Source organism: Longimonas halophila (assembly GCF_002554705.1).
Classification (GTDB): Bacteria; Bacteroidota; Rhodothermia; order Rhodothermales; family Salinibacteraceae; genus Longimonas; species Longimonas halophila.
Genome location: NZ_PDEP01000012.1, coordinates 57,672 through 102,175, shown reverse-complemented (window position 1 = coordinate 102,175; position 44,504 = coordinate 57,672). Strand labels below are relative to the sequence as shown.

Annotated in this window: 34 protein-coding genes (1 of these 34 only partly in view); 17 read left to right on the top strand and 17 right to left on the bottom strand. The window is 61.8% G+C overall.

Annotated features, from left to right (window positions below; all coding sequences use genetic code 11):
- Nucleotides 1–575 (top strand): T9SS type A sorting domain-containing protein (locus CRI93_RS12375; protein WP_141491700.1); only part of this gene is annotated, 575 nt, incomplete at its 5' end.
- Between the two features lie 276 nt (nucleotides 576–851).
- On the opposite strand, the gene CRI93_RS12370 is transcribed toward CRI93_RS12375, so the two are convergent.
- Nucleotides 852–3,218, bottom strand: coding sequence for a TonB-dependent receptor (locus CRI93_RS12370; protein ID WP_176521860.1), 2,367 nt, complete (start codon nucleotides 3,216–3,218; stop codon nucleotides 852–854).
- 217 nt (nucleotides 3,219–3,435) lie between these two features.
- Complete coding sequence (locus CRI93_RS15190) at nucleotides 3,436–3,957, bottom strand: hypothetical protein (protein WP_141491699.1); 522 nt, start codon at nucleotides 3,955–3,957, stop codon at nucleotides 3,436–3,438.
- A 1,003-nt stretch (nucleotides 3,958–4,960) separates the two neighbouring features.
- Between CRI93_RS15190 and CRI93_RS15525 the strand changes: the two genes are divergently transcribed.
- The 6 genes from CRI93_RS15525 (at nucleotide 4,961) to CRI93_RS12335 (ending at nucleotide 14,826) form a co-directional block, all read left to right on the top strand.
- Nucleotides 4,961–10,999: a T9SS type A sorting domain-containing protein gene (locus tag CRI93_RS15525; RefSeq protein WP_176521859.1), complete on the top strand. Its 6,039-nt coding sequence runs from the start codon at nucleotides 4,961–4,963 to the stop codon at nucleotides 10,997–10,999.
- Between the two features lie 141 nt (nucleotides 11,000–11,140).
- The gene (locus tag CRI93_RS15185; protein ID WP_141491698.1) at nucleotides 11,141–11,971 is read left to right on the top strand and encodes a PID-CTERM protein-sorting domain-containing protein; all 831 of its coding nucleotides are present in this window, start codon (nucleotides 11,141–11,143) and stop codon (nucleotides 11,969–11,971) included.
- A gap of 239 nt (nucleotides 11,972–12,210) precedes the next feature.
- Complete coding sequence (locus CRI93_RS12350) at nucleotides 12,211–13,386, top strand: NHL repeat-containing protein (protein ID WP_098062948.1); 1,176 nt, start codon at nucleotides 12,211–12,213, stop codon at nucleotides 13,384–13,386.
- 202 nt (nucleotides 13,387–13,588) lie between these two features.
- Entirely contained in the window at nucleotides 13,589–13,885 is a 297-nt protein-coding gene (locus CRI93_RS12345) for a UPF0175 family protein (RefSeq protein ID WP_098062947.1), read from the top strand.
- Complete coding sequence (locus CRI93_RS12340) at nucleotides 13,882–14,364, top strand: PIN domain-containing protein (protein ID WP_098062946.1); 483 nt, start codon at nucleotides 13,882–13,884, stop codon at nucleotides 14,362–14,364. Before CRI93_RS12345 ends, CRI93_RS12340 begins: the two co-directional genes overlap by 4 nt.
- Nucleotides 14,365–14,433: 69 nt before the next feature.
- Nucleotides 14,434–14,826: a CHY zinc finger protein gene (locus CRI93_RS12335; RefSeq protein ID WP_098062945.1), complete on the top strand. Its 393-nt coding sequence runs from the start codon at nucleotides 14,434–14,436 to the stop codon at nucleotides 14,824–14,826.
- 25 nt (nucleotides 14,827–14,851) lie between these two features.
- On the opposite strand, the gene CRI93_RS12330 is transcribed toward CRI93_RS12335, so the two are convergent.
- Complete coding sequence (locus CRI93_RS12330) at nucleotides 14,852–16,876, bottom strand: S9 family peptidase (protein ID WP_217992540.1); 2,025 nt, start codon at nucleotides 16,874–16,876, stop codon at nucleotides 14,852–14,854.
- 397 nt (nucleotides 16,877–17,273) lie between these two features.
- On the opposite strand from CRI93_RS12330, the gene CRI93_RS12325 reads away from it, so the two are divergent.
- Both CRI93_RS12325 and CRI93_RS12320 read left to right on the top strand, forming a co-directional pair.
- Nucleotides 17,274–18,770: a S10 family serine carboxypeptidase-like protein gene (locus CRI93_RS12325; protein ID WP_176521861.1), complete on the top strand. Its 1,497-nt coding sequence runs from the start codon at nucleotides 17,274–17,276 to the stop codon at nucleotides 18,768–18,770.
- A 105-nt stretch (nucleotides 18,771–18,875) separates the two neighbouring features.
- Nucleotides 18,876–19,445, top strand: a complete 570-nt coding sequence (locus CRI93_RS12320) for a DUF4126 domain-containing protein (RefSeq protein WP_217992539.1) — start codon at nucleotides 18,876–18,878, stop codon at nucleotides 19,443–19,445.
- Nucleotides 19,446–19,523: 78 nt separating this feature from the next.
- Here the strand turns inward: CRI93_RS12320 and CRI93_RS12315 are convergent, their stop codons facing one another.
- The 6 genes from CRI93_RS12315 to CRI93_RS12290 all read right to left on the bottom strand — a co-directional run bounded on the left by CRI93_RS12315 (nucleotide 19,524) and on the right by CRI93_RS12290 (nucleotide 25,014).
- Nucleotides 19,524–20,063, bottom strand: coding sequence for a hypothetical protein (locus CRI93_RS12315; RefSeq protein ID WP_098062943.1), 540 nt, complete (start codon nucleotides 20,061–20,063; stop codon nucleotides 19,524–19,526).
- A gap of 231 nt (nucleotides 20,064–20,294) precedes the next feature.
- Nucleotides 20,295–21,185, bottom strand: a complete 891-nt coding sequence (locus CRI93_RS12310; protein ID WP_141491697.1) for a hypothetical protein — start codon at nucleotides 21,183–21,185, stop codon at nucleotides 20,295–20,297.
- A gap of 231 nt (nucleotides 21,186–21,416) precedes the next feature.
- On the bottom strand, nucleotides 21,417–22,541 hold the full coding sequence (gene mutY / locus CRI93_RS12305; protein WP_245850509.1) for an A/G-specific adenine glycosylase: 1,125 nt from the start codon (nucleotides 22,539–22,541) through the stop codon (nucleotides 21,417–21,419).
- Between the two features lie 611 nt (nucleotides 22,542–23,152).
- Entirely contained in the window at nucleotides 23,153–23,827 is a 675-nt protein-coding gene (gene msrA, locus CRI93_RS12300; RefSeq protein WP_098062941.1) for a peptide-methionine (S)-S-oxide reductase MsrA, read from the bottom strand.
- Nucleotides 23,828–23,896: 69 nt separating this feature from the next.
- Nucleotides 23,897–24,514, bottom strand: coding sequence for a peptide-methionine (R)-S-oxide reductase MsrB (gene msrB, locus CRI93_RS12295; RefSeq protein WP_098062940.1), 618 nt, complete (start codon nucleotides 24,512–24,514; stop codon nucleotides 23,897–23,899).
- Nucleotides 24,515–24,561: 47 nt separating this feature from the next.
- Entirely contained in the window at nucleotides 24,562–25,014 is a 453-nt protein-coding gene (locus CRI93_RS12290) for a hypothetical protein (RefSeq protein ID WP_176521858.1), read from the bottom strand.
- On the opposite strand from CRI93_RS12290, the gene CRI93_RS12285 reads away from it, so the two are divergent.
- Nucleotides 25,001–26,731, top strand: coding sequence for a BamA/OMP85 family outer membrane protein (locus CRI93_RS12285; RefSeq protein ID WP_176521857.1), 1,731 nt, complete (start codon nucleotides 25,001–25,003; stop codon nucleotides 26,729–26,731). The two genes, CRI93_RS12290 and CRI93_RS12285, sit on opposite strands and share 14 nt — an antisense overlap.
- Before the next feature lie 159 nt (nucleotides 26,732–26,890).
- Here CRI93_RS12285 and CRI93_RS12280 read toward each other — a convergent pair whose 3' ends face one another.
- Nucleotides 26,891–28,003 carry an NHL repeat-containing protein gene (locus tag CRI93_RS12280; RefSeq protein WP_176521856.1) on the bottom strand — a complete coding sequence of 371 codons (1,113 nt, stop codon included), beginning with the start codon at nucleotides 28,001–28,003 and terminating at the stop codon, nucleotides 26,891–26,893.
- A 685-nt stretch (nucleotides 28,004–28,688) separates the two neighbouring features.
- Between CRI93_RS12280 and CRI93_RS12275 the strand changes: the two genes are divergently transcribed.
- From CRI93_RS12275 to CRI93_RS12260, 4 genes are all read left to right on the top strand, one after another.
- Nucleotides 28,689–29,807 carry a 6-phosphofructokinase gene (locus CRI93_RS12275; protein ID WP_098062936.1) on the top strand — a complete coding sequence of 373 codons (1,119 nt, stop codon included), beginning with the start codon at nucleotides 28,689–28,691 and terminating at the stop codon, nucleotides 29,805–29,807.
- A gap of 126 nt (nucleotides 29,808–29,933) precedes the next feature.
- Nucleotides 29,934–30,848 carry an NAD-dependent epimerase/dehydratase family protein gene (locus CRI93_RS12270; RefSeq protein ID WP_098062935.1) on the top strand — a complete coding sequence of 305 codons (915 nt, stop codon included), beginning with the start codon at nucleotides 29,934–29,936 and terminating at the stop codon, nucleotides 30,846–30,848.
- Between the two features lie 64 nt (nucleotides 30,849–30,912).
- The gene (locus CRI93_RS12265; RefSeq protein ID WP_098062934.1) at nucleotides 30,913–31,158 is read left to right on the top strand and encodes a hypothetical protein; all 246 of its coding nucleotides are present in this window, start codon (nucleotides 30,913–30,915) and stop codon (nucleotides 31,156–31,158) included.
- Nucleotides 31,159–31,672: 514 nt separating this feature from the next.
- Nucleotides 31,673–32,806, top strand: coding sequence for a Nif3-like dinuclear metal center hexameric protein (locus CRI93_RS12260; RefSeq protein WP_098062933.1), 1,134 nt, complete (start codon nucleotides 31,673–31,675; stop codon nucleotides 32,804–32,806).
- 87 nt (nucleotides 32,807–32,893) lie between these two features.
- Here CRI93_RS12260 and CRI93_RS12255 read toward each other — a convergent pair whose 3' ends face one another.
- The 3 genes from CRI93_RS12255 to CRI93_RS12245 all read right to left on the bottom strand — a co-directional run bounded on the left by CRI93_RS12255 (nucleotide 32,894) and on the right by CRI93_RS12245 (nucleotide 35,968).
- On the bottom strand, nucleotides 32,894–34,072 hold the full coding sequence (locus CRI93_RS12255) for a S1C family serine protease (protein ID WP_245850507.1): 1,179 nt from the start codon (nucleotides 34,070–34,072) through the stop codon (nucleotides 32,894–32,896).
- 42 nt (nucleotides 34,073–34,114) lie between these two features.
- On the bottom strand, nucleotides 34,115–35,281 hold the full coding sequence (gene metK, locus CRI93_RS12250; protein WP_098062931.1) for a methionine adenosyltransferase: 1,167 nt from the start codon (nucleotides 35,279–35,281) through the stop codon (nucleotides 34,115–34,117).
- Nucleotides 35,282–35,434: 153 nt separating this feature from the next.
- On the bottom strand, nucleotides 35,435–35,968 hold the full coding sequence (locus tag CRI93_RS12245; RefSeq protein ID WP_098062930.1) for a hypothetical protein: 534 nt from the start codon (nucleotides 35,966–35,968) through the stop codon (nucleotides 35,435–35,437).
- A 177-nt stretch (nucleotides 35,969–36,145) separates the two neighbouring features.
- Between CRI93_RS12245 and CRI93_RS12240 the strand changes: the two genes are divergently transcribed.
- Nucleotides 36,146–37,465, top strand: a complete 1,320-nt coding sequence (locus CRI93_RS12240) for an HD domain-containing protein (RefSeq protein ID WP_245850505.1) — start codon at nucleotides 36,146–36,148, stop codon at nucleotides 37,463–37,465.
- 237 nt (nucleotides 37,466–37,702) lie between these two features.
- Here the strand turns inward: CRI93_RS12240 and pckA are convergent, their stop codons facing one another.
- From pckA to CRI93_RS12220, 4 genes are all read right to left on the bottom strand, one after another.
- Nucleotides 37,703–39,301 carry a phosphoenolpyruvate carboxykinase (ATP) gene (gene pckA, locus CRI93_RS12235; RefSeq protein ID WP_098062929.1) on the bottom strand — a complete coding sequence of 533 codons (1,599 nt, stop codon included), beginning with the start codon at nucleotides 39,299–39,301 and terminating at the stop codon, nucleotides 37,703–37,705.
- A gap of 283 nt (nucleotides 39,302–39,584) precedes the next feature.
- Complete coding sequence (locus tag CRI93_RS12230) at nucleotides 39,585–40,193, bottom strand: IMPACT family protein (RefSeq protein ID WP_098062928.1); 609 nt, start codon at nucleotides 40,191–40,193, stop codon at nucleotides 39,585–39,587.
- Nucleotides 40,194–40,244: 51 nt separating this feature from the next.
- Nucleotides 40,245–41,066 carry a LytR/AlgR family response regulator transcription factor gene (locus CRI93_RS12225; RefSeq protein WP_245850504.1) on the bottom strand — a complete coding sequence of 274 codons (822 nt, stop codon included), beginning with the start codon at nucleotides 41,064–41,066 and terminating at the stop codon, nucleotides 40,245–40,247.
- Nucleotides 41,020–42,192, bottom strand: a complete 1,173-nt coding sequence (locus tag CRI93_RS12220) for a sensor histidine kinase (protein ID WP_176521855.1) — start codon at nucleotides 42,190–42,192, stop codon at nucleotides 41,020–41,022. The genes CRI93_RS12225 and CRI93_RS12220 overlap by 47 nt, the downstream gene beginning before the upstream one ends.
- Nucleotides 42,193–42,658: 466 nt before the next feature.
- On the opposite strand from CRI93_RS12220, the gene CRI93_RS12215 reads away from it, so the two are divergent.
- Together CRI93_RS12215 and CRI93_RS12210 are read left to right on the top strand one after the other, a co-directional pair.
- The gene (locus CRI93_RS12215; RefSeq protein WP_245850501.1) at nucleotides 42,659–44,095 is read left to right on the top strand and encodes an efflux RND transporter periplasmic adaptor subunit; all 1,437 of its coding nucleotides are present in this window, start codon (nucleotides 42,659–42,661) and stop codon (nucleotides 44,093–44,095) included.
- Between the two features lie 64 nt (nucleotides 44,096–44,159).
- A protein-coding gene (locus CRI93_RS12210) for an efflux RND transporter permease subunit (protein ID WP_098062925.1) crosses the window boundary here: on the top strand, nucleotides 44,160–44,504 show its start. It continues 2,799 nt past the right edge of the window; only the first 345 of its 3,144 coding nucleotides appear in the window; the start codon lies at nucleotides 44,160–44,162; the stop codon falls past the right edge of the window.

The window sequence follows — 44,504 nt, the reverse complement described above, 5'->3', positions numbered from 1 at the left end:
CGAATAACGCCGGGTTTGAGGTACAGCGTGCGGCCGCATCCGCCGATGGCCCCACCAATGCATCTGTAGAGACGTCCCAGGTAGAGACGTCCCAGTGGGGCGTCTCTACCCAATGGGGCGTCTCTACGGGCGAATCGTGGGAAACCATCGCCACCCTCGACGGCGCAGGCACCACGGGCACCCCGCAGTCCTACCGGTTCGAGGACACGGATCTGCCCTACGCGGCAGATAGCTTGCGCTACCGCCTGCGCCAGATCGACACCGACGGCACCGAATCCTTTAGCGAGGCGGTGACCATCGTCCGGCCGGTGACCGAGGCGGAGCTGTTGCCGACGTATCCGAACCCGGCGCGCGGGCAGGCCACGGTGCGCTTTGCGGTGCCGGAGCGGCAGGACGTGCGCATCGTGCTCTACGACCTGTTGGGCCGCCGCGTGCAGACGGTGGTGGATACGGGCACAGAGGGCCGCACGGAAGCGCAGCTCGACGTGAGCGGACTCGCCAGCGGGACGTATTTCCTACGGATGGAGACCGAAGACGGACCCGTCGACACGCAACGGGTGACGGTGGTGCGGTAATAGGCCAGGCAATAGCCGATTCTGAACAACCTCCCACGGGGACGTGCAAAAAGATGTAAGCCAGCCGGTGGGGCCCCGCATCTGATTACATTTGAATCGCTATTGTTGACGGGGCATAGCGAGGGACAGTCGTGGCTGTGCGGACCACGTCCGGTGGTAAACAGATCGATAACAACAGGGGGATGCAATGTAAAGACGGGTATAGAAAACCGGTGCAGGCGTGTTAAACCTGCACCGGTTTCAGTGTGTCCGGAATGCGGTGGTAGAATGTAGCAGTTAGAATGCGTACTGCACATGCACGAACAGGCTACGCCCTGGCTCGGGGATGGACGTTGAGCCTTGTTCGGCAGCCAGCGGGTCGAACATGTTGGTGCGGGCACTCAGGTGCTCGCGGTAGGTAGCATCGAGCAGATTAGTGACGCCCACACGCAGGGCGATATCACCAAACAAAGAGCCGCCGGCGGTAAGATCCACCGTGGCGAAGCGATCGGTTTCGCCTTCGTTGCGGCGGGTGGATACGCGGCGTTGCGCGGCGACTGCACGAAGCGATGCATCCAAGAAGAGCCCGCGTGGACCCGGCATCCAACGTGTGCTGAAGCGGGTTTCAGCGGGAGCCACGCCGTAGGCGGGCTCATCGCTGTCAAAGGAGACATCGCGTCCCCACAGATACTCGCCAGAGGCACGCACCTGCAGGGTGGGATGCACTTGCGCAGTGGCCGTGGCTTCGGTGCCCCAGAAGAGCGCTTCGCCGTTGCGATAGGTAAATACCTGATCGGGCGTGAGTGGGAGCGCTGAGTCAACGCCAGGGGCTTCTATAATGGTGATGTAATCCTCGTGGTAGCGCACGAACCCGGTGAGGGAGCCTTTAAGCCGAAGAGAGGAAAGATCGAAGCCAAGATCAGCCTGATACGTCCGCTCTGGATCGAGCGCCGGATTGCCCACGAACTCGTTACCGCGCTGCGTGCGCGTGGCGCCAACGCGGTCGCCGTAGCGTTCCAGTGGCTCAGGAGCGCGGGCGGAAGAGCCGACCCCAAGGGTTGCCGCGAGCGGATCAGCGAGCGGCACGGTGGCACTGGCGGCGGCGCTCCACAGCACATCGGTCTCTGCCAGATTGTTGCTGAACGGCTGCCCCGTGGCGGTTTCGGCGCGGATGCGAAAACCATCCGTAATGCGCTGCGGATCAGCATGCACCAGATCGATACGTCCGGTCGCGGTCGCCTGGGCCTGTCCGAACACGCGTTCGAGGGTGGCGAAGCTACCGATTTCGGTGGTACGCACGTCCGGCCAAATGATGTCGGCGGCAGGTAGCACGGGCGGTGTGGGGCCATCGTCGCGTCGATCGCGGAAGCGAGTCGCTGTTCGGTAGGCTGAATAGCCTGCGATACCGGTGCTTAGCATAACGGTAGGAGCAAGCTGGAGGTCAGCCGCAGCACGCCCGCCAAAGGTGGCCACCTCGGTATCCACTGCGATTCGAAGCGGAAACGGTGGCATGCGGTTAGGGTCGGGCTGGGCCGACTGCTTGTTTTCGTTGGTCATGCCGTGCAGCGTCTGATAGCCGTAGCCCTGTGCCTCCAGTCGCTGCACGGTGCCGGTACCGCTCCATTCGTAGCGTAGGAGGCCCCGCAGCGTCTCGAAGAAGGCGGCGTCGAGCGGACGTCCGGGATACGCCACGTCGCGCTGATCCTGGTAGCTGACCTGGGCGCTCAGCCGCGATCCGTCGTTGAGGTCAAGACCCACGCGGCTTCGCACTTCAGCCGATTCAAACCCACTGCGGACGGCGGTGCCATCGCCTGCGGTGTAGTCGTCGCCGGTGCGGTAGGCCGCGTTCACGTCGTAGAACAGGCGTCCGGTGCGGCCCAGCACGTGGCCGTTGAGGTTGAGCGCCTCGCGGTTGCTGGTAAATCCGGTATGCACGGTGCCGGTAAACGGCGTGTTGGGGACGGGGGCCTGCGTATCCACCCGAATGGAGCTTAGGCTGGGACCCTGGGCCAGCGCGTATGGCCCACGCACCACTTCCATACGCTGTACGCTGCTGGGGTCGGTGTGGCTGAGCGGCGTATCCATGCGGGCGGGGCCGCCGCCAAAGCTACGCACGCCGTCCACAAAGGTAGAGACTTGCGTGCCGGTGAGGCCGCGCACGTTCGGGTCGAGCGCCAGTGCGCCGCGCCGTTGCAGGCGGATACCGGGGACACGAGCAAGCCCTTCACCCAAGTCTTGCATCGGCGTAGCACTGAGCTCGTTGGCGCCGATGCGGGTAGTGAGGCGTGCTTCGAGCGGTGTAGCGGTGATGTCGACCTGTTGTAGGGCAACTTGTGTCGGCTGCAAGGCCAACCGGACAGTGGTCTGCGTGCCGGGCTCGATGGTGACGGTGCGCTCAGCGGCTTCGTAGCCTATGGCGCTGGCGCGTACGGTGTAGGAGCCGGGGGCGATGTCGCGTAGTACAAAGGCCCCATCGGTATCGGTAGCTGCGCCGCGATCGGTATCGACCAGCACCACGTTGGCTCCGGTAATGGGGGCGTTGGTATCGGCGTGAACCACGGTGCCGTTTAGTGCACCGGACGCCTGAGCGTGAGCCGTGGACGCCGGTAGACTGGCGCCGATAAAGAATAGTATAAGTGAAATAAAAACAGATAGAAGGCGCATATGTGCGCCACGGATATACGTGTCCATAGGATATACAGAGGGTGTTGACGTAGACAAAAAGAGTGGCGAGCACGAAGGCTCTATGGGAAGAGAAGCGGCGCGTTGGTTTACGGCATACGGATGCGGTGGCGCACCGAAAGGTACGACATCGCCAAGCATGCTGTAGGCTGATGCGTATGCGATGCATCAAGCCTGTGGCCGTTACCAATTCGCCGGTCTACGCCCGTGGTGGACGGAAAATATCGTCAGCCCAGACAGTGGGTGTAAGAGAGGTGCAGGTGCTCTTCAGCGCGTATGTGTACAGCGGGCGAGCCAGTTGGCCGGGAGTGGGCAACACGAATTTGTCCAGTACGCGCACGGCCTCGCCCGAGGTGTCGTCGTTATGGTTGCAGGTACAGCGAACCTGCGGACCCGGCGGCTCATCGTTGGGGTGCTGATGTTCGGCTTCGTGATGCGATGCCTTTGCGCTTGTGAGACAAAACGTAGTGCCGTCGGGGGGCGCCGACATGTCAGCGTCATGCTGGTCGGCTCGGGTAGCCTGCATGGCGGCGTGATGTGGACAGACGTGTGGGCCGCTGCTGTGATGCGGACACGGTCCGTTTTGTCCTGTGGCGAAGTGCCCTATGAGCGTGCTCCATCCCGACAGTGGTCCTACAGCAAGCAGGACTGCTATGAGCACCCACGCGCTCCATCGGGTAGCACGCGCTGCGCCAGTATGGATACGGTGAGGCGAGAGCATGAGCGTTGGGCAGTGTGGTACACCGTGGCGTGTGCTGTATGCCAGATCTGCCGGAGACGGCAACGTTCCGCGTGTGGCAGAGCATGTGCAGGTACGAAATGCCACAGTCGTTGGCATCCGCACCAGGCTGCTGTAGATGATTCGGTAGTGGATAGCAGGTTAGTGATCGTTGAAGGCTGCATCTGCAGGTCATCCTTCCCCCCAACGATTCTCGGAGGTCAGGATCTCAACGCCCCCGGTTCACGCTTGAAATCACACTGGGCACGGGAGCACCGCATCGCGTCTCCGAAGCAGGTGCTCCGTCCGCGTGACCTGAGAGGCTTCAGTACGCTCCCCACGACAATAGCGGCTACAACGGACCCAGCTCGTATGCATCGTGTCGGTTTAACGTCTGACTACTACCGATAATTCTATTGCGGTACGCCTGTATCGGTTCGTGGATTTGCAGGCAATCTACACTACAGGCAATCTACACCACGGACGATAGATGGTGGAGGCATCAAGCTGAGGCCTGGGTCTGCGGCTGGGGGCGTTTGGGTGTGGACTGGGAGCATGGAAGGAACGAAGCGACAGAGTACGTAAGTCGCCCCACGCCGATACCAAAAAGAGCTGCTGGTTTGCTAAACGCGGAGTTGATAAAGAGGAGGCATCTAACATCATGATAGACAGATGCATATCGCAATAGACGCGCAGGTCTTATATGCAGATCTCATGTATTGGCCCGGATTGACACGCAGAGCGAACAATTGACACGCAGAGCGAAGGATTTGGGACGTATGACAAAGCATTCTACGGACTGAGGCGGTATCATGCGCTTGTGTGCGCCGGGGTCTACTCCAAAAGTAGGTCATGAGAGCGTGCCCGATGCGCCATTTGCTCCCCACTTGTGGATTCCACCATGCCTCAGCGCTACGCGTCTACGCTCGTTCCTTATGCCCGCCGTCTTCTGGATACAAGATCCAGGCTCAAGCGGAGAGCGGTTCGCCCGGTGGCGTTTTGTACCATGGTCCTAAGCACCATCGCGCTGATCGTTGCGCTTGGTGGGGCGATTCCCGCGCAGGCGCAGACGGTCTACCACGTCACCGAAACCGGCGATGCCAGTAATAGCGGAGCCTCGTTTGCTGGGGGCGATGCGCTCTCCTTGCAAGGGGCACTCAGCGTGGCTACTGGCAATGACGTGATCGTGATTGCCACCGGGCGCTACCTGCCGACAAGCAACGCCTCCGACCGGGATGCGCACTTCGATATTACCGGTGCCCAAGACGGCCTGAAGATCTACGGCGGGTGGACCGGCACCGAGTCGTTCACCGACATCGGCGATGTAGAAGACCAACTCGCGAGTCGCGACCTGGCGTCCAATCCGACGGCCCTCTCTGGAGACACTGACGGCAACGACAATACGAATGCCGATGGTATCACTGAGAACGCAAGCGACATTGTTGGCCGTAATAGCTATACGGTTCTTTTTCTTGATGGCACCAACGGCGGAACGATCACGACTGACACCGTGCTCGACGGGCTTGTGATAACTGGTGGATATGCCAACGGCTTCGGTGATCCGTCATTCAGAAGAGGGGGTGGGGTGTTCTGTAATGGCGATTCCAGCGGTAACGAATGTAGCCCTCAAATCACAAATACAATCTTTGCTGGCAACTTCGCTGACGGCTTCGGGGGTGCACTAGCCAACTATGGGCCGAGAAGTGGCATGAGCAACCCTCAGATCATAAATTCCGTCTTCACCGGTAACTCAGCAAACAGCTCTGGCGGGGCGATCCTCAACTTTGGAAGAGATGGCACAAGCAGCCCGCAGATTACAAATACAGTCTTTGCTGGCAATTCCGCAGACTCCAACGGAGGCGCAATCTACAACGATGCGTATCGCGGCAGGGCCAGCCTGCAGATCACAAATACCGTCTTCACTGCTAACTCTGCAGATGACGACGGCGGTGCAATCTACAATACAGGGATAAGCGGCAGGATCACTCTTGTACTAACGAACAGTATCCTGTGGGATAATACTGGAGGGGGAAGCGGGGGGGTTGCCAACGACTATTCCGGTTTCACCACTCCAACACTCAGTCACACGTTGGTAGAAGGAGGATGCAGAAACGTGCCGGATTCATCATGCGACAACACCAACCTCGATGTCGATCCGCTCTTTGGGATGGCGGATGATCCTGCAGGACCCGACGATTCCTTCGGTACCGAAGATGACGGACTCCGGCTGTTGAGCGGTTCCCCGGCGTTGGATGCCGGGGACAACACCCCGTTCGAGACCGGCGGCGTTGCCGAAGATGCCACCACCGATTTGTTGAGCGAGGCCAGGATTCAGGGCAGTACTGTTAGCCTCGGGGCTTACGAACGTGGGCGCAGCGCGGCCCGCCTACGCTTAACGGCTCGTTCGGCAGTGGAAACAGGCGCAATTCAGCTTACCAATCTTGGGGATACCGGTGTGACCGATGCACAGGTCAACTTGGACCTACCTGCAGGTATCTCTGTCGCCGGTGCCTCTGGCGATGGCAACGTAACGGATGGCACGTGGACGGTGGACGTTCCCGCAGAAGGCACGGCCACCGTGCGCGTAGATTATGAGCGCGGCTCCTCTGCCGACCCCGGCCTGCTCAACCTGACCGCCGAACTCGACACGGGCAGCTACACCATTGATGGTAGCGGCACCGATGGCACCGACCCGGGTGACGCCACCGCTGATTGGGCCCTGCTCGAAGCGCCCTACGGTTCCGGCACCGCGCTCGCCTTTGATGGCACCAACGACGCGGCAACGGCGGAGGCCCACCCGGATCTCGCCGGCAACGCGCCATGGACAATCGCCTTCTGGGCGAAGGTTGATGGCAGCGAATCAGGCGGGGATCGCCAGGGCTGGTACCTCTGGAAAGGCCCGAACTCGCAGTCCGAGGATCGCCTGCTCGGCATTGTGGTCAAAGATGGCGCCATTGAGGTCGCGCACTGGGCCAATGACAACACGTACGCCGCCGCCGTCGCGTTTGACATGTGGCAGCATGTGGCTGTCACCTACGACGGCACCGGAACCGAGAAAGTCTACCTCGACGGGGTCTTCCAAGATGAGCGCGATGTGGGTACGCTCAACATCAACGGCGGCGCGTGGTCCCTCGCGCAGCGGCCGGACGGTAATCGCCGGCTTCAGGTCGAGCTCGACGAGCTGCGGATGTGGACGGAGGCGCGCACCGAAGCCGACATTCAGGCGACGATGCACCAGACGATCCCGGCTGATACGCCGGAGCTGGTCGCTTCGTATCGGTTCGATGCCGCACAGACCAGCCAGCGCTTCGACAACAGCCACAGCGGCACTACCGCGTATGACCTGACGGGCGGACGCGACGCCACATTTGAAGGCGACCCGCAGTGGACCGCCAGCGGCGCGCCGCTCGGACAAGAAAGCATCGTGGTGGCTCCAGAAACCGAAGCGACGATCGGAGCCGATGGGCAGTCGCTCACCGCCACAGTGACCAGCACCACGGACCGTCTCACGCTCTATCGCTACGGCAACGCCACCGCCGAGGTCTTCGACGACAGCGCTTTGCCCAGTGCGCTCACCGAACGGGCCAACCTGGTGTGGGGGGCTGCCAATACCGCTGCCAGCAGCGGCGTAACCGCCGATCTTGAACTGACATACGGCGACGTGACCGTTCCATCTCCCGCCGTACGCTTTGTGGGCCGACCGGGCCCAGTGGCAAACTGGACCAATCGGAGTGCCGATGCCACCGTCACGGGCACCACAGCCACGTTCTCCGACCAAACGAGCTTCGGGGAATATGGGCTCTCCGAACAGGCGATTTATCATGTAAATGCCTCAGCCACAAGCGGAGATAACAATGGCTCGTCCTTTGCGGACGGGTTTACCGACTTGCAGGATGCGCTGGACGTGGCCTCGGGTGAAAATGTGATCGCGATCGCCGCCGGGACCTACGTGCCCAGCAAGCCACTGAATGGAAGCAGCGAGGCGCGTGCGGCCACCTTTGAGGTCACTGGCGAACAGGACGGGCTGAAGATCTACGGCGGGTGGAGCGGAAGCGAGACGTTCGCAGATCGTGCCGATCTCGAAAGCAAGCTGGAGAATCGCACGCTCGCAGCCAACGAGACGATCCTTTCCGGTGATATCGGTACCACGGGCAACGCCTCCGACAATGCCTACCACGTGCTCGTCTTCAATGGGGGCGAGAAGATCGGAGGCGATTTTTCTTCGAGTAGTATCACCAATGCCACGCGCCTCGATGGCGTGACCGTGACCGAAGGGAATGCCAACGGGTCCAATCCTAACAATTCCGGCGGTGGGCTATACTGCGACGGACAAGACAACATCTGCAGTCCCACGCTTTCCAATACCCGCTTCATCGGAAACACTGCAGGTCGTTCAGGGGGCGCACTCTACACTGTCGGGTTTAGGGGCACAAGCAGCCCGCAGATTACAAACGCGATTTTCAGCGGCAACACTGCAGGGAATGAAGGCGGGGCAATCTTCAACGATGGACTCTTTGGTACGAGTAGCCCCCAGATTGCAAATTCAACCTTTGCGAACAACTCCGCCGGCGACGGCGGTGCGCTCTACAACTCTGGTTTTAGTAGCGGCACGAGTAACCCAGAGATCACAAATAGTGTGTTTGCGGGCAATAGCGCAGACAGAGGGGGAGCGATGTTTAGCAATGGGAATGGGGGCACGAGCAGCCCGAAAATCACGAATGCAACCTTCATTGGCAACAGCGCCAACATGGAGGGCGGTGCGCTCTACAACACTGGCTCTGGCAGTGCAAGCAGCCCGCAGGTCACGAACACCATCCTGTGGAGGAATACCGCCAACAATGGTGACGAGATATTCAACAACTCAGACGCCACACTCACCCTCACGCACACACTCATTGAGGGCGGAATCGGCGGTATCAGCGAAAACAACGGCTCCACCACCACCGACGGCGGGAATAACCTCAACACCGATCCGCTTTTTGTGGATGCAGAGCAGCCTGCGGGTAACGACGGCACGTTCCGCACGAGCGATGACGGCCTGCGTCTCGCGGCGGGCTCCCCGGCCGTGGATGCGGGCACCAACGCCCCGTTTGAATCGGGCGGCAGCGCCGAGAATGTCGACACCGACCTGATCGGCGACGCCCGCGTGCAGGATGCCGACGGCGACGGCACCGCGACCGTGAACATGGGCGCATACGAAACGCCCGGCCTGCCTATTGCCACGAGCGTCACCATCATCGGCACCGACGGCACGGGCACCGATGCGGGCTGGCGCGTGCTAAGTGTGCCCTACGACGGCGCGGTGGCGGGCGATGTGCGCATGGCCTCCTCCGAAGGCACCAACGCCCCGCGCTTCAACCTGAACGTGATGGCAGTGTGGGACGACAGCGACTCCGATGAAAGCACCGGCGGCACCGGGGCGTACATCACCGCCGATGCCAGCACGCCGCTGGGCCACGGAAGCGCCGCCTTGCTCTATCTCCAGGACGACACCCGCAACCCGGTGGAGTCCAGTGGCCTCACGGTTTCCTTACGCGAAAGCACGGCGGCCATGCGGCACGGCACCGCTCCGGTCGTGCGCAACGACCTCACGCAGAGCGCACGCTGGCACCTTTTGGGCAACCCCTATCCAACCGACTACGAACTGTCGTCGCTCACTACCAGCGGCAGTGCCCTGGCGGGGAACGGCTTTCAGGCGGATGCGCAGGTTTACGATGCGACAACGGGCAGCTGGAAGCCGCTGGATACCCAGACCAAGACGCTGGCCGCGTGGCAGGGCGCGTTCATCGAGCGAAGCAGCCCCGGCAATGGGCCCACCACGGTCACGTTCGATCCGGGCGGGCGCACCGCCCCGAATGCGCCGTTCATCGGCAGCGCGATGCAAGGTCCGACCGCCGCATCGAGTGTCGAGCGCGGCACGCTGTGGCTGGAGGGCGTCGTAACCAATGCGTCGGGCAACCCGGTGGCCACCGACCAGGCGATTGGGGTGCGCTTCCACGAAAGCGCAACAGACGGCTGGGACGCGTGGGACACCTCGAAGCTTGCGCCGCTGGAAGCGCCCTCCGTAACGCTAAGCGCGACGGGCACCGGACGCGGCAGCACCGAAGCATCCAAAGCCGTCGAGAGCCGCCCGTGGCCGCAAGATGCATCGAATCCCGATGCGAATCTCACCGCAGTGCCGGTGGCCATTCGAGGCAATGGCCTCCCCGATGACGGCACGCTCACGCTTCAGGTGCGCGAGTGGGACCTGCCAGATACGTGGGCCGCGGAACTCATTGACACACAAGGCACCTCCGATACCAGCGACGACCAGACGGTACCGTTGGAGCCGGGCATGAACTACGCAGTGAACGTAAGCAGCCTGACTGACACCCCGGAAACCGAACGGTTCGTCGTGCAGATTGCGCCGAACACCGGCGCCTTGCCGGTAGAACTGGCCCGCTTCGAAGCGCAGCGCTCGGGCGATGAGGCCATCACCGTGCAATGGCAGACCCTCTCCGAAACCAACAACGCAGGCTTTGAGGTGCAGCGCGCGGCCGGGTCTGCAAATGAATCCGAAGACGAATCCACAGTAGAGACGTCCCAGTGGGGCGTCTCTACAGGGAAATCGTGGCAGACGATTGCGCATCTGGAGGGCGCAGGCACCACGGGCACCCCGCAGTCCTACCGGTTCGAGGACACGGATCTGCCGTACGCGGCCGACAGCCTCCGCTACCGCCTCCGCCAGATCGACACCGACGGCACCGAATCCTTCAGTGAGGCGGTGACCATCGTCCGGCCGGTGACCGAGGCCGAACTGCTCCCCACGTACCCGAACCCGGCGCGCGGGCAGGCCACGGTGCGTTTTGCGGTGCCCGAGCGGCAGGACGTGCGCATCGACCTGTACGACCTGCTGGGGCGGCGCGTGCAGACGGTGGTGGATACGGATGCGGAGGGGCGCGCCGAGCAGCCCCTCGATGTGAGCAATCTGGCGAGCGGCACCTACTTCCTGCGGATGCAGACCTCTGGCCACACCGAAACCCAGCGCGTCACCGTCGTGCGATGATGGTCATGGCATGGTCGCCATGGCGCTTTACCACCTTGTTCGGGCGTGCGCTCCCACCAGCGGTGCACTCTTGCCAGCGCATGCTGGGAGGCCCGTTTTATGTCGTTTTCTGTTCTCCACCTGAGTAGTTTCTCCTTTGATATGTTGTCCTCTACGCACGGATCGCTCTCGACCGGAGCCGACCTGGTTTTGTTTGTGCTTGTTCTTCTTGGCATCGGAGGGGCTTTTGTAGCGCTATATCCCGCGCTCACGGCGGAGCCGCCCGAGCCATGGAATCAGCAAGCTACAGAAGATCAAGCCATGGGAAACAGGGCATCCCATCGCGCCGAGTCGGCCCCCAAACTGATGAGCCAGTTTAAGGGCGAGGTGCCACAGGTGCTTCGGGGTAACCCGCTGGACAGCAACCCGCTGGACGGGATTTCCGCACGCAATAGCCGTTCCACGCAGTCTCGTCCGTCCTGGCGTCTACACGCAGGCCGCTTGGCGGGACAAACGTCGGGCTGGGGCGGTGCATCGGGGCGCCGATCTGGGACTTCGGTCTCGCGATCGTGGGCCCCTGCAGACGTTGAAGGCCGACGTGCATCTCGGACAGCACGTTCGGCACGTACGCCTCGGCCTGCTGGATCGGATCCGGGTGGATGGGCCGGGGCCCTCGCATCGAGTAGGAACGAACTTCGGCAGTTAGAACGACAGGTGGGGGCAATTGAACGCCAGCTACGTGCGTCTTCACGGGCCTCTGCCGCCGAGCGCATTCCCGCCTGGGCCAATGCTGACGAGTCTATCACCGGGCCTGCGTTCAGCATGGACGAACCGCCCGATCCCCCCCTGCCGGGAGACCCGCTCAACCCGAATCCGCCCTTGCCGCCGGATCCGGTGCCGGTAGACGGTGGACTTGTGCTCCTTGCGCTGGCCGGAGGCACCTACGGCTGGCGGCGCCTGCGCACGAGTGATGCCGCTGCCCCTCACGAATAGCCGTTAGGAATAGCGTGTAAGAATAGGCTTTTGCCCACGTGCGTTCGCGACCGGACGCCCGCCACGGGCTGAGGGACCGAGAATGCCGATTCTGTGACGGCTTGCTCAGGTGTCCTCGTGTAACTGTGTACAGCGGCTTCCAATCGTGCTCTGCACATCAGATTGACACCTCCGATTCATCTTGCTATCATAGGGTAACTTCACAGCACTGCTCCTGCATCCGCATTCGCACTCGCACGATGTTCGTCTCTGCTGCTACGTCTTCCGCGCACAGAACGCGTCTTCTCGCTCCATTCTTTATCCTGTTCGCGACGGCCCTGTGGGCGGGATGCGGGGGCTCGTCCTCCGGCGACGTAACGATCGAAGAGCGCGACGGTGTGACCTACGTCACAAACACCGGCACGACGGTATGGGAAGACCACGACGCTGCACCGATTCAGTTTGAGTTGGAGCAGACCTTCGGCGCTGAGGAGACCCCCGAAGAAGCGATGTTGGCCGATGTGCGCGGTGTCGTTGTCGACGCGGAGGGCGCGGTGTACGTGCTCGACTATGGCAACAACCGTCTGGTGGCGTTCAATCCCGACGGCAGCCTGCGGTGGAGCGCCGGTCGCGAAGGCGAAGGGCCGGGCGAGTTCAGCAACGCATATGGCATGGCCGGGGATGGCGACGGGCGGCTATACGTTTCGAATCAGATGAACAGTCGTGTCGATATTTGGACAACCGACGGCACGTTTGTGGAAAGCATTGGAATCGATGAGCTGGACGTGCGAGGATCGGTCACGGCCTATGCGAATGGCCACCTGATCCTCAGTCGCTCGGCATACGGGGGCGACCCGCAAAAACTGTATTTCATTGACACTGACACCTGGACACATGATCGGACCGTTGAGGTCGACTTCGACCTGGATCTGCCGGATGGGATGGGCGTTGGCGGTGGGGTTTCCGTGTATGATGAGCATCTCTGGGTGAGTCACGTAACAGCATACCAACTGCGCCAATACACACTCAACGGCACGCAAACTCGGCAGATCGATCGTCCCAACATCGACACGATAATGGGGCCGGGCGTATTTCAGGGAGAAGGCTCTACAATGATGCGCATGTACGGTTATCTGGGCGCCCCCGCTGTACTTCCCAATGGACATATGCTTGTGGCATCGTCGTGGCCTACCAATGTACAGGACCCCAATGAGCACACAGAGCAGTCTGCAAACGACAACGCCGAGGACCCGATTCCCGCCAGCGCGATTGATCTCTTTGATCCGGAAGGCCGCTTTCAGGGTCGGTTGCTGTGGGAAGAGATGCGCACGCCGGGCATCGGACGCATCCAGACCACCGGGCCTGAGGGCACGCTGTACACCACTGTCTCAACGCCTTTCCCACAGGTGCGCCGGTACGCGGTAACGGTAGACTGACGACGTTCACGACAACCTCCACCATGTGACCGTCAGATACGCATCACTGAAGTGGGCTTCCCAGGTGGTTTTCCGTACGCTGTCCCATACACAGCACTCAAACTCCTTTGCGGAAACGGGCGGCGATCCGTCATACGTAAGAACGAACGCATCCCCCCTCCCGTATCAGAAATGATTTACCTCATTGCGGTCCAGTCTACCTATGTCCAAAACACTAAAAATAGAACTTCCGGACGACGTCTTCTCGGCGCTCCGTCGCTCGCCCGAGGAATTTGGGCGCGAGCTTCGGCTTGCGGCTGCAATCAAGTGGTATGAAATGGAGCGAATCTCACAAAGCAAGGCGGCAGAGATTGCTGGCCTCCCACGTCCTGCTTTTATCACAGCCCTGGCACGGTATGGCGTCAGCCCTATCCAGACAACTCCCGAAGAGATCAGGGATGAGATTCAGCAGGCTCTCGGCACGTCGCTTCCGCGCACCAGCACTTCTGGAGACGCATGAGAAGGTGGGTTGTCGATGCCTCGCCGATTATTCTCCTTGCTACAATTGGCTATGCAGACTTATTAGCGCTTACCGCAGACAGTCTTCTTATTCCAGAAGCAGTATCCAACGAGGTGCGGGATACTGAAAAAGATGATCCAGCGCGTACGTGGCTGGAAGAGCACAGCCGGTGGGTTGAATCAACTTCTCCTGTTGTTTCGGAAGTCGCAGCCTGGGACCTTGGACAAGGTGAGAGTAATGTACTCTCTTATGCACTACAAAGTGCGGGTTGGACAGTCGTTGTAGATGATGCAGCAGCCCGCCGCTGCGCGCAGGCGTTCGACATTCCAGTCATTGGAACGCTTGGCATACTTGTCTTAGCCAAAAAACAAGGGCATCTCGATATGGTGAGGCCTGTCATCCAGTCACTCGTTCGCTCTGGAATGCACGTGAATGGGGCAGTTATCCGGCAGGTACTGCGCATGGCAGATGAGGCATGACGACATCCTTCCCACAGGTGCGCCGGTACGCGGTAACGATAGACTGACGACATTTCCAGCAACGCTATCATGCCAACCAATCGCCGCACCACGCATCCCCCTGAAACCGATCCTCGCTTCGATGCCCCCCTGTGCGGCATGGGCGTGGATGCGGAGACGCGTTGCGCCCACTACGCAACCGAGCGCGACGTAATTGCACTCCGGTTTCCGTGCTGCAACGTGTTCTATCCGTGTCATGCGTGCCATGACGCTGTCGCCGACCACGCTTCACAGCAGTGGGATGCGCAGGCGGATCTCGATGAGCGGGCGGTGCTGTGCGGCGCATGCCGTACGGTGCTTACGTGGCGGCAGTATCTCAACGCCGAACATGCATGCCCCGACTGTGGGGCCGACTTCAACCCCGGATGCACAACGCATCTGCATCTCTACATACGCGACAGAACGAGACAGGCACCGCAGTAGCCGGAGAACTTGCACCGAAAGGCGGCTACTCCACCCCATCCCACTGCTCAAACCACTGCATCATCTGCTTGAGGCGCTCCACGAGATTGACGGGCGCGCCGCCGCGTGAGAGGCCGTGGCCCTCGCCTGCAAACATCACCATCTTGGTGGGGACGCCCCCATTCTTCAGCGCGTAGTACCACTCCATGCCCTGCCCAATGGGCGTGATGTGGTCGTTCTGGCTGTGGATAATGAGCGTGGGCGTCGTCACCTGGTCGGCAAACTGTAGGGGCGAGCGGTTCCAGTAGTAGTCGAAGTTCGTCCACAGCGAGCCGCCGAACTCGGCGTTCATCTCGCGGGGCGGAAAAGCCTGCGTACCGGCCTCCGAGATCCAGTTGCTCACGCTGCGCTGCGTAACGGCGGCGCGAAAGCGATCGGTCTGCGTGGTAATCCAGTTGGTGAGAAAGCCGCCGTGGCTCCCACCAGTGATGAGCAGGCGCTCGTCGTCGATCCAGTCGAAGCGCTCCAGGGCGGCGTCTACGAGTGCCATGTTGTCGCGGTAGTCCACGCCGCCGTAGTCGAGGCGCACCGCGCTCTGGAAGTCGTAGCCGTAGCCGGTGCTGCCCCGGTAGTTGGTGAAGACCACGCCGTATCCCGCCGCCGCAAGCATCTGCATTTCGTGGAACCACTCGTGGCCCCACATGCCGCCCGGGCCGCCTTTAATGTTGAGCACAAGCGGATACGAGTCGCCGTCTTCGAATCCAACAGGCCGCAGCAGAAATCCATCGAGCGTGCCGCCGCCGTCGTGCTCGAACGTAAACCGTTCGTAGGGCTGCACCGCGAGCGAATCGAGCATCTCAGCGTTGAAAGTCGAGAGCGCCTGCGCATCCGAGCCGTCGGCGCGGGCGGTCCACACCTGGGGCGGGGTGGTTTCGTCGTGGCGCGTGTAGGCGATGCGCGTGCCATCGTCCGAGAATGAGGGTGTGCTCAGGCTGGCGCCTTCACCAATCAGGGCGGATGCGGAGGCAGTCGGCGTAAGCTGGAAGATCGGATGCGAGCCCCGATAATCCGCGCTAAAAAACGGCTGGTCGTGTCCCGCAGGCCACTGGACGCTTGAAGTGCTCAGGTTCATGCCGTCATGGAGGACCTCGGGCGTACCGCCATCAACCGGAATGCGGTGTAGCTCAGTCGGCTCGTAGCGGTCGGCGGTGTGGTGGTAGAGCAGGTGCGTGCCATCGGGAGAAAAGACCGGATTCTGAGCACGACGCTCGGGGGTGTCGAGCGTGCGCACCTCGCCGCTATCGAGCGCAAGCAGATGGATATCCTGGTTGAACCCGGCATCGAACTCCTCGCCCGTAAAGTCGGCGTTGAAGGCAACGGTTTCGCCATCGGGGGATACGGTGGCGTTGTGGATGTGGTAGTCGGAATCGCCTGCGAGTGGGGTAAGCGTGCCCTCGTCGAGTGTGAGCATCCACAGCGTGTGGCGCTCAGCGCCCAGGAAGCTCCCGGCGCCGGTGCGGTAGGCGGCCTCGCGCACCACGGTGGTGTCGGGACGCGGCCCCTCCGGCTCGTCGGCTTCTTCGGTGGGATCCTCGACCGACGGATCAATCGACAGGGTGAGCAGCACGCGCTCGCCGCTGGGCAGCCATTCGTAGGCGCGGATGCTGCCTTGCTCCAGTTCGGTGACGGCATGGGCCTCGCCGCCGTCGGTGCGGATGATGTGGAGCTGCGGCTTCTCGTCGCGGCTACTCAGGAACGCAATGCGATCGCCGCTCGGCGACCAGCGCGGGCTGCGGTCGGACGTGCCCTGCGTGAATGCGTACGGCGCTGCAGAGCCATCGGCGGGCACCATCCACAGGCTGGATTCGCGGCTGCGGCGGTCCTCGGCGATGGAGGTGCGCACAAACACGATGCGCGTGCCATCGGGCGAGATCTGCGCGTCGCTGCTCATCTTCAGGTGGTAGTAGTCGGCAGGCTGCATGCCGCGCTCTTGCGCCTGCAGGGCGGCGGGACTGGCGAGTACGAGCAGCAGCACGCCGAACACGAGCGATCGAAGCGAAACGGTAGGCATAGCATCCAAATGCGGGTGGGGGCAGAGGGGTACGTCTCCAAGATACAAGCTACCGACCACGAATGCATCCCCCAACGCTTGCGACGGGTGGTGGAGCGGGCAGCTTGGCTTTGTGTTTCCCCTAAAATGGGAAGGCTGGGCTGCTTCGGCGTGTCGGACGCAGGAGCGTCTTTTGCTTCGTCGCCCCGACGGGGCAGATAGCGACGGGGCAGAGCCCCTAAACGGTTTGCATCGCACGGCGGAGGGGCCGAAGGTCATGCCTGTGGTGCCATGCGACGAGCGTCGTCTGTCTCAATTGATAACACGCGCTTGCTGCTCGTGGCGTGGGCGTTGCATCTGCGGGGGCGGTGCGGTACGTTGAGGGTGCTCTCCTTAATGAACCAACGCGGATATGATGATGCGAACGGGTACTCTTTTGTGGCTGGCAGGATGCGTGGCGGTGCTGCTGACGGTGAATGTGCAGGCGCAGCAGCGGTCGCTACCGGTCGATACGACGATTACGCAGAGCGATGCGGTGACGGTAGATGGCACTGAGATTCCGTACGACGTAACGACGGGCACGCAGCCGGTGTATCACGAGGACGGCCACGCGATGGCGTCGCTGCACTACACGTACTACGAACGCAGCGACGTCGACGACCGCACGGAGCGTCCGCTCATGATCTCGTTCAACGGCGGACCCGGCTCGGGCTCGCTCTGGATGCACCTCGGGTATACGAGTCCAAAACTGCTGGAAATTAGCGACGAGGGCTACCCGGTGCAGCCGTACGGCGTGCGCGACAACCCGCACTCGATCATCGACGAGGCGGACATCCTGTACGTGAACCCGGTAAACACCGGCTTCTCGCGCATTGTAGACGAGGAGGTGGACCGCGAGCAGTTCTTTGGCGTGCAGGCCGATGTGACCTATCTGGCCGACTGGATCGACGTGTTTGTGTCGCGCCACGGGCGGTGGACCTCGCCGAAATATCTGATTGGCGAGAGCTATGGCACGACCCGCGTGGCTGGACTGGCGGGCGCGCTGCAGAACCGCCACTGGATGTATCTGAACGGTGTGGTTCTCGTGTCGCCGACCGGCATGGGCCTGCAAGCGCCGGGGCCGTCGCCGCGCTCCGAGGCGCTGAAGCTGCCCTACTACACGGCGGCGGCGTGGTACCATGAGCAGTTGGATGCCGAGCTGCAGCAGCGCGAACTTACGGATCTGCTGGACGAGGTCGAAAACTATACGCTCGATGTGTTCGTCCCGGCGCTCTCGCGGGGCGGCACGCTGGATGACGAGCGGCGTCAGCAGGTGGCCGAGCAGGTGGCGCGCTACGCCGGCGTGTCTACGCAGACAATTCTGGATCACAACCTGGCGATGCCCGCGTCTTACTTCTGGAAGGAACTCCTCCGCGACGAGGGCCACACGATCGGCCGCCTCGACTCGCGTTACAAAGGCGTTGACCGCGAGAATGCGGGCGACCGGTACGACTATCCGCCGGAGCTCATCGCCTGGAATCATGCATTCACACCGGCGATCAATGAGTACCTGCGCGAGGAGTTGGGGCTGGAGACCGACCTGCAGTACAACGTGTTCGGTCCGGTGCGCCCGTGGGAGGGCCAGGGCGACGTGAACGTGGCCGAAGACCTGCGGCAGGCGATGGCGCAGAATCCGTTCTTGCACGTGATGGTGCAGTCGGGCTACTACGACGGAGCCACGGACTACTTCTCGGCCAAGTACGTCATGTGGAATATGGACCCGAGCGGACGCCTGGGCGACCGGATGCGGTTTGAGGGCTATGAGAGCGGCCACATGATGTATCTCCGCGATGAGGACCTGGAAGCATCGAACGACCACATCCGTGCGTTCATTGAGGCATCGATTCCGGAAGATGGCGCACCGGCGCGGTATTAGGAGGACGTCATTTCGTGATCGAAATGATAGTTTTCACGTGTTGTAGGGACACGGCGCGCCGTGTCACTACGAACAACACAATGTACGCACGAATCCACATCTCTCATGACTCCCATCGAAACGATTCTTGCGGTGGCCGTTGGCATCGGGTTGAGTGCGGCGGCGGGGCTGCGTGTGTTCATTCCGCCGTTGGGCGCGAACGTAGCTGCGCTTTCGGGTGAGTTGCCGCTGGCCGAGGAGTTTGCCTGGCTGGGTTCGCCACTGGCTACGGCGGTGCTGGCCGTTGCCGCGCTGATTGAGATTGGGGCGTACTACATCCCGTGGGTCGACAATCTGCTGGATACGCTGGCTACGCCCATGGCCGTGGCGGCGGGCACCCTCCTCACGGCATCGACCCTGGGCGACGCGTCGCCGTTTATGCAGTGGGCACTGGCCCTGATGGCCGGGGGCGGATCGGCAGGTGCGGTGCAGGGCGGCACGGTGCTGTTACGTGGGGCAAGTAGCGCCTCCACGGGCGGACTTGGCAACTCGCTGGTGTCTACCGGCGAGGCGGGCGGCTCGCTGCTGTTTACAATTCTGGCGATCATCGCGCCGCTCGTGGCGCTGGCAGCATTTGTAGCGCTGCTGGTGTATGGCGTACGCCGATTCCGAGCACGGCGCCCCTCCGTCTCGTAAACTGGCTTCGGATTTTGGATTTGCGATTTGTTGCCTTTGGTGTGCGGTAGAGTGTGGAGCCTGTCAGGCTCTTAGACGCTACCGCGTCCATGCATTGCCGATCTGAATGGCGACCCGCACGCCAAACTGCGGACGGTCGGGGTGAGCGAATACAAAGGTGTCCAGACCCAGCCCGAGTCCTTCAGTGGGAGTGATGAAAAACTGTGCGCCCAGAAGGAGGCCCGGTGCACGGTGCGTGGAGCCGCTGCGAACGCGTTCCCATCCCAGCGCAGGCCCGGCAAATCCAGCCACGACCGTTTCGGAGGTTGTCCACACGCGTCCCAGGCTCAGCCCGGCATGGGTGGCGTACGGGCGCTCGGCATTCTCGGGGCGCGATTCGGTGCTCCAGTTCCCATTGGCAGCGACCTGTCCGACCCATGCGCTGGTGCGCCGTCCAATAGTGATGTTCGCCCCGGCGCTGACGTTGGCGGCACTACCGGCGCCGTGTCCAAGCCCCGTACTCAGACCGATCCATGCGCGCGGCGGCTCGGTCGTCTGGAGCGGCCTGGGGGCCTGCTGAGCAGTGGCAGGAAGGGTCAGCGCGAGTGCGAACAGCGGAATGAGAAAACGTGTGATCATCTGATTGTGATACCTATAAATCCAAAATTGCTCTTAAGGAGACCGATAGATTCCTTGTGGGGAAGTTCTTCCAATGAAACCAAAACAACTGAACCAAGGAGATTTTTCGACTCCGCTCCGCTTCGCTCAAAATGACAATTCATAGGAGGCAACTTGGCTCAATTAAAACGGGCAGATGCACGGGTGCATCCGCCCGCAGGTGGAGAATGTGATGAGCATCAGCAGGCGCGGCTAAAACTGATAGGTAAACCGGATCACTCCAAAGAGCGAGGTGTCGTCGGTTGAGATAACCGGGTCGGTAAGGGCCTGCACGCCGATGCCGAGTTCGGTGGCAAAGTGATCGCCATGCAGGCGCAGCGCATTGGCCGACTGCAGATACGCACCTGTTGATTCGATGAACTGCGTACTGGAGTCGCCGTCGGGGGTACGCACCTGAGCCAACACTCGGTCGGTGTACCCGCCGTGGACTTCGGACTCAGAGATGAAGCGCATCCACGACAGGAGTTGCAGTTCTGCCCCCACCTTCAGGTAAGCGCTGTCAAGATACGAGCCGCCCAGGTCTGACGCGGTGGTGGAGACGTGAAGTCCGACTCCACCCGTGAGCGCCCCGCGTGATCCGGCCACTGTGGCCAGCACTTCGGGCTGCCAGTGGGCATCCCAGCTTTCGTCGAGAATAAGAGCATCGCTCGTAGCAAGGACGCGTGAGCGGGTGCCAATTCCATACTGGCGCCCGCGTACCATACTCAGTCGGCTTCCTACGGCGACGTGCAGCTCGTCGCGCTGCCAGATCTGGGCAATGGGGTCGATGTAGAACAGTTTCGGATTGAGTTCGGGGATGAACTGGCCACCGATCTCGACGCCCAGCCAGTCCGTGATACCGTATCCAAGCTGCGGGACGACAATGCTGGAGAGCGAGACATAGACTTCGTCGGCACCCAGCGGACGGGCGGTGTTGGAAAAAACGAGGCGAGAGGCGTGTGGGTCTTCGTCGATAGCGTCCTCTGCAGTGTCGCTTGAAGAAGACGTTTGCGCAGATGCCGAGAGCGGCATCAGTAGAATTGCGCTGAGGGCGACAGCGGCAAGTGAGGCAACGAATCGGGGACGGATTCGGAGGGACAGCATCACAGTGTAACGGCTTTAAACGAATAGGATATGCGATCACTACATAAAGACGCAGCTATATCTGTAATGGTAACAGACAGGAACCTTATACCTTCTGCTACTCGGCGTCTGCGGAGGTGCGTTACGTGCGCCGAGCGTTGTCACGAATAGCCATACTACTTGCAAAGCCGAGGGCCTGCTGAATGAGATGGGACAAGCATCGTTCGCCCATTGGCAGCCATATCGCTTCCCTCAATCAAACAGCGACGGCGCGTACTCGCGGCGCTTGAGCTCTTCGATGAGCTTGCGGTTGGCGCGGGGAAAGGCGTAGTCGGCCAGTTCGTCGACGGTGACCCATTGCATAGGCTGGTCGATTTCGGGTGTGGGCGTGCCGTCCACAATGCGACACGGATAGGCGTGTAGCGTGATTTTGAAGTGCGAGTAGGCGTGCTTCAGCGTATAGAAGAGGGCGTCGGTCTCCACCGTGATGCCCAGTTCCTCCTGCAGTTCGCGTCGGCACGCGGCATCGGGGGATTCGCCCTCCTCGCACTTTCCGCCCGGAAACTCCCACAAGCCGCCCAGCATGGCGTCGTCGGGGCGGCGCTGGATGAGCAGGCGGCCTGCTTCGTCGAACACGAGCCCCACGGCAATGTCGTGGTGCGGAATGGGCTTGCTCTCGGGCGTGACGGGGTAGCGCTCAGGATGGCCCGCGTCTGCGGCTTCGCACACCGGTTCCAGCACGCATTCGCCACACGCCGGATTGCGCGGCGTGCAGACCGTAGCGCCCAGTTCCATGAGCGCCTGATTCGCGTTGCCGGGTTCGTCAGGGTCAACCAGTGCATCCGCCAGGGCTTGCAGGCGGCGGCGCGTGGCGCTGCGGGTCGAGTCCTCTTCGATCGCGAAAACGCGCGTTAGAACGCGAATCACGTTGCCATCGAGCACGCCATGGGCCTTCCCGAAGGCAATTGACGCGACCGCCGCCGCGGTGTACGGACCGATGCCTTTGAGCGATTTGAGTCCGTCGTACGTGCTGGGCACCGTGCCGCCGTGCTCGCGCACGACGGTCTGTGCGGCCTCGTGCAGATAGCGAGCGCGCGAGTAGTAGCCCAGGCCCTCCCACTGTTGCAGCACCGCATCGCGCTCGGCCTCGGCCAGGTCGTGCACGGTCGGAAAGGCGTCGGTGAAGCGCTGGTAGTATGGCTCTGCCTGATCCACGCGGGTCTGCTGCAGCATGATCTCCGACACCCAGATGCGATACGGATCGTCGGTGTTACGCCACGGCATCTCGCGCTTCACATCGTGATACCAGTCCAGAAGCGCCGTGCGAAAGCGCGTGCGGTGGGCGTCGGTGATGTCGGGAAGGTCGAGGTCAGCCACTGAGGTAATTTAGGGGGATACAGAGGGACGGCGATACGGTGGGCGTGTAGATGATGCGATAGGTTAGAGCAGACGTACGCAGTTGCGGCTCACGAATGTCATCTCGTCACGAGGCTCGTATCTGTTTAGCGGTCCTCAGGCCACTACGTATCCACCCCTCAGTCGCTGGCGCGACAGCTCCCCTCTCCAGGGGAGCAGGTGGAAGCGGGACTCTTTCGGTTGTCTCTCCCCTCGGCTGAAGGGGGATTAAGAACCTGTTTTGATTTCTTATTTTGGGCTCCGAGCGGCTCCGCTGGGCTGGGGCCGAAGGTCATGCCCCTGGTGCAAATTGCCCCTAATCTACTGGCGTGAGTCGGGCTTCGCCCTCGTTTCGGCCCGTAGCCCCAGTTACGAACCTCGATTGGGGTCCAATTTTCGCCTCAGCGGCCCTCGCTCTCGCCGTCAAACCAAAACCCAAACAGGTTCTAAGGGGGGATGTCTGTGGTGCTTCCAAACTACTCCACCCTCCCACCAAGCGTGTCATGGTGAGCGAATGCCGACGGCAGTCGGCAGAAGCCGAACCATCTCCGACTCAGTTAGCAGGCACCCGGAATGATAGGAGCCACATCGAATCACGCATCCGACGTCAGATACGTAGCGCCGGCTTCCTCGCCCCAGAGTTCCTCCAGACGCGCATCGCGTCCGCAGCCCTGGCGGTAGCGGTTGTAGTGGCCGGGATTCTTCTGGTAGTAGTTCTGGTGGTAGGTTTCGGCTGCGTAGAACGCCTCAAACGGCTGGATGGGCACAACGACCTCATCGTCGAAGCGCTCCTGCACATCGGCCTTGGTGGATGCGGCGAGATCCTGCTGCGTGTCGTCATGCGCAAAGATGGCGGGGCGATAGCTATCGCCGCGGTCGCAGAACTGTCCGCCATCGTCGAGCGGGTCGATGTTGCGCCAGTAGACCTCCAGCAGCGTCTCGTAGTCAACGACCTCGGCATCATAGATGACCTGCACGACCTCGGTGTGCCCGGTACCGCCTCCGGTAACCTGGTCGTAGGAGGGATCCACGACATCGCCGCCGGAGAAGCCGGAGATGGTGGCGGCCACGCCGTCGAGCTTGTCGTACGGCGGCTCCATGCACCAGAAGCATCCGCCCGCGAATGTAGCGGTGTCGGGCTGCGCGAGGGCGCTGATGTCCACATCCGACGTATCAGCGGAGGCGTCGGACTGCGTGGAGGAGGCGTCGGCGCAGCCCAGCAGCAGCGTTGTGCTGGCAAGGAGGAGAGTAAAGAGCAAGGTTCGCATAGGGGGAAACACAGTTGTTGGAAAAGAGCAGGCGTGAACGTCTCCTGCGGCTTCAGACCGCAACCCATCTTACCGCAGCTCCGGCAATGATTCGTCTTCGGGGGCAAAGGCCAGCGCCAGACCGTTGTTGCAGTAGCGGAGTCCGGTGGGGTCGGGGCCGTCTTGAAAGACATGGCCCTGATGGCCGCCGCAGCGGGCGCAGTGGTACTCGGTGCGCACCATGCCCGCGCTCGTGTCGCGCTGCGTGCCCAGGCGTCCGTCAAGGGGCGCCCAGAAGCTGGGCCAGCCGGTGCCGCTTTCGTACTTGGTGGAGGATGGAAACAGCGGCAGGTGGCAGGCCGCGCAGATAAACGTGCCCCGGCGGCTTTCCTCCAGGAGCGGGCTGCTGTAGCGCGGTTCGGTGCCTGCTTCAAAGAGGATGCGATAGGCGTCGTTGCCCACCAGTTCGCGCCATTCGTCGGCGCTGCGGCGGGATTCGCCGACGGTTTCTACAGCGGGATGCACGTGCATGGTATCCGCCTGAATGCCCTCGCTGAAGACGCGAGCATCGGGCGGGGCTGGGGCAACCTGGAGCGTGTCGGAAGCTGCGACGGAGCCGGGGGCCGACTGGCCGTTCTGGCATCCAATAAGCACGCTTGGCGCGGCAAGGGCAGCGGCGAGGCCTTTCAAGAAGGTGGCGCGATTCATAGGTGGCATCGGGACTGTGAAAGATGCGAGCGATGAACAGGGCGACGCTATCCGTTGGTGTCCACCTGAACCTGTACCACAAGCGTATCGGTGGGAGATTCGGTAGCGGGTACCAGCACCAGGTTGTAGGTGCCGGGATCGGCGTTGGCGGCGGGCCAGACCAGGGAGCGGCGAGCTACGCCACTGAACGGCGGCCCCTCCACCAGACGGTAGCGCTCCACCGTAGTCTCGCCCACGGTTTCGGGCAGCATGGTGGTGAGCACCTCGCCTGTTGCAAGGGACACACGCATGGTGTCGGCGGGCGCAACACCCGGCGAGGGCGAAGGTTGGATGCCGTACGACATCGCACCGAGGAGCGCCATCCAGCACGAAAACGCAGCAACAGCAGTACGCACAGGCACATAGCGTGGGTGGACAAAGATGTTCAGCATCATATACCGATGCATACGAGTTGGGTTGCTCTGCGTGGCCGGGTGCGCCGCAACGATGTCGTTGGCCATGGGGCAAGAGGTGGGCCGTTCGGGGGATGCGGAGGCAGAACGCTGGACGGTGGTGGTTGAGGGCACCACCGAGGCGTGGCCCAATCGTGTGGAGCCGCCTCCATCCGATTCGGTGCGCGCTGCCGCCCGGGCCCTCACGCACCACTACCAACGGCAGGGCTACCTGCAGGCGACCGTCGATTCGGCAACTGTGCACCCGAACGCGCCGCCCTACGCTACTTTCTACGTGACGCGTGGTCCGCAGACCACCGTCGATGCCGTTCAGTTTACCGGCCACGAGGCGCTCTCGGAGGCGGCTCTCCGCCGCGCCATGCAGCTTCGTGCAGGCAAGCCGCTCAACCAGTACGTGCTTGACACCGACCTGCGCGCGCTCCGTGAGGCGTATCGGGCGGAGGGCTATCCGCTCGCTACGGTGCACGTAGACGCACTCGACCCGACAGGTGACCGTGCTGTTGCTGTGACCCTGGCCATCGACGAGGGGCCGCAGCTCTGGCTGAAGGCGGTCGAACTCGACGGCGCCGAGCGTACGAATCCCGCTTACGTGGCGCGGGCAGCGGGGCTTACGTACGAGGCGCCGCTTCGCAACTACGACCCCGAGGCGCTCCGTACTGCGCTCCAGGACACGGGATTGTTTGCGCAGGTTGAGGCGCCCGCTCTACAGGTAGACCCCGACGGCGGGGCCACGCTCACGTTTGCGCTGGAGGAGCGTCCGCCGGGCGTGTTCGATCTGGTGGTGGGCGTGCTCCCCGACGGCGGCGCGGAGGAGAGCACCTCGTTTGTGGGATCTGGACGGCTGGAGCTGGAGAATCTGTTTGGGGGCGGACGCGAAGCCGACCTTGCGCTCGACCGCCGCCCAGGGCGCTCCAGCACGGTCGATGTGCGGCTGCGCGATCCGTTCGTGTTTGGGCAGGCGCTGGATGCAGAGGTCGTTTTTGCCGGCGAGCAGCGCGATTCGTCGTACAGCGCGCGCACCTATCGAGGCAGTCTGGGCTACGAGGTGCGAAGCGACTGGCATTTGCGCGGATCGGTGCGGCGGGCCGTTACGCGTCCGGGGCCGCAGGGGCAAACCCTGCAGGACGGCGCGCAGCGCGTGGCACGCAGCAGCGCCTGGCTGGGCGGGGTGGGGCTGCGCATCGACCAGACCGACCGCCGCCGTGCGCCGCGCCAGGGGCTCCGTGCCGATGTGCTTGTGGAGCAGGGCCGCCAGCAGCGCACGCGCCGCACCGTGATAGAGCGCGATACGCTGCGCACGCAGTCCACCACACAGCAGACCCGCCTCGACGGGCATCTGCGCACCTTTTGGCCGCTGGGCAGGCGGCACACGCTGGTGTTGGGGGCTGAGGCCCGCGCGCTGCTCGCCGACACCTATGACCCGAGCGACCTGTTTCGGCTGGGCGGCTATGAGTCGCTGCGGGGATACGATGAGGATCGTTTCTCAGGGCGCGTGGTGGGACGCGGACTTGCGGAGTATCGCTTGTTTGTGGACCGGAGCTCGTTTGTGTTTGCATTTGCCGAGGTCGGGGGCGTAGACCGGCCCGCCATGGAGGGGCGCTCGGGGGCGCGACGTGCGGGCCAGCGATCGTGGCATCCGAGTGCGGGGATTGGCGCCGAACTCAGCACCGGACTTGGGCGCATCAACATCAGCTATGCGATGAACCCCGACGACGGCAGCCCCGCCAACGGACGCGTGCATGTGGGGCTGGCGGTGGCGTTGTAGGGGGAAGAGCGTGCCAGGGATGAAAGTAGTCTGAAGCTACGAGTTTGCTGTTGGCAGACCTGGATCATTGCAACAGGATCCGATCGAGTGAACGAACCGGGTCGCAGAGGGCCTGGCTGAACGCCAATGAGATGCGTTTACTTCGCCCCAAGAAAGAACTCAATCACGAATGCTGTAGACGACAGTGATTGGTCCTCCATACTCAGGGTCTTCTGCGATGCCATACGCCCGGTTTCCACGGATTGCTTCCAGCGTCACTTGATCGGGCAGCATGCCTTCAGCAACAATATCCCCGTTCTCGGTGCATTGTACCCACCGGTTCGGCGTGTCGGGTGGGGTTCGCAGGCCAATCCAGATGTATCCCTGGTCGTCTACGAACATGCTAACAACAGAGGGCCAGGTGTCGGGAATTGCCTCTCGGAGCGCCGAGCGATAGATATCTCCAACTACCCCCTCTTCTTGAATAGCATCAACAGCCCGATCGACATCGTCTGAGGTCACTGGGGGCGCGTCATGAGCAAGTGAAAACTGCCCCACTTGTTGGAGCGACGCATCGTAGATGGTAACCCGCGGTTCGCCAGTCCACAGGCGATAAAAGCGTTCAGCATGGACGGCGTACTTATTCTCGCGTCCAAACGGATGGTCACCGACAAAAACGATGCCCCGTTCACGTGACAGGACAACCTCGTCCGTCTCCCAGGTCTGTACAGAATCCTGCTCCATGGCTCCATCGGAACCATGAAGGGCAACTACCACCTGCCGATCGTCATCTCTTTCCGCATCGTCAGCACGGTATGCCATTTGATCTGTTGTGATGATCCGATTGGGCGTCAATCGTATAGCTGCGTCAAATGATCCGGTGTATTCCAGGCGAGTAACACGATCCGGGCTTTCATCTTCGGCAGGCCAGTAGGTAAGACGCCGGTTGGAGCTATCGGAGATTAGAAGCGTATCGCCTCCAACAACTTGCAAGGTGCTTATTGCTCCAAACTCGCCCGGTCCTTGCCCTTCTCCTCCGAACTCTCGGACAAATGTACCATCGTGCTGCTCCATCTGAACGATAATCTCGTTTGATGCATCCGCTACGTAAATGGAGTTGCTGCTATCCACCGCTACGTGGGGGAGTAGATTCCATGCGTTACCCAGCGGAGCATCTACAACGCGATTTACCTCCTCAAAGTCTATCTGTGCAACGGATGGATCCTGGGCCTGGCTGCAGGGGATGAGACCTACCAGAATGAATGTCAATACAACTGCGTTTTTGAATATCATTGTACATATAATATTTGCTTTGCCAAAAAAGGGAAAGGCAAGAAGCGATGTAACTTCTTACCTTTCCCATTTACCGTTCAGGTTCTTTAAGGCTGCTCACAACTCACGAATTGCATCGCAAGGGCCCGCCATACAACTATCTTCTGAAGCTGAGCAGCATTCCCCCTCGCAGGTATCGCCAGAATCGGTTTCGCACTCAGCGTTTACCTTAATGACCGCCGAGGAATCGACATTCCATGAATTGGCAGGAGATGTTGTCGCGAGTGTCAACCCTCCAACTCCAATAACCAAGATACAAATTACGTTTAGAAATAGGCGCTTCATGTGAGTCACCTTTGTTTGATATAAGAATATAACGTGCAGTTCTATACTATCCGGCAGATTCGAAAAAAAAGATCTTGATGTTAAATAAATGTTAAGTAGTTAACGATGGGGAGCGTGCTTGTAGATAGCAATCAGGGTGAAGGTACGGCTTGTATCGCCTGGAACACAAAGAGAAGTTCTTCGCCTCGACCAACCACATCAGCACCTCGGCTCTGCGAATCCTTGATGGGAAGGGCGCGCTGCCTTTGCCTCCGCTTGACGCTTACCCGGCGTGATGCCGATACTTGGGGGTGGGCAAGACGCTATGTGCTTGCGTGCTGCCACCGTATCCGCTATCCATTCCTGCTATCCCCAAAGACCAATGTCAAATCCATTTCGTGTAGGCGTACTCACCGGCGGGGGCGACTGCCCCGGACTCAATGCTGTTATTCGTGCTGTGACCAAGAGCCTGCTGTCGCAGTGCAACGCTGAAGTTGTAGGGATTCGCGAGGGCTTTCGCGGACTCATTGAGGGGGATACGGAGCTCCTCGAATCGCCCGATGTAAGTGGCATCCTGACCCGTGGCGGCACCATTCTGGGCGCGAGCAACAAGGCGAATCCGTTCGACTACTACGCCAGCGGCGGAGCCGACGTGTCGGCGCGCACCTTGAAAACGTACGAGCGCCTCAACCTGGATGCGCTCGTGGCCATTGGCGGCGATGGCACGATGTCGATTGCGCACCGTCTGCAGAAGCTGGGCATGAACATCGTCGGCGTGCCCAAAACCATTGACAACGACCTGATGGGCACCGACCGGACGTTTGGCTTCGACACGGCGGTGCATGTGGCTACGGAGGCGATGGACCGCATCCACACGACGGCACAGAGTCACCACCGGGTGATGATTGTGGAGACGATGGGTCGCTACGCCGGGTGGATTGCGTTGCATGCGGGCGTGGCCAGCGGGGCCGACATCATTCTGATTCCGGAGCTGCCCTACAACGTAGACGAGGTCATTCGCGTCTGCCAGGAACGCGAGGAAGGCGGGCGGCAGTTTACGATCATCTCGATTGCGGAAGGAGCCAAGCCCGAAGGCGGCTCCTTTACGGTGAGTCAGCGCGTAGAAGAGAGCCACGATCCACTGCGTCTGGGCGGCGTAGGCAAGGCGCTGGCTGAGCAGATTAAGCCGCACATTGAGAGCGAAGTGCGCACCACCATTCTGGGCCACATGCAACGCGGCGGCACGCCCACGGCCTACGACCGTACGTTGTCTACGGCCTTCGGAGCCCATGCAGCTGAGCTGGTGGCGGAGGGCACCTTTGGCGTGATGGTGGCGCGCCAGGAGGGCCGCTTTACGCAGATTCCGCTCGAAGAGGTAGCCGACGAAACGCGCACCGTGCCGCGCAACGCCCCGCTCATTGCCGCAGGGGTGGCCATGGACACCTCGTTCGGCGTTACTGACCTGGACGTGTGCATGCAGGATGCGTCGATCATGCCGTGACCGGGCATTACTGCTTTTTGAGACGCCCGGGTCGGACGTGCTTTGAGATACCCGGGTCGGACGCGTTCTGAGACGCCCGGGTCGGACGTCTCTACGGTTTTTTTGATCATATGCTTTGTTTCGACTATGGATGTTTTTCTGACGGGTGCTAACGGATTTGTGGGATCGTACGTGCTTCAGGCGCTGCTCCAGCACGACCACGCGGTAACGTGTCTATTGCGCGATCCCGCGGCTCCGCTGGCGGTCGATGACGACCGCGTAACACGCGTTGCGGGCGATGTGACGGATCCGGCCTCGCTTCAGGGCGCGCTCGACGGCTGCGACGCGATGATTCATCTGGTGGGCATCATTGATGAGCAGCCGGGCAAAGGGGTCACGTTTGAGCGCATCCATACGGAGGGCACGCGCCATGTTGTGGAGGCGGCGCAGACTGCAGGCATCGGCACGTTCATCCATATGAGCGCGAACGGCGCTGCACCCGAGGGCACCGGCTACCAGACCAGCAAGTGGAACGCCGAGCTCATTGTGAGCGATGCGGCGTTCAAGCACTGGTGCATCATGCGGCCGTCGATTGTGTTTGGGGATCCGGGGCCGCACAACATCGAGTTTGCCTCGCGCCTGGTCGACGACCTGATCCGTCCGTTTCCGGTGTTACCCGTCTTCGGTGATGGGCAGTATCAACTGCAGCCCGTGGCCGTGCAGGCGGTGGCTGAGGGCTTCGCGCAAGCGTTGACCACTGAATCTGCTCACGGGCAGACCTTCATGGTCGGCGGACCCGATAAGCTGGCGTACACCGAGATTCTGGATCGCATTGCCAAAGGCTGGGGCCACGATCCCAAACCGAAAGCACACGTACCGCTTGCGCTGGCCAAGCTGGGCGTGAACACCGTGGGCAAGCTGGGCCTGCTTCCGATTTCGCCGGCACAGTTTGCGATGCTCATTGGGGGCAATACCGGCCACGCAGAACCCTTCAACGAGACGTTCGACGTGTCGCACCGCCCATTCACCCCGCGCTCGCTGCGGTACCTGCGGGGGCGGTGAAATTAGAACGGTAGCTGAGTTCCCTTGTATCACACCCAAACGGTCGAACGACGCACAATACATTATGCCTCATACGACTTTGCCCCCCGACCGCGACGAGCTACTGGCTGTTTGGGAGCAGCTTTCTCCGGCGGAGAAGCGCTCTGTTGTCGACTTCGCCACGTTCTTGCGGAAGCAATCGTCCGCTGCATCCGAGGAGATGCCCCATCAGTCCCGCGCAAATGCTGCACAGCGTGTCCGCGATGCACTCTCGGATATGCCAGGGACGCTCTCGGATGCCATTCGTACCGAGCGAAGCGAGCGGGTGTAGTGCTGTGTCACACGTCAATCTTCGGGTGGCCCCCGTTTTTCTGTTGTCATTTTGAGCGTAGCGGCTCCGTTTAGGAGACGCGGAGTCGAAAAATCTCCCTCGGAATGGGCAGGGCTGTTGGTTCGCCCGTAGCTGCTGAATGCCAAGGAGATGGTTCGACTCTCGGCTCCTTCGTCGCCTTCCGCTCACCATGACAGGCTTCGTGAGGGCTGATTGCAAGGCAACTATCAAGATGGGGGTTGACAGAGAAGTAGTGCTACGTCACACCTGATTGTTTGGGGCGTTTGAGCGCACGGAATCTCTCCCCCTCCTCTGAGGGGGACTTCATGGGAGCGCCCTATGGGTCCTTCCTCCCCGGTATCGGTTTAGCTCACTCGTCGCATGGCACAAAAAGCATGACCTTCGGCCCCTCTGCCGTGCGACGCACATTTTAATAGGGGCTCTGCCCCATCCAGCAACGTGTTTCCCGAACCTTTTCGGCTATTCTGACTTCCTCAAACAACCTCATTGACCCATGCCAACCATTCGACGCATCGCCCAGTCGCTGGAACAGTGGGCACCGCCCGCATCTGCGCAGAATTACGACAATGTCGGTTTACAGGTCGGTCGGGCAGATGCGGAGGTCCGGCGCGCGGTACTCGCGCTCGATCTGACCCACGAAGTGCTTAACGAGGCCATTGAGGCCGGTGCTGAACTGATTGTAACGCATCACCCGCTCATCTTCCAGCCGCTCAAGCAGATCACCGGCAGCGGATATGCCAACAACCTGGCGCTGCGCCTGGCGGAGTCCGGCATTGCGCTTTACAGCATCCACACCAATCTCGATGCGGCGCCCGGCGGGGTCTCGTTTGCGCTGGCCGAGCGCCTGGGTGTGTCCGAGCCCACGTTTCTTGCACTGATGGACGACGCCGCGTGCAAGCTCGTCACCTTCGTGCCCGAAGATCACGCCGAAGCCGTCCACATGGCGATGGCCGACGCGGGGGGCGGACGCATTGGCAACTACGACGCCTGTGCGTTCCGAACCCACGGCACCGGCACGTTTCGTCCAGGCACAGACACCGATCCGCACATTGGCACCGCAGGCGGCGAGCTGGAGACCGTCGAGGAGATCCGCCTGGAGATGGAGGTCACGCAGTGGGCCCTGCCCGCCGTACGGGCGGCGATGCATGAGGCCCATCCCTACGAAGAAGTAGCTCACGATGTGTATCCGCTCAACCAATCCACCACACAGGCCGGGATGGGCGCTATCGGCATGCTCGATGAGGTGATGCCGCTCTCGGCGTTCTTAGCCCGCGTATCCCGTCAGTTGGATGCGGAAAGCCTGCGCTACGCCGGAACCCCCGATGCGCCCGTGGAGCGCGTTGCCGTGTGCGGCGGGGCGGGGAGCAGCCTTGTAGGCGCCGCTCAAGGTGCGGGCGCGGATGCATACGTGACGGCTGATGTGAAGTATCACGACTTCTTCCGCGTGCTGGGCGCCGACACGGGGACCCCGCAGATGGCATTCATCGACGCGGGGCATTACGAAACGGAGGCCCTCACCGAAGACCTCCTGCGCAACTGGCTCGCTGAGCGCTTTCCGTCCATCACCTGGCAGCGCACCAGCCACCGCACCAGCCCGATGCGCACGTTTGTGGACGACGCAGGGTGAGCGGCCACACGCCCACATATTATTGTAGGGACACGGCGCGCCGTGTCCCTACCCCTTCCTTTGGTAAGCATCCTCCGTCGTGCGGCTTCATCCCCGCCGTCCCAGCGTGAGGGCGAGCGTGCGGCGAGTGCCGTCGCGTTCAATAGTGAAGCGGAGTTCGTCGCCAGGACGGAAGTCGAAGATACGCGCGGCATAATCATCGCGGCTGTCGATGCGGGTGCCTTCCACCGCCAGAATCACGTCGTAGGCGCGGAACCCTGCAGCATCGGCAGGGGAGCCGGGATCGGTGTCGCGCACCACCAGGCCGCGGACCTCCGAGAGGCCCAGCGCTCGTGCGATGCGCGCATCCACCTCAACCAGGTCGAGTCCGGTGTAGTGCGAGCGATCCACGGAGCCGTTCGTGCGCAACTCCTCCAGAATCTCAACCGCACGCGGGGCCGGGACGGCAAAGCCGATGCCGACGGAGCCGCCGGAGTCGGAGTAAATCGCGGTGTTCACGCCAATCACCTCTCCCAGCGCATTGACGAGCGGTCCGCCCGAGTTCCCACGGTTGATCGCGGCATCCGTCTGAATCATGTTGCGGTAGAGGCGCCCGTCGCGTTGCGACTGCAGGTTGCGGTTGCTGGCGCTGACCACGCCTACGGTAACCGATGGCTCGGCGGCTTCAAACAGACCGAACGGGTTGCCCAGCGCAATCACCCACTCGCCCGGGATGGGTTCGCTGTCGGTGTCGAATGTGAGATGCGGGAGGCGGTCGGCCTTAATCTTGAGCAGTGCCAGATCGGTGAGGCGATCGCTGCCTACGAGTTCGGCGGCGTAGGTTTCGCCGTCGGGGAAGTAGACCTTGATGTCGCGCGCGTTGCTTACCACATGCTCGTTCGTCACGATGTAGCCATCGGACGACATAACAAAGCCAGAGCCCATGCTGCGCGCCTCGCGGTACTGCGGGCGCTGCATGAAGTGGCGGAAGAACGGGTCGTTCGCAAACGGATCACGCACGCGCTGCACCTTGCGCACTCCGATGCTTACCACCGCAGGCGTAGCGGCCTCCACCGCCTGGGTGACGGCGTTCTGGCGCGAGGCTTCGATGGTGGTGTCGGCAGCAGCCGACGGCATCGAAACAGCCTGTGCATTAGACGAGCCTGTAGGGGCTGACGCCGAGGTATCGGGGGGAGCATCGCCCCCGCATCCCCCTGTACTTGTAGCCACAGGCCCCAGCAGGGCGATGCTACACGCACACGTCAGAATCCAGCGAGACCATTGCATGCCTGAGGTGGGAAGGCTGATGAGCACAGCGGGAATCGTGTGTTATGCCAGGTGACCAGCGGCTTCTTTGAGGGCAGTGGTGTGATCAAGCTGCTCCCACGAAAACTCGTTGCGCCCAAAGTGGCCGTAGGTGGAGGTGCGCCGGTACTGCGGCTTGAGCAGTTCCAGCCGGTCGATGATGGCGGTGGGCGACAGGGCGAATGTCTCGCGCACCGCATCGCGCAGACGCACATCCGGAATAACACCGGTGCCGTTCGTGTCGATGTTGATGGAGAGCGGTTCGGCCACGCCAATCGCGTAGGCAATCTGCACAAGCGCCTCGTCGGCCAGGCCCGCGCCTACGATGTTCTTGGCCACGTGACGCGCGGCATAGGCAGCGCTGCGGTCCACTTTCGAGGGATCTTTGCCACTGAAGGCCCCGCCGCCGTGGCCGCCCTTGCCGCCATACGTATCCACAATGATCTTGCGTCCGGTCAGGCCCGCATCGCCGTGGGGGCCGCCAATCACGAAGCGTCCGGTGGGGTTCACGTGCAGCACCAGGTCGTCGTCGATGAGCTCCTCGTAGCGCTCGCCAAAGGCGCGAGGCAGCAGGATGTTGCGCACATCGTCTTTGATGCGCTTCTGGTTGATGCCTTCGTCGTGCTGCGTAGAGACGACTACGGTGTCGATGCGGCGCGGCGTAACGCGGTCATCTTCGTATTCGACGGTGACCTGGCTCTTGCTGTCGGGGCGCAGGTAGCTCATCTGGTCGGTTTGCTTACGGATGTGCGCCAGCTCCTTCATGAGCCGATGCGCATACGTAATGGCCATGGGCATGAGCGTTTCCGTCTCCTGGCAGGCATATCCAAACATAAGGCCCTGGTCGCCTGCGCCCTGCTCTTCTTTGCCATCGACGCCGAGGCTGATGTCGCTGCTCTGCTCGTGGATGCTGCTCAGTACGCCGCACGATTCGGCATCGAAGCGCAGGCGCGGGTCCGTGTAGCCGATGTCGCGGATCACGTCGCGCGCAGTTTCGCGCACGTCAACGTAGGATTCGGTCGTCACCTCGCCTGCGAGTACCACCAGACCGGTGGTGACCATCGTTTCGACGGCCACGCGGCTGTGCGGGTCGTCGGCAAGAAGCGAGTCAAGAACAGCATCAGAGATCTGGTCGGCCACTTTGTCGGGGTGCCCCTCGGACACCGACTCAGACGTGAACAGGTAAGCCATAAGGTAAAGCGCGTACAGAGGAAATCAGAACGAAGGAAGCGGCTCCGCCGCAGGGGACGCAGACCGCGAATCGCATCGTGAACGAGCGTTGCGGCACAGGGTTCGCCGCGGCGCAAGATACCGCTTCCGTGGGTCTGATACGAAGGGCAGGCCCTACTCCTCCAGATCAAAGTGCTGCTTCACGCTGCTGTAGTCCGACCATTCCACGCCTGCAGTGGTGGCGGCGCGTCCATCGGCAACCACGATCTTGACGGTGCGTGTGCGGGCAAAGTCGAGCGCAAACGGGGCCGAGGCTTCGTAGAAAAGCTGCACCAGCCCCACGTTCCAGGCGTAGCCCAGCGTGAGCGTGTAATCGACCGCGTTGATGTCGGGCGATTCGTCGCCAAAGGTGTAGGGCATGGCCGTCCACGTATCGTTGTCGGCCAGGTAGTAGGCCTGCACGAAGCCGTTGTTGTTGACGCTCTCGGTGATCTCGGGGAAGTCGTAGTTCTGGAAGAGCACGAGCCCAGCCTCTCCTTCGGTGGCGGCGTCGACATCGAACTCGACCTCAAACGTTTCAACGAGCGCGCCTGCGGGACCTCGTGGTCCCTGTGGACCTTGCGGCCCCTGCGGACCGGTGGGGCCTTCGCATCCAACAAGCACAACAGCCAGGAGCACGGGGGCAAGCAGTAGGCGGAGGGTAGACATAAGAGCGTGTGAGTTAGAGAGAAGAGAACACAAACGCCCGGCATCAGACCGGTACATCTATGCAGACGCACAGACCAGCGGATTCGTCACGACATGCACAACTGCACAGCGGCAACGTCGCACAAGATGGTTCGTTGAGATACCCAGCGTAGCCTTCGCATCCACCTGTACGTGCCCGTGTCGCTATCGAACCAGCAGCGCTTCAAGATTTTCTCGGATCCGGTACACGGGTTTATCTCGGTGCCCAAGAATCTGCTCATGGCGCTGATTCAGACCCCCGAGGTGCAGCGGCTGCGGCGCATCCGGCAGCTTGGGGTGGGCCACCTGGTGTTTCCAGGCGCCGAGCACACGCGCTTTAACCACGCGCTGGGGGCGCTGGCGCTGATGCACGACGCGCTCACGAGCCTGTCGAACAAGGGCACGCCGATTTCGCCCGAGGAGCACACCGCGGCGCTGGCGGCAGCGCTCTTGCACGACGTGGGCCACGGCGCGTTTTCGCATACGCTGGAGCACGAACTCATCCAGGACTTTCACCACGAAGCCATGAGCCGCGTGCTTCTTGTGCACCTCAACAACCGGTTCGACGGGGCCCTCGACGACGCCATCGCCATCTTCGACGGCACGTACGAGCGTCCGTGGATGCACCAGCTTGTGTCGAGTCAGCTGGATATGGATCGCCTCGACTACCTGCGGCGCGATGCCTTTTACACCGGCGTGGCCGAGGGCGAGGTGGGCGTGCAGCGCCTCATCAAAACGCTGCGGGTGCATCCGCTTGCGGGCGGCCCAGATGCGCGCCTTACGGTAGAGGGCAAAGGCATCTACGCTGTGGAAAACTTCCTCATCTCGCGCCGCCTGATGTACTGGCAGGTGTATCTGCACAAGACCGTGCTGGCGGGCGACCGCGTGCTGCATGCGGCCTTGCGACGGGCCCGCCGGCACCTGCGGGCGGGGTCGGAGGTGGCCCGCACCATTCGTCAGGGCAGCCGCAGCCTCTGCTTCTTTCTGGAGCACGCCATCACCGCTGACCAGCTGGATACCGAAGCGGTGCGCACGCACTACTGCCAGCTCGACGACACCGATGTGCTCTTTAGCCTGAAGCAGTGGATGCAGGCCGAAGACCCGGTGCTGGCCGACCTGGCGCGGCGCTTCATCAACCGCGACTTCTTCCGGGTCACGTTCTTGGGGGATGCGCCAGGCACTGCCCAGCAGGAGGCCTGGGCAGCCACCGTACGGCGCTGGCTGCTTGACGAGGGCCTGTCTACGCGCGACACGGTCGAAGACGACCTGCCGTTCTACCTGCACGTAGACCGCTCGCGGCACGCGGCCTACGCCACAAACCACGATCCCATCGCGATTCTGGACCGCTCGGGTGCGCTCCGCGAACTCTCAGAGATGGCCGACACCGCCTCCATCGCCGGGCTCGACGACACCGTGGTAAAACCCTACGTGTCGTACCCGAAATCGGCAGGCGTTGTTATTGACGAGGCATCGGGATGAACCGTCTGACTCGGTTGCGGCAGTGCAAACACGCACGTGTCCATCCTTCCACCTTTCCATCCACCATTCCTCTATCCCCCCATTCTTCCATCCTCTCTACAGAACGCCTCTACAATCCAAAATCGCAAATCCAAAATCGGGAATCGCCCCAAACCGAACACAGCCGAAGCCTCGTGAAAGGACTCCGGCTGCGCGGTGTTGCGTTGTCGTAAGCGGTTACGAGCTTAAATCGCGTTGCTACGCGACGCCTTCAGGGCTGGGCCCGGCGGCGGCGATCTCTGCGCCTGCTACATCGGCGTACTGCTCAAAGTGCTCAGCGAAGAGGCCCGTCAGCTTCTGCGCTTGTGCGTCGTAGGCATCGGGGTCGTCCCACGTCTTGCGGGGGATGAGAATCTCGTCGGGCACGCTGGGGCAGCTTGTGGGCACGCTGAACCCGAAGGTGGGGTCGGTCTGCGTATCCGCCTGGGCGAGCGAGCCGTCGTGGATGGCGTCGATGATGCCGCGCGTGTACTTCAGCGGGACACGGTGGCCGGTGCCGTAGGGGCCGCCGGTGATGCCCGTGTTCACGAGCCACACGTCGGCATCGTGGGCGCGGATCTTCTCGGCCAGGAGTTCGGCGTACTTGCTGGGGTGCCACACCAGAAACGCGGCGCCAAAGCATGCGCTGAAGGTGGCCTTGGGCTCGGTGACGCCCATTTCGGTGCCTGCGACCTTGGCCGTGTATCCGCTAATAAAGTGATACATGGCCTGCTCGGGCGTGAGCTTGCTCACCGGGGGCATCACGCCGAACGCGTCGTACGTCAGGAAGATAATGTTGTCGGGGTGGCCACCCGTTGCCGGCGTCTTGACGTTGGGGATGTACTCCAGCGGATACGAGGCGCGCGTATTCTGGGTGATGGAGGTGTCGTCGTAGTCGACGGTACGCGTTTTTTCGTCGTAGACGACGTTTTCCAGCAGCGTGCCGTAGCGGATGGCGTTGTAGATTTCGGGCTCGCTCTCTTCGGTCAGGCCAATGGCCTTGGCGTAGCAGCCGCCCTCAATGTTGAACACGCCGTCGTCGCTCCAGCAGTGCTCATCGTCGCCGATGAGGCGGCGGTTCGCATCGGCAGAGAGCGTGGTTTTGCCGGTGCCACTCAGGCCGAAGAAGAGGGTCACGTCTTCATCGTCCATGCCCTCGTTGGCCGAGCAGTGCATGGAGAGCACATCGCGCTTGGGCATCAGGTAGTGCATGACGGTGAAGACGCCCTTCTTCATCTCGCCGGCGTACTCGGTGCCCAAGATGACCATCTCGTTGTCCTCGAACGAGAGGTCGACGCTCGTCTTCGAGCTCATGTGTTTGGTCTGGCGGTTGGCCGGGAACTCGCCCGCGTTGAAGATCACAAAATCCGGCTCCCCGAAGTCGGCCAGTTCCTCCTCGGTGGGGCGGATGAGCATGTTGTGCATGAACAGCGCGTGGTACGGACGCGAACACACAATGCGCACCTTGAGCCGGTGCGCCGGATCCCACCCGGCAAACCCGTCAATCACGTAGAGCCGCTCGCGGGTGTTGAGGTAGTCTTGCGCGCGCTCGCGATTGATCTCGAAGGTGTGGGCGTCGATCTCCATGTTGATCGGGCCCCACCAGATGTCGTCGGCGCTGTCGGGATGCTCCACGATGCGCTTATCTGCGGGACTGCGCCCGGTCTTTTCGCCAGAGCGGATGGTGAGCGCGCCGCTGTGAGCAATGGCAGCGGTGGGGTCGAGACGGATGGCTTCTTCGTAGAGGCGGGCCGGATCGGCGTTGCGTAAGACAACATCGACGTCGATGCCGTACGCATCCAGCTTGAGGTCAGACATAGCAGTGCGTTGATTGGGAGAGAGTCGGCGGTCAGCGGTTTGTTCTACATCCTACAAGATAGGTGGGTGCGGTGCAAGCGATAAACAAGCGCATTGGGGTGCCGGGAAGCTTACCGATGTTGTGTGGGGTCTTGCCCGACGGTTTGATATGATTGGGAGAGCCTTACGAAGGGGCTCGCCAGGTTGTCTGGACTGCGGCAATCAGGGGGTGCCATTTTCGCCGTGCTGTTCGTTCTCGCCTGCCTCCCAAACAGATTCTTAGTCTGTGGGCCTCTCTATCCATTCACGGATCGCGCTCAATGGTGGCGCGTCCGCCCAGGGCGTTCGTCATAGAATCCACGAAAGCATCGACCTGCGAGGGGCGCAGTCCCACGACCCAGCGCGTTACGTCGGTGTAGGCGTCGTCGAGGCGGGCGGTGTCGAACTGGCGCAGCACCTGTTCAGCGGCGGCAGTGTCGTTGTAGTTGAACGTGACGGCGACGGGAGTACGGACCACCGATTCTGTGATTGATGCGGCATCGAGCGCGGCAGCAGCGGCATCCCCATAAGCGCGTACCAGTCCGCCGGTGCCCAGCTTGGTGCCGCCGTAGTAGCGCGTTACGATAACAAGCGTGTTGGTGAGGTCGCGTCCGTCGATCTGTTGCAGGATGGGCGGGCCGGCGGTGCCGGTGGGTTCGCCGTCGTCGTTGTAGCGAAAGACATCGCCACTGGGGTGGATGCGGTAGGCGGTGCAGTGGTGCGTGGCCTGGTGGCGCTCGGTGCGCACTGCATCGATATAGGATTCGGCCGCTTCTGCCGTATCGACCGAGCGTGCCTGGGCAAGAAATCGCGAGCCGTTCCGCTTGAGTTCGGCGCGTCCGGGCGAAGCGAGCGTACGGTATGTATCCACCATAGCAAGACAACAGCAGAGCAGTTGGGGCAGCGGGACACGGCGTAGACGGGCCTATGTGGTGAGGCCGAAGCGTTCCTCAAAGGCGTCGCGGCGGCTGCGGCTCACGCGTAGGCGCTTGCCCGAGGCCAGGCGCACCATGTAGCGGTCGTCGTGGTTGGGCAGCACGGCCTCAACGTCGTCGAGGTTGACAATAGTGGAGCGGTGGATGCGGCAGAACTGAGTCGGGTCGAGCTGTTCTTCGAGCACCTTCATGCGCTCGCGGATGAGGTAGGTGTCTTCGTTGTGCAGGTGCAGGCGCACGTACGGGCCGTCGGCGGCGCAGTACATGATGTCGTTGACCGTAACGATGCGGACCTCGTTGCGCGTGCGTACCGGGATGCGCTGCAGGTACTCGTTTTCGTTTTCGGCAAGATCAGGGCGGGCCACGTCGAGGAGCCGCTCCAGCTGATGCTCCAGCTGGTCGGCCGAGCGCATTTCGACCTGGTGGGCCGCGCGGTCGAGGGCCTCGTGGAAGCGCTCGTCTTCGAAGGGCTTCAGCAGATAGTCGAGCGCGGCGAGTTCGAACGCTTTCAGGGCATGTTGGTCGTACGCGGTCACAAAGATCACGATGGGCATGTTCTCGGCCCCCACTTCGTTGACGACCTCAATGCCGGTGCAATCGGGCATCTGCACATCCAGAAAGACGACATCGGGCTGGTTGGAGCGAATGGCGTTGATGGCGTCGCGCCCGTTATCGCAGACATTGACGTGTTTGATGTCGTCGCGAGCGTCCAGCAGATCCGTCAGGCGGCGCTGGGCAGGCGGTTCGTCATCGACAACAAGAGCGTTAAGCATAAGCGACTGCGTCATGATCGGCGGGGAATGGTTCGTCATCGAACGAAGAGTGGGTGTGGTACGGAAGCGTGAGCGTGGCGCGCACGCCGCCTTCGCGTCCGGTGGTAAGCGTGAGCGAGGCCGCGTCGCCGTACATCTGGTCGAGGCGTGAGCGCACGTTGTTCAGCCCTACGCCTTTGGGCAGTTCATCGTCGAGGGCCGCACCGGGACCGTTATCTTCAACGGCAAGCGTAAGCTGGTCGCCGGTGTGGGTCGCTGTAATCTCGACCCAGCCGGGACTGGAGCGCTGCGTGACGCCGTGCTTGATGGCGTTTTCGACGATCGGCTGCAAGATCATGTCGGGCACCATGGCGTCGCGCACATCGGGGGCGATATCGTTGCGGATGGTGAGGCGGTGCTCGAAGCGCACTTGCATAATGGCGAGGTAGTCATCGAGCACGTCGAGTTCACGCGCAAGTTCAACCTCCTGAGCGCCATCGTGGTCGAGCGTGTGGCGAAGCAGAGCGCTAAGGCGAGCCACCATCTTGCGTACGCCCGAGGGGTCGCGCTCGACCATGCTCGAAATGGCATGCAGCGTGTTGAAGAGAAAGTGCGGGTTGATCTGCATGCGCAGCGCATCCAACCGGGCTTCCGTGAGCTGGGCTTCCAGCCGAGCCGCCTGCATCTGGCGTTCCTGAAAGCGGCGGTAGTAGTCGCGTGCAAAGCCCACGGCCAGAATAGCGGCGTAGATAATCAGCTCCCAAAGAAAGCCAAGACGGAGCACATCGTAGAATGAACCGCTGACCACATCCATCAGTGCCTCGCGTTCCTCTGGAGACTTCAGGACGTGGCGGTACACCACGTCGCTGTAGGCATCCATGATGGTTGCAATGCTAACAGCAGAAAGTAGATGCAGGGCGATGCGCCCCGGCGAGCGGGCCGGTCCCAGACCGGTACGGCTCGACAGCCAGAAGATAAACGGCGTAAAGAGGGCCCACAGCAGGTAGATCGACATGCGCCAGGTTACGTCCGACACCCCAGTGATGGGCGGTCGGGCGGTGCGGTCGGGATCAATAAACAGGCGGCCTACGACCAGCGAGGCGAATGCAAACCACACGGCCATGATGACGCCAAACTCCATCCAGGTAGACCGTTGTCGATATGTGGATGGCACCGGAGCAGACATAGAAAACATGAGCTTCCGAAAACACGAGCGTATACGATGGGCTATCGGAATGTATCATACTTGATACGCCGATGCAATATTCCAACCGTCAGGTCTGTTCGTTACGCGGCATACGAGGTTGGTAACAGCGTCCGTAACCGAGGGCAGGGCCCGTCATACAGTATCCTGCCTGCCGCCGCAGTATGCCAGGCAGTCTGCGCTACACGCTGACGCCGAAAGTGTCCGTGCAAATGCAACGTTTCCGACCGGCTGGTCTGTCACCAACATCGTTATAATCTTTGCCTAAGGCGAGCGGGTAGAGGTCCTTATACAGGCCAGGCGCTATACATACTTCATACAGGCCAGGCGCTATACATACTTCGCGAGCAGCCCTGCCGGTCTCGCTGACGCACATTAACCTGTGGTGCTCGCAGGTGTTGCGCCAGCAGACGGTACCGCTGCTCATCGACAAACCCAATCCGTTTCCATGACATATATTGCGAAATACATTGCACTGATACACCTGCTGGGGCTTGGGCTGCTGGCTGCTGGATGCAGCAGCGAAGGTGGCGGAAACGCAGAGCGCCCTGGCGGAATGGCGGGCGACCGTGAGCCGCCGTCGGTCGAGGCGGTGCTGTCCGAGTTTGGCGGCCTGCCGCTGGAGGCGCGTGTGAGCGGGACGGTGCAGGCACGCAATCAGGTGCAAGTGTACCCGGAAGTCAGCGAGCGCGTCACCAATGTGTACGCTGAGAGTGGAGACTATGTTGAGGAGGGAGAGCCGCTGGTGCAGCTCAATGACCGCTCGTACCGCGACCGATTGCGCCAGGCCGAGGCATCGCTCCGCGTGGCCCAGGCCGACGTGCGTGCAGCGCGGGCCACATTGTCGGAAGCCGAGGCCCGGCTTGCCCGCACAGAGCGCCTTGTTGAGCAAGAGTTTGAGAGCACGCAGACGCTGGAGGGCGTGCAGGCGGAGGTCGAGTCTGCCGAGGCCGCCGTGGACCAGGCCGAGGGCCAGGTGGCGCAGGCTGAAGCCACCGTCCAAGAGCGCCGGGCGGAGGTCGAAGAGACCGTTGTGCGGGCGCCGTTCAGCGGGTACGTGGGCGAGCGCAACGTGCAGGTTGGGCAGCGCGTAGAGACGAGCGCTGCGCTATTCACGCTGGCCGATCTGGGCCGGGTGCGGGTGCAGGTGCCCATCTCCGATCGCATCTACAGCCAGATTCGCGCGGGCCAGACCGTCGAAATCCTGCCTGGTGGCGATGAGAACAATCCGGTACGTGCGCAGGTCAGCCGCATCTCTCCCTTTCTGGATTCAGACAGCTACAGCGCTCGCGCCGAGATTGATGTCGAAAATAGCGAGCAGCGTCTGCTACCCGGCATGTTTGTTCAGGTCGACATTTTCTACGGCGAGAGCGAGCAGGCTACGCTCATCCCCCGCAGCGCGCTGTACGACAACCCGCGCACTGGCGAAACAGGCGTCTTCGTAGCGTCGGCTCTGGGCGAAGAGATGTCGATTGAGACGACATCGGATCAGGGCGATTCGAGCGATGCCCGACCGGCCCTCACCGAGCCCACGCCCATGCAGTTTCAGGCGGTAGAGGTCATTGCAGAAGGCAGCGAGGTGGCGGGCGTGCGCGGCATTGACTCGGGCACATGGGTCATAACCGTAGGCCAGGAGCTCCTCATGGAGCGCGGAGGCGATGTGGATGCGCGGGTGCGTGCTATGGACTGGGAGCGCATTATGAGTTTGCAGCGCCTGCAAGACCAAGACGTGTTGCAGGACTTTCTGGAGCGTCAGCAGCGCATGGCACGCGAGCGCTTCAGCGGAGAGAACGACGTACCTACCGACTCGGCCACCGACGAACAGCAGCCGTCGTCGTCTTCCATGCGAACGGTGCGTTCCTCATCAACCACACCAGCGGGCTAACCGATTCAGATGCGTCTTACGTGCACCTGTGCTCTTCTCCCGCTGATCCAACCGACTCTGCCTTATGGCTTCTTTAACCAACGTATCGATCCGGCGCCCCGTGGCCACCAGCATGTTCTTTCTGGTGATCATCACGCTGGGCATCGTGAGCTTTCGGTTCCTGCCGGTAGACCTGCTTCCCAAGATCGAGTATCCGCGGCTCATTGTAGCGACCGACTACGGCGAGGTAGGGCCTGAAGAGATGGAACTGCTCGTGACCGACCCGATGGAGAATGCGATGTCGGGCGTGGCGGGCGTAGAGCGCCTCACCTCGTGGTCTGATCAGGGCGGCAGCCGCGTGAGCCTGGAGTTCGCGCAAGGTACTGATCTGAACGTAGCAATTAACGATGTGCGCGACGCGATGGGTGAT

Bases quoted from the DNA above. Each gene is read 5' to 3' on its own strand.
- CRI93_RS12370 (WP_176521860.1), bottom strand. From the start codon at position 3,218: ATGCGCCTTCTATCTGTTTTTATTTCACTTATACTATTCTTTATCGGC.
- CRI93_RS15190 (WP_141491699.1), bottom strand. From the start codon at position 3,957: ATGCTCTCGCCTCACCGTATCCATACTGGCGCAGCGCGTGCTACCCGA.
- CRI93_RS15525 (WP_176521859.1), top strand. From the start codon at position 4,961: ATGGTCCTAAGCACCATCGCGCTGATCGTTGCGCTTGGTGGGGCGATT.
- CRI93_RS15185 (WP_141491698.1), top strand. From the start codon at position 11,141: ATGTTGTCCTCTACGCACGGATCGCTCTCGACCGGAGCCGACCTGGTT.
- CRI93_RS12350 (WP_098062948.1), top strand. From the start codon at position 12,211: ATGTTCGTCTCTGCTGCTACGTCTTCCGCGCACAGAACGCGTCTTCTC.
- CRI93_RS12345 (WP_098062947.1), top strand. From the start codon at position 13,589: ATGTCCAAAACACTAAAAATAGAACTTCCGGACGACGTCTTCTCGGCG.
- CRI93_RS12340 (WP_098062946.1), top strand. From the start codon at position 13,882: ATGAGAAGGTGGGTTGTCGATGCCTCGCCGATTATTCTCCTTGCTACA.
- CRI93_RS12335 (WP_098062945.1), top strand. From the start codon at position 14,434: ATGCCAACCAATCGCCGCACCACGCATCCCCCTGAAACCGATCCTCGC.
- CRI93_RS12330 (WP_217992540.1), bottom strand. From the start codon at position 16,876: ATGCCTACCGTTTCGCTTCGATCGCTCGTGTTCGGCGTGCTGCTGCTC.
- CRI93_RS12325 (WP_176521861.1), top strand. From the start codon at position 17,274: ATGCGAACGGGTACTCTTTTGTGGCTGGCAGGATGCGTGGCGGTGCTG.
- CRI93_RS12320 (WP_217992539.1), top strand. From the start codon at position 18,876: ATGACTCCCATCGAAACGATTCTTGCGGTGGCCGTTGGCATCGGGTTG.
- CRI93_RS12315 (WP_098062943.1), bottom strand. From the start codon at position 20,063: ATGATCACACGTTTTCTCATTCCGCTGTTCGCACTCGCGCTGACCCTT.
- CRI93_RS12310 (WP_141491697.1), bottom strand. From the start codon at position 21,185: ATGCTGTCCCTCCGAATCCGTCCCCGATTCGTTGCCTCACTTGCCGCT.
- msrA (WP_098062941.1), bottom strand. From the start codon at position 23,827: ATGCGAACCTTGCTCTTTACTCTCCTCCTTGCCAGCACAACGCTGCTG.
- msrB (WP_098062940.1), bottom strand. From the start codon at position 24,514: ATGAATCGCGCCACCTTCTTGAAAGGCCTCGCCGCTGCCCTTGCCGCG.
- CRI93_RS12285 (WP_176521857.1), top strand. From the start codon at position 25,001: ATGTCGTTGGCCATGGGGCAAGAGGTGGGCCGTTCGGGGGATGCGGAG.
- CRI93_RS12290 (WP_176521858.1), bottom strand. From the start codon at position 25,014: ATGGCCAACGACATCGTTGCGGCGCACCCGGCCACGCAGAGCAACCCA.
- CRI93_RS12280 (WP_176521856.1), bottom strand. From the start codon at position 28,003: ATGATATTCAAAAACGCAGTTGTATTGACATTCATTCTGGTAGGTCTC.
- CRI93_RS12275 (WP_098062936.1), top strand. From the start codon at position 28,689: ATGTCAAATCCATTTCGTGTAGGCGTACTCACCGGCGGGGGCGACTGC.
- CRI93_RS12270 (WP_098062935.1), top strand. From the start codon at position 29,934: ATGGATGTTTTTCTGACGGGTGCTAACGGATTTGTGGGATCGTACGTG.
- CRI93_RS12265 (WP_098062934.1), top strand. From the start codon at position 30,913: ATGCCTCATACGACTTTGCCCCCCGACCGCGACGAGCTACTGGCTGTT.
- CRI93_RS12260 (WP_098062933.1), top strand. From the start codon at position 31,673: ATGCCAACCATTCGACGCATCGCCCAGTCGCTGGAACAGTGGGCACCG.
- CRI93_RS12255 (WP_245850507.1), bottom strand. From the start codon at position 34,072: ATGCAATGGTCTCGCTGGATTCTGACGTGTGCGTGTAGCATCGCCCTG.
- metK (WP_098062931.1), bottom strand. From the start codon at position 35,281: ATGGCTTACCTGTTCACGTCTGAGTCGGTGTCCGAGGGGCACCCCGAC.
- CRI93_RS12245 (WP_098062930.1), bottom strand. From the start codon at position 35,968: ATGTCTACCCTCCGCCTACTGCTTGCCCCCGTGCTCCTGGCTGTTGTG.
- pckA (WP_098062929.1), bottom strand. From the start codon at position 39,301: ATGTCTGACCTCAAGCTGGATGCGTACGGCATCGACGTCGATGTTGTC.
- CRI93_RS12230 (WP_098062928.1), bottom strand. From the start codon at position 40,193: ATGGTGGATACATACCGTACGCTCGCTTCGCCCGGACGCGCCGAACTC.
- CRI93_RS12225 (WP_245850504.1), bottom strand. From the start codon at position 41,066: ATGACGAACCATTCCCCGCCGATCATGACGCAGTCGCTTATGCTTAAC.
- CRI93_RS12220 (WP_176521855.1), bottom strand. From the start codon at position 42,192: ATGTCTGCTCCGGTGCCATCCACATATCGACAACGGTCTACCTGGATG.
- CRI93_RS12215 (WP_245850501.1), top strand. From the start codon at position 42,659: ATGACATATATTGCGAAATACATTGCACTGATACACCTGCTGGGGCTT.